At 68.1% G+C, this 57671-nt stretch carries 42 protein-coding genes and 1 pseudogene (2 of these 43 cut by a window edge); 29 read left to right on the forward strand and 14 right to left on the reverse strand.

What is annotated here, in order from left to right:
* Positions 1-1923, reverse strand: partial view of a glycoside hydrolase family 99-like domain-containing protein gene (locus tag AC3IPM_RS02875; RefSeq protein ID WP_489302434.1) — the 5' portion only. It extends 144 nt beyond the left edge of the window; 1923 of the gene's 2067 nt are visible here — the first part of the coding sequence; it begins with the start codon at positions 1921-1923; its stop codon lies off the left edge, out of view.
* Between the two features lie 118 nt (positions 1924-2041).
* Between AC3IPM_RS02875 and AC3IPM_RS02880 the strand changes: the two genes are divergently transcribed.
* Positions 2042-2626 carry an alpha-ketoglutarate-dependent dioxygenase AlkB family protein gene (locus AC3IPM_RS02880; protein ID WP_489302435.1) on the forward strand — a complete coding sequence of 195 codons (585 nt, stop codon included), beginning with the start codon at positions 2042-2044 and terminating at the stop codon, positions 2624-2626.
* An 81-nt stretch (positions 2627-2707) separates the two neighbouring features.
* Here the strand turns inward: AC3IPM_RS02880 and AC3IPM_RS02885 are convergent, their stop codons facing one another.
* Genes AC3IPM_RS02885 through AC3IPM_RS02900 form a run of 4 tightly spaced genes read right to left on the reverse strand, consistent with a single transcriptional unit; the run spans position 2708 to position 6251 of the window.
* Positions 2708-3340 carry an ABC-type transport auxiliary lipoprotein family protein gene (locus AC3IPM_RS02885; RefSeq protein ID WP_489302436.1) on the reverse strand — a complete coding sequence of 211 codons (633 nt, stop codon included), beginning with the start codon at positions 3338-3340 and terminating at the stop codon, positions 2708-2710.
* A complete protein-coding gene (locus tag AC3IPM_RS02890; RefSeq protein ID WP_489302437.1) occupies positions 3337-4263 on the reverse strand; it encodes an MlaD family protein in 927 nt (308 codons plus the stop codon). Before AC3IPM_RS02890 ends, AC3IPM_RS02885 begins: the two co-directional genes overlap by 4 nt.
* A 29-nt stretch (positions 4264-4292) precedes the next feature.
* Complete coding sequence (locus AC3IPM_RS02895; protein ID WP_489302438.1) at positions 4293-5135, reverse strand: ABC transporter ATP-binding protein; 843 nt, start codon at positions 5133-5135, stop codon at positions 4293-4295.
* Between the two features lie 3 nt (positions 5136-5138).
* Entirely contained in the window at positions 5139-6251 is a 1113-nt protein-coding gene (locus tag AC3IPM_RS02900) for an ABC transporter permease (RefSeq protein ID WP_489302439.1), read from the reverse strand.
* A gap of 103 nt (positions 6252-6354) precedes the next feature.
* Between AC3IPM_RS02900 and AC3IPM_RS02905 the strand changes: the two genes are divergently transcribed.
* Positions 6355-7614, forward strand: coding sequence for a threonine/serine exporter family protein (locus AC3IPM_RS02905; RefSeq protein WP_489302440.1), 1260 nt, complete (start codon positions 6355-6357; stop codon positions 7612-7614).
* Positions 7615-7692: 78 nt separating this feature from the next.
* Here the strand turns inward: AC3IPM_RS02905 and AC3IPM_RS02910 are convergent.
* From AC3IPM_RS02910 to AC3IPM_RS02920, 3 genes and pseudogenes are all read right to left on the reverse strand, one after another.
* Positions 7693-8061: pseudogene (locus AC3IPM_RS02910) on the reverse strand (H-NS histone family protein); the annotation flags it as partial.
* 152 nt (positions 8062-8213) lie between these two features.
* The gene (locus AC3IPM_RS02915; RefSeq protein WP_489302441.1) at positions 8214-9920 is read right to left on the reverse strand and encodes a proline--tRNA ligase; all 1707 of its coding nucleotides are present in this window, start codon (positions 9918-9920) and stop codon (positions 8214-8216) included.
* A 134-nt stretch (positions 9921-10054) separates the two neighbouring features.
* Positions 10055-10435, reverse strand: coding sequence for a DUF4124 domain-containing protein (locus AC3IPM_RS02920; RefSeq protein ID WP_489302442.1), 381 nt, complete (start codon positions 10433-10435; stop codon positions 10055-10057).
* Positions 10436-10604: 169 nt separating this feature from the next.
* On the opposite strand from AC3IPM_RS02920, the gene pssA reads away from it, so the two are divergent.
* The 3 genes from pssA to rimI are packed head-to-tail and all read left to right on the forward strand — an operon-like array spanning position 10605 to position 12342.
* Entirely contained in the window at positions 10605-11384 is a 780-nt protein-coding gene (pssA, locus tag AC3IPM_RS02925) for a CDP-diacylglycerol--serine O-phosphatidyltransferase (RefSeq protein ID WP_489302443.1), read from the forward strand.
* Entirely contained in the window at positions 11381-11848 is a 468-nt protein-coding gene (locus tag AC3IPM_RS02930; RefSeq protein ID WP_489302444.1) for a hypothetical protein, read from the forward strand. Before pssA ends, AC3IPM_RS02930 begins: the two co-directional genes overlap by 4 nt.
* Positions 11845-12342 (forward strand): ribosomal protein S18-alanine N-acetyltransferase, encoded by a 498-nt coding sequence (rimI, locus tag AC3IPM_RS02935; protein WP_489302445.1) that lies wholly within the window; start codon positions 11845-11847, stop codon positions 12340-12342. Before AC3IPM_RS02930 ends, rimI begins: the two co-directional genes overlap by 4 nt.
* A gap of 101 nt (positions 12343-12443) precedes the next feature.
* Here rimI and AC3IPM_RS02940 read toward each other — a convergent pair whose 3' ends face one another.
* The 4 genes from AC3IPM_RS02940 to AC3IPM_RS02955 form a co-directional block, all read right to left on the reverse strand.
* Entirely contained in the window at positions 12444-15269 is a 2826-nt protein-coding gene (locus AC3IPM_RS02940) for a valine--tRNA ligase (RefSeq protein WP_489302446.1), read from the reverse strand.
* Positions 15270-15311: 42 nt separating this feature from the next.
* The gene (locus AC3IPM_RS02945; protein ID WP_489302447.1) at positions 15312-15500 is read right to left on the reverse strand and encodes a YqaE/Pmp3 family membrane protein; all 189 of its coding nucleotides are present in this window, start codon (positions 15498-15500) and stop codon (positions 15312-15314) included.
* A gap of 48 nt (positions 15501-15548) precedes the next feature.
* Positions 15549-15974 (reverse strand): DNA polymerase III subunit chi, encoded by a 426-nt coding sequence (locus AC3IPM_RS02950; RefSeq protein WP_489302448.1) that lies wholly within the window; start codon positions 15972-15974, stop codon positions 15549-15551.
* Positions 15975-16061: 87 nt separating this feature from the next.
* Entirely contained in the window at positions 16062-17540 is a 1479-nt protein-coding gene (locus tag AC3IPM_RS02955; RefSeq protein WP_489302449.1) for a leucyl aminopeptidase, read from the reverse strand.
* Between the two features lie 104 nt (positions 17541-17644).
* Here AC3IPM_RS02955 and lptF point away from each other — a divergent pair, with 104 nt between their 5' ends.
* Positions 17645-18724 (forward strand): LPS export ABC transporter permease LptF, encoded by a 1080-nt coding sequence (gene lptF / locus AC3IPM_RS02960; RefSeq protein WP_489302450.1) that lies wholly within the window; start codon positions 17645-17647, stop codon positions 18722-18724.
* On the forward strand, positions 18721-19827 hold the full coding sequence (gene lptG, locus AC3IPM_RS02965) for an LPS export ABC transporter permease LptG (RefSeq protein WP_489302451.1): 1107 nt from the start codon (positions 18721-18723) through the stop codon (positions 19825-19827). Before lptF ends, lptG begins: the two co-directional genes overlap by 4 nt.
* 9 nt (positions 19828-19836) lie before the next feature.
* On the opposite strand, the gene AC3IPM_RS02970 is transcribed toward lptG, so the two are convergent.
* Entirely contained in the window at positions 19837-20313 is a 477-nt protein-coding gene (locus AC3IPM_RS02970; protein WP_489302452.1) for an RDD family protein, read from the reverse strand.
* A 70-nt stretch (positions 20314-20383) separates the two neighbouring features.
* On the opposite strand from AC3IPM_RS02970, the gene xerD reads away from it, so the two are divergent.
* Together xerD and AC3IPM_RS02980 are read left to right on the forward strand one after the other, a co-directional pair.
* Entirely contained in the window at positions 20384-21361 is a 978-nt protein-coding gene (gene xerD, locus AC3IPM_RS02975; protein ID WP_489302453.1) for a site-specific tyrosine recombinase XerD, read from the forward strand.
* 74 nt (positions 21362-21435) lie between these two features.
* Entirely contained in the window at positions 21436-22215 is a 780-nt protein-coding gene (locus tag AC3IPM_RS02980) for a thioredoxin fold domain-containing protein (protein WP_489302455.1), read from the forward strand.
* Positions 22216-22285: 70 nt separating this feature from the next.
* Here AC3IPM_RS02980 and AC3IPM_RS02985 read toward each other — a convergent pair whose 3' ends face one another.
* Positions 22286-24391 carry a glycosyl hydrolase family 18 protein gene (locus AC3IPM_RS02985; RefSeq protein ID WP_489302456.1) on the reverse strand — a complete coding sequence of 702 codons (2106 nt, stop codon included), beginning with the start codon at positions 24389-24391 and terminating at the stop codon, positions 22286-22288.
* A gap of 293 nt (positions 24392-24684) precedes the next feature.
* Between AC3IPM_RS02985 and purL the strand changes: the two genes are divergently transcribed.
* From purL to AC3IPM_RS03085, 20 genes are all read left to right on the forward strand, one after another.
* Positions 24685-28569 (forward strand): phosphoribosylformylglycinamidine synthase, encoded by a 3885-nt coding sequence (gene purL, locus AC3IPM_RS02990; protein ID WP_489302457.1) that lies wholly within the window; start codon positions 24685-24687, stop codon positions 28567-28569.
* Between the two features lie 463 nt (positions 28570-29032).
* A complete protein-coding gene (locus AC3IPM_RS02995; protein ID WP_489302458.1) occupies positions 29033-37507 on the forward strand; it encodes an ESPR-type extended signal peptide-containing protein in 8475 nt (2824 codons plus the stop codon).
* A 153-nt stretch (positions 37508-37660) separates the two neighbouring features.
* On the forward strand, positions 37661-39508 hold the full coding sequence (locus AC3IPM_RS03000) for a S8 family peptidase (protein ID WP_489302459.1): 1848 nt from the start codon (positions 37661-37663) through the stop codon (positions 39506-39508).
* 124 nt (positions 39509-39632) lie between these two features.
* Positions 39633-41360: a type II secretion system ATPase GspE gene (gene gspE / locus AC3IPM_RS03005; RefSeq protein WP_489302460.1), complete on the forward strand. Its 1728-nt coding sequence runs from the start codon at positions 39633-39635 to the stop codon at positions 41358-41360.
* Positions 41361-41400: 40 nt separating this feature from the next.
* On the forward strand, positions 41401-42621 hold the full coding sequence (gene xpsF, locus AC3IPM_RS03010) for a type II secretion system protein XpsF (protein ID WP_489302461.1): 1221 nt from the start codon (positions 41401-41403) through the stop codon (positions 42619-42621).
* A 48-nt stretch (positions 42622-42669) separates the two neighbouring features.
* Entirely contained in the window at positions 42670-43104 is a 435-nt protein-coding gene (gene gspG, locus AC3IPM_RS03015; protein WP_489302462.1) for a type II secretion system major pseudopilin GspG, read from the forward strand.
* A gap of 20 nt (positions 43105-43124) precedes the next feature.
* Positions 43125-43616 carry a type II secretion system protein XpsH gene (gene xpsH, locus AC3IPM_RS03020; RefSeq protein ID WP_489304002.1) on the forward strand — a complete coding sequence of 164 codons (492 nt, stop codon included), beginning with the start codon at positions 43125-43127 and terminating at the stop codon, positions 43614-43616.
* Complete coding sequence (gene xpsI, locus AC3IPM_RS03025) at positions 43613-44029, forward strand: type II secretion system protein XpsI (protein WP_489302463.1); 417 nt, start codon at positions 43613-43615, stop codon at positions 44027-44029. The genes xpsH and xpsI overlap by 4 nt, the downstream gene beginning before the upstream one ends.
* Positions 44026-44676 carry a type II secretion system protein J gene (locus tag AC3IPM_RS03030; RefSeq protein WP_489302464.1) on the forward strand — a complete coding sequence of 217 codons (651 nt, stop codon included), beginning with the start codon at positions 44026-44028 and terminating at the stop codon, positions 44674-44676. Before xpsI ends, AC3IPM_RS03030 begins: the two co-directional genes overlap by 4 nt.
* Entirely contained in the window at positions 44673-45536 is an 864-nt protein-coding gene (locus AC3IPM_RS03035; RefSeq protein ID WP_489302465.1) for a type II secretion system minor pseudopilin, read from the forward strand. Before AC3IPM_RS03030 ends, AC3IPM_RS03035 begins: the two co-directional genes overlap by 4 nt.
* Positions 45533-46702 (forward strand): PilN domain-containing protein, encoded by a 1170-nt coding sequence (locus AC3IPM_RS03040; RefSeq protein ID WP_489302466.1) that lies wholly within the window; start codon positions 45533-45535, stop codon positions 46700-46702. Before AC3IPM_RS03035 ends, AC3IPM_RS03040 begins: the two co-directional genes overlap by 4 nt.
* Positions 46677-47459, forward strand: coding sequence for a type II secretion system protein GspM (gspM, locus tag AC3IPM_RS03045; RefSeq protein WP_489302467.1), 783 nt, complete (start codon positions 46677-46679; stop codon positions 47457-47459). The genes AC3IPM_RS03040 and gspM overlap by 26 nt, the downstream gene beginning before the upstream one ends.
* Positions 47449-48243, forward strand: coding sequence for a hypothetical protein (locus tag AC3IPM_RS03050; RefSeq protein ID WP_489302468.1), 795 nt, complete (start codon positions 47449-47451; stop codon positions 48241-48243). Before gspM ends, AC3IPM_RS03050 begins: the two co-directional genes overlap by 11 nt.
* A 10-nt stretch (positions 48244-48253) precedes the next feature.
* Entirely contained in the window at positions 48254-50473 is a 2220-nt protein-coding gene (gene gspD, locus AC3IPM_RS03055) for a type II secretion system secretin GspD (RefSeq protein WP_489302469.1), read from the forward strand.
* Positions 50474-50585: 112 nt separating this feature from the next.
* Positions 50586-51437 (forward strand): glycosyltransferase family 2 protein, encoded by an 852-nt coding sequence (locus AC3IPM_RS03060; RefSeq protein ID WP_489302470.1) that lies wholly within the window; start codon positions 50586-50588, stop codon positions 51435-51437.
* 4 nt (positions 51438-51441) lie between these two features.
* Positions 51442-52278, forward strand: coding sequence for a glycosyltransferase family 2 protein (locus AC3IPM_RS03065; RefSeq protein WP_489302471.1), 837 nt, complete (start codon positions 51442-51444; stop codon positions 52276-52278).
* Between the two features lie 56 nt (positions 52279-52334).
* On the forward strand, positions 52335-53510 hold the full coding sequence (gene pncB / locus AC3IPM_RS03070) for a nicotinate phosphoribosyltransferase (RefSeq protein ID WP_489302472.1): 1176 nt from the start codon (positions 52335-52337) through the stop codon (positions 53508-53510).
* A gap of 171 nt (positions 53511-53681) precedes the next feature.
* A complete protein-coding gene (gene wecB, locus AC3IPM_RS03075) occupies positions 53682-54863 on the forward strand; it encodes a non-hydrolyzing UDP-N-acetylglucosamine 2-epimerase (RefSeq protein WP_489302473.1) in 1182 nt (393 codons plus the stop codon).
* Complete coding sequence (locus AC3IPM_RS03080) at positions 54860-57073, forward strand: hypothetical protein (RefSeq protein ID WP_489302474.1); 2214 nt, start codon at positions 54860-54862, stop codon at positions 57071-57073. The genes wecB and AC3IPM_RS03080 overlap by 4 nt, the downstream gene beginning before the upstream one ends.
* 6 nt (positions 57074-57079) lie before the next feature.
* Positions 57080-57671: the start of a glycosyl transferase family protein gene (locus AC3IPM_RS03085; protein ID WP_489302476.1), read on the forward strand. The gene runs 1553 nt beyond the window's last position; the window shows 592 of its 2145 coding nt (coding positions 1-592); it begins with the start codon at positions 57080-57082; its stop codon lies beyond the right edge, outside the window.

Below are 57671 nucleotides of genomic sequence, written 5' to 3' on the forward strand. Positions count from 1 at the left end.
ATCGATCTGCCCCTGTTCGTCTTCGAACTGCCCAGGAACCAGGTGTGCGTCGAGCAGCGGGCGCAGCGCCTGCAGCCGCACCCAGTACATGCTGCCGGCGGCGAACGTCTGGGTGGCCGGGTCATGCTGCAACCCGAGCCGGGTCTGCAGGTACCGCAGCTGGCCCGCATTGCCTCCCATGTAGTCGGCCACGTTGAGCAGGTGGCCGGCGGCGGTGACCAGGCCGATCTCGGGATGGTCGTCGAAACAGGCCGCGATCGACGTGCCGCGTGCCTGCGCAAGCAGCGCCGTGAGGAGTTCGTGGCGCCACGCATCGCCATTGTCGCGGTGGGTGGAGCGCTTCGTATGCAACTTGAGCACCACCGACTCGTTCTCGTTGAGCAGGCGATCGGCGACGTGCAGGAAGGGCAGGATGTCGCGGCCACGGTTGTCGAAGACGACGACTTCCGCCTGCATTGCACGCTTTGACAGCAGCGTCTGCAGCGCCGCCTGCCGATCCGGGGAGGTGGTGATCAGCAGTCGCGCCTCCAGGCCACTGTCTGCCAGCGTGTCGAGCATCTCATCGAGCACGTCCAGGTACCACGCATGAATCACGATGCACGGACGGCGCGGCGAGGGCACCGGCGGTTGCAATGCGCGGCGCGTGGCGGCGAGCCAGGCATGGCCCAGGCGCATGTCCGGTTCGAGCACCGCGCTTTCGGCCCATTCGTTCCAGGCGTTGATGAACACCAGGCGGTCGCGGCCCGCGGGTGATGCCAGGCGTTTGAAGATCGTGTCGTGCAGCCAGTCGCCGTAGCCGCGCGGCGAGGCATGCAGCAGGACGCGCCCGCCGCCCGGGCGGCGCGCCTCGTTGTCCCACCCGGGATTCACGCCCGGATGCAGTCGATAGGCTTTTGGTGGTGCAGCCAGGCTCTCGCGGGCCAGTTCGCGCCAGTCGCGTACGTCGCCGGCGTAGTCCGGGTTGATCAGGATCTGATCGGCGGACAGCGAGGCCGGATTGACCACGTTCGGTGGGAACTCCACCGCGGAATCGAAGCCGATCTCGCGCGGATCCGGGCGCTCGAAACTCTGCACGTAGGCCAGGTGGATCTCGCCCACGCCGTGCTCCCGACACCACTGGCGCCAGCGTTCCGCCGTGGCCTTGGGATCCGGCAGCAGCTGCGGGCGGTACACCAGCAGCATCGGCTGGCCGTCGATCTTCAAGGCACGGTGATCGCGCAGGTAATCGGCGACATGGGCGATGAAGGCCAGGTCGTCCTGCGGGCTGTGCTCTTGGCCGATCAGCACGTCCTGGTTGCGTCCATCCCAGCGGCGCGTCCAGTTTTCGTTGGCCCAGCACAGGCAGAACGGCAGCGCGATGCTGTCATCGGCGAGCCATTGCCGCAGCGGCGCTTCCATCAGCGTCTGGCCCGAAAACCAGTAGTAATAGAAGCAGAACGCGCCGATGCCGGACGCCGCGGCCAGGCGTGCCTGCTCGCGCATGACCTCCGGGTTGCGCAGGTCATAGAAGCCCAGGTCGGCGGGCAGCCGCGGCTGCGCATGGCCCTCGAACTGCGGCAGTGCACGGGTGACGTTGCGCCATTCGGTGAAGCCCTTGCCCCACCACCGGTCGTTCTGCTCGAACGGATGGAACTGCGGCAGGTAGAACGCAACCAAGGTGGCTGGCAACGGTGAGGGAAGCGGACCGGTGGCGGTGGCGTCGAGGTGGCCAATGGCACGTTCGTCGGCGCGAACCAGCGGCCGCGTACTGCTTGAAAGCATGCCGGTCTGGCCGCGCGGTGGCGGCGGGCTCCAGTCACCAACCCGCCCCAGGGCCCGGTTGCGCAACCGGTCGCGCGTGGATTGCGGCAGCGGCAGCAATCGGAACACGCCGCGCAGCGCGACGAACACCTGTTGTTTCAGGCGGGAGGTGGCGCTGCTCATGGCAACCGGTCGGTGGGGCAGGAACGGGGCATTCAGGTTTCGCAGCGGTGCGGGTACCCGGCATTGTCTTGCAATCCACAGGGTGCGGGCAAACCAGCGTGCGTGCTAGCGTTCACCCATGGACCTGCACCTGCGCGACGCCGACGTACGCTGGCACCGCCACTGGCTGGCGGGCCCGGCTGCCGACACCCTGCAGCGCCAGCTGCGCGAGGAAGTACCGTGGGAGGTGCATCGCATCCGCATGTTCGGGCGGCAGGTCGATTCGCCGCGGCTGAGCTGCTGGATGGGTGATCCGGCGGCGCGCTACCGTTACTCGGGCACCGACTTCGTCCCCGCGCCGTGGCACCCGGCCCTGCTGCCGCTGCGCACGCAGCTGGCGGCGTTCTGTGGCCAGGATTTCAACAGCGTGCTGCTCAACCGCTACCGCGATGGCGATGACGGCATGGGCTGGCACAGCGACAACGAACCCGAACTGGGTCCGGCGCCGTTGATCGCCTCGGTGAGCCTGGGCGCGGCGCGCCGTTTCGCGCTGCGTCGCCGCGACGATCACGCGCGCAAGGCTGAAGTCACCCTCGGCCATGGCGATCTGCTGCTGATGGCCGGGCAGACCCAGCGCCACTACCAGCACGCCCTGCCCAAGAGTGCCCGGCCGCTGGCCGAGCGCATCAATCTCACCTTTCGCTGGATCGCGTCCCCCGACTGACGCGCGCCGAGGTAGGAACGCCTCGTCGCGCACCGGGCGCCGGCCGCGTCGCGATGGAACCGGTTTTTGTAGGGCAGGGCGCTATCGCTTGTCGGCCTGGCCGGTGGTCAGGGTCCAGCCGATCAGCTCGGTGCTCAGTGCCTGCAGGCGCTGCTCGATCGCGTCGGTGACGGCGGCTACCGCCGTGCTGCCCACGGCCTGTTCCTGGCGGAAGGTGCGGCTGGCGACGACGCGCTGGTCGACCACGTGGATCAGTTTGGCGTTGACCTCGATCACCGCCGTCGGTGTGGCCTGGCCACGATAGTCGGCTTCGAAGCGACGCACGTCCACGGCCAGCTTGTAGTCGGCGCGGATGCCGGTGGTGGCACGGCCGACGCCGCCGATCCGGCCGGAGTCCTCGAAGCCGCGCACCAGGGCATCCTCGATCATGTCGGTGGCCGGCTGCGCCCAGCTCACGCCCTTGTAGACCTCCAGCTCGGACGGGCTCGGGCGCACGTTGATGCGCGGGCTGTCGACCACGCGTGCGGCGCTGGGCTTGGCCAGCACCAGCTGCCAGTCCACCTTGGGCCAGCTGGGGTCGGTCTGCACCCGCACCACCGGCGAATAGATGGTCACCGCGCTGCGTTCGCTGCTGCCCAGCAGGGAGCAGCCGCCGAGCAGGAGCATCAGCGCGGCGGGCACCAAGGGGCGAAGAAGGGTCGTCGATCGGCTCATTTGGGTTCGAACTCCTTGGGCGCATCGTGGCCCAGCAGGTAACGGGCCGGATTGTTGTCCAGGCGGTCGCTGACCCGGCGCAGGTCGCGGATCAGGCCGCGCAGCTCGGTCAGGGTCGGGCCGAGCTGGCCCAGCCCATCGTTGGCGAAGCTGTTGATGGCCGCGCGGTTCTCACCGAGGATCGAATCGGCGTTGCCCGCGGCCGAATCCAGCTTGGTCAGGGTGGTTTCCAGCTTGTCCAGGATCGCCGGCAGCTGCTGCACCAGGTTCTCGTCCAGGCGCTTGACGGTGCCGTTGGTGGTCTTCAGCGTGACATCCAGGCTGCGCGCGGCGTCGCGCGCGCTGAGCAGCAGCGCCTGGGTGCCCTGGTCGCGGTCGGCCAGCCCACCGCTGATGGTTTCCAGGTTGGCCAGGGTGGCGTTGATGCTGGCCACGTTGCGGTCGCTGAGCACCTGGTCCATGCGCTCGACGATGCGGTTGGCCACGTCGGTGATGTTCTGCAGCGCCGAAGGCATGGTCGGGATGATCGGCGCGGGATCCTTGTTGACCGTCGTCAGCGCCTGCGCCTGCGGCGTACCGCCACTGAGCTGGATGATCGACGGGCCGGTCAGGCTGGTGATCGCCAGCTTGGCGCGGGTGTCGGTCTTGACCGGGGTGTTGGAGTTCAGACGGATCCGTGCGACCACCTGGCGCGGGTCATCGGGCACCAGGTTGAGTTCGGTGATCGAGCCGACCGCGATGCCGTTGTACTGCACCGGGCTGCCCACGGTCAGGCCGGTGACGGCCTCGCGGAACACCACGCGGTACTCGGTCCAGGTACGGTCGGAGGAATATTTGGCCGCCCACAGCCCGAAGGCCAGCAGGGCCAGCCCCACTATCAGGGTGAAGGCGCCGATCAGGACGTAATTGGCTTTGGTTTCCATGGCTTATATACCCAGGTAACAGCGGTGGTTCATGGTGTTTCATCCTCGCTGGCGCGCGGTGATGCGGGGGTGCGCGCCTGGCCTTCAGTGGGGCGCGCGTCGCGTGCCGCGCGGGCCCGTGGCCCGTGGAAGTACTCCTGGATCCACGGGTGGTCGATCTGTTCGATCTCGTGCAGCGGTGCATTGGCGATGACCTTGCGGTCGGCCAGCACCGCCACCCGGTCACAGATGGCATACAGGGTGTCCAGATCATGTGTGATCAGGAAGACGGTCAGCCCCAGCGCTTCCTGCAGGGTCTTGATCAGGCGGTCGAAGGCGGCCGCGCCGATCGGGTCCAGCCCGGCAGTGGGCTCGTCGAGAAACAGCAGCGGCGGGTCCAGCGCCAGCGCGCGCGCCAGGCCGGCGCGCTTGCGCATGCCGCCGGACAGCTGCGAAGGCAGCTTGTTGATCGCATCGGCCGGCAGGCCCGCGAGCTTCACCTTGAGCAGCGCCAGTTCGTAGTGCCAGCGCTCGGGCAGCTCGCGATGGTGTTCCTTGAGCGGTACTTGCACGTTCTCGCCCACGGTCAGCGAGGAAAACAGCGCGCCATCCTGGAACAGCACCCCGGTGTTGCGTTCGATGTGCAGGCGATTGGCGGGATCGCTGGAACGGGCATCCACGCCCAGCACCTCGATCTGGCCGGCATCGGGCTCGCGCAGGCCCAGGATGCTGCGCATCAGGACCGATTTGCCGGTACCCGAGCCGCCCACCACGCCGAGAATCTCGCCACGGCGCACGTCCAGGTCCACGCCGTCATGCACGGTCTGCGCACCGAAGTGGTTGACCAGACCGCGTACGCGGATCACCAGGTTGGCATCGTCGTCGGTGCGCATCGCTTACCAGCCCATCTTCATGAACCACAGCGCGGCGAACGCGTCGAGGATGATCACCAGTGAAATCGCCTGCACCACGCTGGAGGTGGTGCGTTCGCCGACCGACTGCGCGGTGCCTTCGACCTTCAGGCCTTCCAGGCAGCCGATCAGGCCGATCACCAGCGCGAACACCGGCGCCTTGGACAACCCCACCAGCATGTTGCGCACTTCCATGGTCTCGTGCATCCGCGCGATGTACATCTGCGGCGGGATGCCCAGGTCGAAGGCGCCCACGGTGATGCCACCGGCCAGGCCGGCGACCATCGCGATGAAGGTCAGCAGCGGCAGCGTGACCAGCAGGGCGATCAGGCGCGGCAGCACCAGCAGGTCGACCGGGTCCAACCCCAGCGTCCGCATCGCATCGATTTCCTCGCGGGCCTTCATCGCACCGATCTGCGCGGTGAACGCGCTGGCGGTGCGGCCGGCCAGCACGATGGCGGTCAGCAGCACCGCGAACTCGCGCAGGAACGCGATGCTGACCAGTTCCACCACGTAGATCTCTGCGCCGAAGTCGCGCAGGATCGTCGAGCCCAGGAAGGCGATCACCGCGCCGACCAGGTAGGACAGAAGCGCCACCAGCGGCACCGCATCCAGGCCCACCTGTTCCATCTGGGCTACCGTGGCGGTGAGGCGGAAGCGGCGTGGCTCCTTGAACAGGCGCACGCCCTTGACCAGGTTCTCGCCCAGGAAGCTGGCCAGCGCCACGATGTTGTGGCCCATGCCATGCACGCTGACGCCCAACCGTTCCAGCGCGGCCAGCACGCCGAAGTCACGCTTGGGCCGGGGCCGGTCATCGGCCACTTCTTCGATGGTGCAGACCAGCGCACGGTGTTCTTCGCGAAAATGCAGTGCGTCCTCGCCCAGGTCGGCGCGATGGGCAACGCGCAGCACCTGCAGCACGCCGGCGGAATCGAGCTGGGTGATGCCGCTGGCATCGATCGCGGTCAGTGCTTCGGGCATGCCACGCAGCACCTCGGCCGCGTCCAGCGCGGTGTGCAAGGTCCAGTGGCCGGACAACCGGACCAGGCCGGGGTCCTGTGGATCCTGTTCGAGGTGGGGGGCTTGATTTGGCGTCATGGGGCGTCCTGCGCGCAGCATACCTTGTCCGTGTGGACGCCAAGTATGGGCTGCGGCAAGATCGTTGTTCAGCCCGGGCAGCCTTCGGGTAATACTACGAAGCATGTCCCTCGACACCGCCACCATCGTTCCCCCCCAGGCCACCTACGCACAGCGGGTGGCTTTCGTTTCGGAAATCGCCGGGCGCCTGCACAGTTATGGCACCACCGCGCAGCGACTGGAGGCGGCAGTGGTCGCGCTGGCGCAGCGGCTGGACCTGGATTGCGAGCCCTGGTCGAACCCGACCGGGTTGATCCTGAGTTTCAGCGACCCGACCAAGGCGATCGGTTCATCGGATATCACCCGCGTGATCCGGTTGGCGCCGGGTGAAAACGATCTGCATAAACTCAGCATCGCCGACCAGATCACCGATGCGGTGGCCAACGGCACCATGAGCATCGCCCAGGGCCATACGGCACTGCGGCAACTGGACAAGGATCCGGGTCGTCGCGGCAAGATCCGCATGATCCTGTCCTACAGCCTGGGCGCGGCCGGCGTGGCCGGGTTGTGGAAACTGCCGTGGCTGGACATCGCCACCGCCGGCGTGATCGGCCTGTTGATCGGTGTCATGACGCTGTATACCGACCGCCGCCCGGCCTCGCGCGAGGCCAGCGAGGCGCTCGCCGCACTGCTGGCCGGTACGGTGGCGGCGCTGGTGGCCTCGTTCATCGGCCCGCTCAATCTCAACACGGTGATCATCGCCTCGCTGGTGGTGATGCTGCCCGGGATGTCGCTGACCAATGCGGTCAATGAACTGGCCAGTCAGCATTGGGTATCGGGCACGGCACGGTTTGCCGGTGCGGTCACCACCATCCTGAAACTCACCGTGGGCGCGGTGATCGCGGTGACGCTGTCGGGCATCATCGGTTTGGATCCGCTGGTGCGCGCGTCGCGCCCGCAGGCCGACTGGGTGGAATGGAGCGCGCTGCTGCTGGCCGCGTTCGCGTTCGCGATGCTGTTCAAGGCCAATCGCCGCGATTATCCGTGGGTGATGGCCGCGGCCGTGGCCGGCTATGCCATTTCCAAATTCGCCGGGCAGGCCTGGGGCCTGCCGGCCGGTATTTTCATGTCGGCCATGGTGATGACCGCCGCCGGCAATCTGTTCGGGCGGTGGGTGCAGCGCCCGGGGGCGATCATCCGCCTGCCCGGCATCATCATGCTGGTACCGGGCAGTACCAGCCTGCGTGGCGTGCTTACCCTGGTCCAGCAGCAGGACATGAGTGCCGGGCAGACCGTGCTGATGACCGTGCTCAACGTGGTGATGGCGTTGGTTGCCGGCCTGTTGTTCGGCAACCTGCTGATTCCGGCACGCAAGAATCTCTGATCGGTTGACCCGGTCACGACCATGAAAAACGCCGGCATTGCGCCGGCGTTTTATTTTCATTCGAAACTGTTTTGATTACTTCTTGATCAGGAAGTCTTCGACCTTCTTGCCCTTGGCCGTGTGTGCGGCCAACCAGCGCGGCTGCTTGCCACGGCCGGTCCAGGTTTCCTTCGGGTTGGCCGGGTTGCGGTACTTCGGCGCGACCTTGCCCAGCTTGCGCACGGCCTTCTTGGCCGGAGCCTTGGTGGCCTTGGCGCGACCGCGGGCCGGTGCGACGTCAGCGAACAGTTCTTCAATGGTGTAGCCCGAGGCCTTGGCCAGCTTGGTCAGCTGGGAACGCACGCGGGTAATGGCCGGCCGCTTGGCAACGAAGGTCTGCTGCTTCTTGGCGCTCTTGATCAGGGCGCCCAGCTCTTTGGCGGACAGGCCACTCAGGTCAATACTCATCTACTGCTCCGGAATCTAATTAAGGACGGGGTGAGCCGGTCCTTGGCGTCGCCGACAGCATACCTATCGATCGGGGTACTGCACAGCGGTCAACGGAAAATGTAATCGGTCCCGGGAAATGAAAAGCCGGGATATTCCACCCGGCCTTGTCATCACCCCGTCAGACGGGCCAGCAGCGTGTCGCGGTCCAGGCTCTCGGCCTCGCTGGCGCGGCGTGCGCGGTACTCGTAAGTACCGGCGGCCAGGCCGCGTTCGGACACCACCACGCGGTGCGGCACGCCAATCAGTTCCATGTCGGCAAACATCGAACCCGGGCGCAGGCCACGGTCGTCCAGTGCCGCGTCCAGGCCGGCAGCCTGCAGCTGGGCCAGCAGTTCGGCGGCAGCGGCAGCGACGCTTTCATCCTGCTTGGGATTGATCACGCAGACCACCACCTGCCACGGCGCCATCGCCTCGGGCCAGATAATGCCGGCGTCATCGTGATTCTGTTCGATCGCCGCCGCGACAATCCGCGAGATGCCGATGCCATAGCAGCCCATCGCCAACACCGCGGCCTTGCCATTCTCATCGAGCACGGTGGCATTCATCGCGTGGGCATACTGGCGGCCGAGCTGGAATACGTGGCCCACTTCGATGCCGCGTGCGATTTTCAGCGTGCCACCGTCGGCGGCACGATCACCTTCCTTCGCATTGCGGATATCGGCCACGTCGATACCGGGCGAACCCGGTTCGGCAAGGTCGCGGCCCCAGTTGACGCCGGCAATATGAAAACCGACCTCATTGGCGCCAACGACGAAGTCCGCCATCGCCGCTACCTCGCGGTCAACCACGAGGCGGATCGGCTGGGCCGGGTTGAGCGGGCCCAGGAAACCCGGTTCGCTGCCCAGATGCGTGGCGATTTCCGCTTCGCCGGCCATGCGGTAGCCCTGCAGGCCCTCGACCTTGCCCAGCTTGATTTCATTGACGTCGTGGTCACCGCGCACCAGTGCCAGCACGAAGCCGGTTTCGCTCATGATCGCCACCGACTTGACCGTGCGCTCCAGGCCCAGGCCCAGCAATGCGGCCACGGCTTCGCAGGTCTTCTGGGTCGGGGTTTCAAGCTTGCGCAGGTCTTCGCTGGCGGCCGGGCGCGGCGCCGGTTCGGCCGCGACGGCCGCTTCCATGTTGGCCGCGTAGTCCGAGCCGGTGGAGAACACCAGCGCGTCTTCGCCGGAATCGGCGATCACGTGGAATTCCTGCGACGCATCACCGCCGATCGCGCCGGAGTCGGCCTGCACCATGCGGAAATCCAGGCCCAGGCGGGTGAAGATACGGCTGTAGGCCGCCTTCATGTTCTCGTACTCGCGCACCAGGCAGTCATCGTGCAGGTGGAAGGAATAGGCATCCTTCATCAGGAATTCGCGCGCGCGCATCACCCCGAAGCGCGGGCGGATCTCGTCGCGGAACTTGGTCTGGATCTGGAAGAAATTGACCGGCAGCTGCTTGTAGCTGGACAGTTCCTGGCGCGCGAAATCGGCCGCGGCCTCTTCGGCGGTGGGGCTGTAGCAGAACACCTGCTCCTTGCGGTCCTTGATCTTCAGCAACTGCGGGCCGAACTTTTCCCAGCGCCCGGTGGCTTCCCACAGTTCCTTGGGCTGGATGGTCGGAATCTGGAATTCAACCGCGCCGGCACGCTCCATTTCCTCGCGCACGATGCGCTCGACCTTGCGCATCACGCGCAGGCCCAGCGGCGACCAGGTGTACAGCCCCGAGGCCAGCTTGCGGATCATGCCCGCGCGCAGCATCAAGCGGTGGCTGGTGAGCTCCGCGTCACTGGGGGTTTCCTTGGTGGTGTGCAGGTGGAACTGGGAGAGGCGCATCGTCGGCTTCGCTGAACGGCAGAAGCCGATATTCTGCCAGTCCGGCCGCCGCCCTGCCCATCACAGCAGGGCAGGAGACCCCGATCGCGTCACAAACCTGACACGGGCAAGGCCCGTGGGCCCGCCCAGGCCGCTCAGGCGGCCGGCTTGCAGTAGGCCTTGATTGCCGCTTCGGCCAGGTTCTTCTGGGCGCCACGCTGCTCATCGTTCAGCGCGGTGTCGGCCTTGCCGTCGCCGTTGGTGTCCTGCATCACCGTCCCCGTGCCGTTGAGCAGGTCCAGGTTGCTGCGCGCGGTGGTGCAGTCGCTGGATTCGGCCGGGGCCGCCGGAGCGGCGGGGGTACGCGCCACCGGGTCGCGGTTCTGCACCTGGCGCGATTCGAATTTCTGTCCGGCCGGGGGCTTTTCCGAATACTGGGTCACGCCGTTGGCGTCCTTCCACTTATAAACGGTACCGGCGGTGGCCGAGGCGCTGGCGAGCAGCAGCAGGCAGCACAGCGAGGGCAGGGCACGCATGGCAACTCCGGGCAAGCGGGACAAGGGCGCGATTGCAGCATCCCGGCTGCCTGCTGGCAAGCCGGAGGCGACCGGCGGGACGCTGGGCCGGGGCAGCGGTCGCCCGGCCCGCGGCCGCCACCGTCGCTGCACTGCCCCAAAGGGCGTCACACCCACTAAACTGGCCGGTATGGATCAGATGAAACCCCCGCCGCGCTCGCGCAGCATTTACCTGCTGCCCAACCTGTTCACCACCGCAGGCCTGTTTGCCGGCTTCTACGCGATCATCGCGGCGGCCAACGGCGACTTTGTCAACGCCGCCATCGCCGTGTTCGTGGCCGCGGTCATGGACGGTCTGGACGGCCGGGTGGCCCGCCTGACCGGCACCAGCAGCGAATTCGGTGTGCAATACGACTCGCTGGCGGACCTGGTCAGCTTCGGCATGGCCCCGGCCCTGGTGATGTACCACTGGTCGCTGTCCTGGCTGAAATTCGATGACCCGGTGATGGGCCGGGTCGGCTGGGCGGTTGCCTTCCTGTATGCGGCCTGCGCGGCCCTGCGCCTGGCCCGCTTCAATACCCAGGTCACCGTGGTCGACAAGCGCTGGTTCATCGGCCTGGCCAGTCCGGCCGCGGCGGGCCTGATGATGTCCTTCGTGTGGGCCTTCGCCGATGGCAACCTGGGCTGGGACGGCAATCAGCTGCGCTACGTGGCGCTGGGCGTGACCCTGATCGCGGCGCTGCTGATGGTCAGCCGGATCCGCTTCTGGAGCTTCAAGGGCGGCGGTGAGAAGGGCCCGCGCGCCGATCGCGTGCCGTTCCTGGTGCTGGCGCTGGTGCCGATCGGCATCGCGATCATGGTCATCGACCTGCCGCGCGTGCTGCTGGCGGTGGGCGTGGTGTACGCCCTGTCCGGCCCGATGGCCTGGCTGTGGCAGCGCACCCGCAAGCCGGTCGAGCCCAACGCATGAGTGGCGCGGCCGTCCCGCCGTTGTGGTCCCCGGCGCAGCAGTCCTGGCTGCAGGCGATGGGCTACACCGTGTTCGTGGATGGCCAGGTGGAAGAGGCCAGCGCGGTTCCTGAGATTGAACTGCGTGTTGCCCCGGTCGTAACGGACGCGGCGCCAGCGCAGGCACCCGCACCGCGGCGGGCGCCGCCGGTGGATGCCGCGCCGCCGACGCGCAGTGCCCCGGTCAGTGCCACGCCGGATACCCAGCCGACCCGCGAACGCGCGGCCGGTGGCCGACGGGCAGCGGTACGCATGCCCGACCGCCTGCAGATCGCGCTGCTGCGGGCCTCCGGCTGCAACCCGGCCGCGCCGGAAACGCAGGCGTTGATGGCCGGTTGGAAGCTGGACGAACTGCGCGGCAACGCGGCCGCCAAGCGCGCGCTGTGGCCGCAGCTGCGGGCACTGCGCAAGCAGGGCCGGCCGTGAGCGCGGTCAGCTCGCCGCGGCCCCTGTCGCTGCGCGCGCTGCGCGAGAGTGACCTGGATGCGGTGATGGTGATCGAGCTGCGCGGCTATCCCTTTCCGTGGACGCGCGGCATCTTCGTGGACTGCCTGCGCGCCGGTTACCCGGCGCTGGCGCTGGAAGACGACGGCATGCTGATCGGCTACGGCGTGTTGAGCCTGGCCGCGGATGAGGCGCATGTGCTCAATGTCTGCGTGGACCCGACGAACCAGTCGCGCGGCCTGGGCCGTTATCTGTTCCGCGCGCTGGTCGAACTGGCCCGTGAGCACAAGGCGCAGCGCGTGTTCCTCGAAGTACGCCCGTCCAACACCCCGGCCGTGGCGCTGTACCACAGCGAAGGGTTCAACGAGATCGGCCGCCGCCCGCGCTATTACCCCGCACGCGAGGGCCGCGAGGATGCGCTGGTGATGGCGATGGAACTGGTCGACGACGACATCCAGACGATGCCACCGCTGTAGGCGGTACGCGTTGGAACGAAGAGCAGCCATGCATGGCATGGCGCTACCGATTTGCAGCGGGCCGCATACAACAACGCCGCCTTGCGGCGGCGTTGTCGGTCTTACAGTTTGGCGCGCTGCTCGCGCAGGCCGGCCAGCTGCGCGGTCCAGTCGACCAGGCGCACGCGCTCCTGTTCGATCACCGCCGGCGGTACCTTGTCGGTGAACTTGGAGAGCTTGGTTTCACTCTTGTCCTTCTCCGACTCGACACGGGCGATTTCCTTGTCCAGGCGGGCACGTTCGGCACCCAGGTCGACCAGGCCTTCCAGCGGCACCAGCAGCTTCAGCTCGCCCACGATCGCGGCGGCCGAAGGCGGGGTTTCGCTGTCGGCGGCCAGCCAGTCGATGCGTTCCAGCTTGAGCAGGAACGACAGCGAGGCGGCGAAGCGCGCGATGCGGTTGCGGTCCTCGTCGCTGCCGTTCTGCAGCAGCAGGGTGACCTGCTTGGCCGGCGGTACGTTCAGTTCGCTGCGCACGCGGCGCAGCGCGCTGACCATCGCCTTGAGCCATTCCACATCGGCTTCGGCGCGCGCGTAATCGCCCGCGAACTCCTCGGCAGTCGGGTAAGGGCGCAGCGACAGCGTGTCACCCTCAATGCCCAAGCGCGGTGCGACCTGCCGCCACAGCTGCTCGGTGACGAACGGGGTCAGCGGGTGCAGCAGGCGCAGCAGCGCTTCGAGCACGTACAGCAGGGTGTGGCGGGTGCTGGTGGCGTCGTCGGCGTTGTCGCCATTGAGCGCCGGCTTGGTCAGCTCCAGGAACCAGTCGCAGAACTCGTTCCACGCGAACTCGTACAGGCACTGCGCCAGCAGGTCGAAGCGGTAGTTGGCGTAATGCGTCTGTGCCTCGGCCGAGACCGCCGCCAGGCGCGCCAGGATCCAGCGCTCGGCATCGGTGCGTGGCTGCGGAATGCCGGTGAAGCGGCTGCCCTCGGTGTTCATCAGGGTGAAGCGGCTGGCATTCCACAGCTTGTTGCAGAAGTTCTTGTAGCCCTCGGCGCGGCTCATGTCGAACTTGATGTCGCGGCCGTGGGTGGCCAGCGCGGCGATGGTGAAGCGCAGCGCGTCGGCACCGTGGGCGATGATGCCCTCGGGGAATTCGCGGCGGGTGGCCTTCTCGATCTTCGGCGCGTCCTTGGGCTTCATCAGCCCGGTGGTGCGCTTGGCGATCAGGTCGTCGATGGAGATGCCGTCGATGATGTCCAGCGGGTCGAGCACGTTGCCCTTGGACTTGGACATCTTCTGGCCCTGCGCATCGCGGATCAGGCCGGTGATGTAGACATCCTTGAACGGAATCTTCCCGGTGAAGCTGTCGGTGGCCATGATCATGCGGGCCACCCAGAAGAAGATGATGTCGAAACCGGTGATCAGCACCGACGACGGCAGGTAGCGCTCGAAGCCGCGCTCGGCCATGGCCTGCTCATTCGGCCAGCCCAGGGTGGAGAACGGCCACAGCTGCGAGGAGAACCAGGTTTCCAGCACGTCGCTGTCCTGGTGCAGGGCGACGTCATCTCCCAGCCCGTTCTTGGCGCGCGCTTCGGCCTCGTCGCGGCCGACATAGCAGGTGCCGGCGTCGTCGAACCACGCCGGGATGCGGTGGCCCCACCACAGCTGGCGGCTGATGCACCAGTCCTGGATGTTCTCCATCCAGTGGCGGTAGGTGTTGATCCAGTTGGCCGGAACGAACTGGATCGAACCGTTCTCGACCAGTTCCAGGCCGCGCTTGGCCAGCACGTCCATCTTCACGAACCACTGGTCGGTCAGGTACGGCTCGATCACCTGCTGGGTCCGGTCGCCACGCGGCACCTGCAGCTTGTGCGCGCGGGTTTCCACCAGGATGCCCAGGTCTTCCAGCTCGGCCAGGATCACCTTGCGGGCTTCGTAGCGGTCCAGCCCGCGGTATTTCTCCGGGGCGTTGTCGTTGATCGCCGCCACCGGGGTGAACAGATTGATCATGGGCAGGTTGTGGCGCACGCCCACCTGGTAATCGTTGAAGTCATGCGCCGGGGTGACCTTGACCACGCCAGTGCCGAACGCGCGGTCCACGTAGTCATCGGCGATCACCGGCACGCTGCGCCCGGTCAGCGGCAGGGTCACGCTGCGCCCGATCAGGTGCGCGTAGCGTTCGTCTTCCGGGTGCACCATCACCGCGGTGTCGCCCAGCAGGGTCTCCGGGCGGGTGGTGGCCACCACCAGGTAATGGCGGGTTTCGCGCAGGGTCTCCACGCCGTCCGCATCGCGCTCGACGTGTTCGTAGCTGGCACCGTCTTCCAGCGCATAGGCGATCGACCACAGGAAGCCGTCTTCCTCCACACTCTCCACTTCCAGGTCGGAAATGGCGGTTTTCAGCACCGGGTCCCAGTTGACCAGGCGCTGGCCGCGGTAGATCAGGCCCTGTTCGTGCCAGCGCACGAACGCCTCGATCACCGCTTCGGACGGCTGCGGGTCCATGGTGAAAGTGCTGCGCGACCAGTCGCTGGACGTGCCCAGGCGGCGCATCTGGCGCTCGATGGTGTCACCGGACTGCGCCTTCCAGTCCCACACCTTTTCAATGAAGCCATCGCGGCCCAGCGAATCACGGGTCTCGCCATTGCCGGCCAGCGCCAGGTTGCGCGACACCACCATTTCCGTGGCGATGCCGGCGTGGTCGGTACCCACCTGCCACAGCGTGTCGTAACCGCGCATGCGGTGGTAGCGCACCAGCGCATCCATCAGGGTCTGCTGGAAGGCATGGCCCATGTGCAGCGTGCCGGTGACGTTCGGCGGCGGCAGCAGGATGGTGTACGGCTCGCCCTTGCCGGACGGCTTGAAGTGGCCGGCCTTTTCCCAGGAGTCGTACAGCTCCGTTTCAAAGGTTTTAGGGTCGTAGCTGGAGGCGAGTTGGGTCATGCGGAAACCGGAAGCGAAGACGAAGGTGGGGATACCGGGAGATCAGCGGCCGAGAGCGCGGCGGATCTTCACGTCGGTATGGAACTGGGAGACCGCGTAGGCGGCCCAGATTGCGGCAGGCAGCCAGCCGATCAGGGTGATCTGCAGGATCAGGCAGAGGATGCCCGCAAACGGGCGGCCGATGGTGAAGAACGACAACCAGGGAAAGATCAGGGCGATCAGCAGGCGCATCAAGGGTCTCCAGCGTCGGCGGTGGCACCCGCGCGGGGTGCCGGGGGCTTACATGTCGTACTTGTTGAGGTCAAAGCCCAGCGCCTTGTACTGGCGCCAGCGCTCGCGCAGCGGTTCGCGCGCCTCCGGGTCGGCCGGGACCACTTCCAGCACGCGGTCGCAGCTGGCCAGGTAGGGGTCGTCACGCAGGTTGATCACCAGCGGGCGGGCCGGGGCCTCGGTACCGGGGACGGCGATCAGCACCAGCGCCTCTTCCTCGTCCATGTCTTCGCCGGCGATCTGATGCGGAATGTAGGCATCTTCGTCGAACGACCACAGCAGCTCGTCCAGCTCCTCCGCCTGGGCCTGGTCACGCGCCAGCACCAGGGTGAACAACCCGGCGTCGTTGGCCTTGCGCGCCAGTTCGCACACCAGCCGCAGGGGCTGGGTCAGGAAGCGGGGCTTGGCGATCAGGTAGAAATCAGCACGGGACATGGGCGGGCCTGGAGCGGAAGGGAAGGCCCGGCACAGGCCGGGCAGGATCGCGGCCACCGGTAAAGGCGGCCGCGATCGGGCAGCGGATCAGGCGCGGGCGGCCTGGTCCAGCAGCCACTGGCTGAGCAGGCCGACCGGGCGACCGGTGGCCATGCCGCGCTTGCCTTCGTCGCTGGCCACGCCGGCGATGTCCAGGTGGGCCCAGCGCTGGCCTTCGGCGAAGCGCGACAGGAAGCAGCCGGCGGTGATCGCACCGGCCCAGCGGCCGCCGATGTTGTAGACGTCGGCGAAGGTCGAATCCAGCATCGGCTGGTATTCGTCCCACAACGGCAGGCGCCAGGCGCGGTCGAACACGTGCTCGCCGGCGGCCAGCAGCTCATTGGCCAGGTCGTCGTGCTTGGTCATCAGGCCGGCGGTCTGGTGGCCCAGGGCCACCACGCAGGCACCGGTCAGGGTGGCCACGTCGATCAGGGCCTGCCCCTCGAAGCGCTGCGCGTAGGTCAGCGCGTCGCACAGGATCAGGCGGCCTTCGGCGTCGGTGTTGCCCACTTCGATGGTCTTGCCGGACATCGAGGTGATCACATCGGACGGGCGGTAGGCGTTGCCGTCGATGGCGTTTTCGACCGCCGGCACCACCACCACCAGGTTCAGCGGCAGCTTGGCGGTGACCGCCGCGACGAAGGTGCCGATGACGTTGGCGCCACCGCACATGTCGTACTTCATCTCTTCGATGCCGCCCTGGGTCTTCAGGTTGACGCCACCGGTATCGAAGGTGATGCCCTTGCCGACCAGCACGTACGGCTTGGCGTCACCGCCGTTGTTCCACTTCAGCACCACCAGGCGCGGGCGGTTGGCCGAACCACGGGCCACGGCCAGCAGCGAGCCCATCCCGAGCGCTTCCATCTGCGTCTCGTCGAGGATCTCCGCGTCGGCACCGGCATGGGCCTGGGCGAAGGCCACCGAGGACTCGGCCAGGTAGGCCGGGGTGCACACGTTCGGCGGCAGGTTGCCCAGCTCGCGGGCGTACTGCACGCCGGCGGCGATGGCCTGGCCCTGGGCCAGTGCCTGGGCGTCATCGCCGGCAATGGCCAGCGTGGTCAGGCCGGGTTCTTCGGCCTTCTTCTTGCCCAGCGTGGCGCTGTAGCGGTAGGCGGCGTGGTCGGCGGTGATGATCGCCTGGCGGATGTTCCAGGCCGCATCGCGGCCCTTGACCGTCAGTTCGGTCAGGGTGAACAGCGCATGGTGGTTGATCCCGCTCTTCAGTGCGCGGCTGGCATCGCCGACCGCCTTGAGGTACTGCGGCACGCCGAACTTGGCCGGCTCGCCAAGCCCGACCACCAGCACGCGCGGGGCGGTAACGCCCGGCAGATCGTGCAGCAGGGTGGTGTTGCCGGTCTTGCCGCCAACATCGCCGCGGGCGAGCAGGGCCGCCAGGCGACCGCCCGAGGCGGCATCCAGGGCCTGCGCCGAGGCGCTCAGGGTCTGGTCGGCATAGGCGCCGACGATGACGCAATCGCACTCGGCCGAGGCCGGCGCTGCGTGGTTCAGGGTGAATTCCAGGGCCATTGATCAGATTCCGTTGGCAAATCCGTACAATCGCGAGCTGTTTACGTCCCGTCAGTAGACTGGGCAGCACCGCGAACGAATCCGAGAGTTTAAACCACCGCCCCATGTCGAAGCTCGATCGCTATCTCCTGCGTGATTTCGTCCAGAGTTTCCTGGCCACCCTGATCGTGCTGTTGGTGGTGAGTGTCGGCGGTGTCCTGGTGGACATCCTCGGCAACATCGCCGATGGCCGCCTACCTGCCCGCCTGCTGTTTTCCCAGCTGGGCCTGCAGTTCATCGTCTACATGCCGCTGATCCTGCCGCTGGCGCTGATGCTGGGCCTGCTGCTGGCCACCGCCCGGCTGTACCGGGATTCGGAAATGGCGGTGCTCACCGCCATTGGCGTGGGCCCCAAGCGGCTGCTGCGCCCGGTGCTGATGCTGGTGCTGCCGGTGGTCGGGCTGATCGGCCTGTGCTCGCTGTGGCTGGGGCCCTGGGCCGACCGCACCGGTGAGGCCATGATCGAGGAGGCCAACCGCAGCGTGGTGATGGCCGGGCTGGAGTCGGGCCGCTTCACCTCGCTGCCCAACGGCGGGGTGGTCTACCTGTCCTCGGTGTCGCCCGACGGCACCCAGCTGGGCAAGGTGTTCCTGCAGCGGCAGAAGGGCGACCGTATCGAGGTGGTCTCGGCCGACCGCGGCCGGATGTTCTTCGAGGGCGCCCGCCAGCGCTACCTGGAGCTGGACGATGGCCACCAGGTTGAAGGCCCGGCCAACGGCGCGCTGGACTACCGGCTGGTGACCTTCGCGCGCAATGACGTGGCCATGCCCGACGGCGCCGATACCCGCGACAAGGACGATCCCGAGCTGATGCCCACCAGCCAGTTGTTTGGCGATGCCCGCCCGGCCGCGCAGGCCCAGCTGCATTCGCGGATCACCCCGCCGCTGATCGCGTTGGCCTTCGCGCTGATGACCCTGCCGCTGGCACGCAGTTCGCCGCGCCAGCAGCGCTATGGCCGCATGATGCTGGCCTTCCTCGCTTACATGGTGGGCATGAACCTGATGTTCATCGGTACCCGCTGGATCGCCGACGGCAAGCTGTCGGGCACGCTGGGCTTGTGGTGGCTGAGCCTGCCGCTGCTGGCACTGGCGCTTTGGATGTATTTCCGCGATGGCAAGTTGTCGCGACCGCGGAGGACCGCATGAAGCTTCACCCGATGCGGTTTGATCTCTACCTGGGCCGGGCGGTGTTCGGCACGGTCCTGCTGACCTGGGCGGTGCTGGTCGGGCTGGACGTGGTGATGGCGTTCTCCGGCGAGTTCAAGGATGTCGGCAAGGGCGGCTACACGCTCGGCCATGCGGCGGCCTGGGTGCTCTACACCGTGCCGCGCCGCGCCTATACGTTCTTCCCGACCGCGGCGGTGATCGGTTCGCTGATGGGGCTGGGCCAGTTGGCCGCCACCTCCGAGCTGACCGCGCTGCGCGCGCTGGGGCTGTCGCGCAAGCGCCTGAGTGCGTCGGTGGCGATCGCCCTGTCGCTGCTGACGGCGGTGATGGTGTTCAGCGGCGAAACGCTGGGGCCGTGGGCGCAGGGCCGCGCCGACGACATCAAGATCAGCGCCAAGACCGGCAACAGCGTGGCCGCGGCCCGCTATGCGGGGCTGTGGGCGCGCGAGGGCGACACCTTCCTCAACGCCGCCAGTGGCGATGAGCAGCTGCTGCCCGGCGGCGGTACCAAGCTGGTGCTGAACGATGTGCGGCTGTACAAGATCGGCGAAGACGGCCGGCTGGCGTCGCTGACGTTTGCCGGCGCGGCCGAGCACGGTGCCGAAGGCTGGGTGTTGAAGAAGGTGCGCCGGGATACGTTCGGTGAGCGTTCGGCCACACGCGAGACGATCGAATCCGAGCCGTGGGCCTCGCGCCTGGATGCGGCGGCGCTGGCCAGTGGTATCGCCAAGCCGCGCAACCTGACCGCGATGGACCTGCGCACCAGCATCGAATACCGCAAGCGCAATGGGCTCGATGCGCGCGACTACGAAGACATCTACTGGAGCCGGTGGTTCTATCCGGTCAACGTGCTGGCGTTGTGTCTGGCGGCGGTGCCGTTCGCCTTCGGCTCGCTGCGTAGCGGCGGCATGGGCAAGCGCCTGTTCCTGGGCATCCTGTTCGCGCTGGGCTTCTGGCTGCTGCAGCTGTTCTTCGGGCGTATGGCCGGCGCATTGAAATTCGACTACCGCATCGCCTACGCGCTGCCGCCGATCGTGATGCTGGTGGTGTCGGGCCTGTTGTTCCGGCGCAAATCGGGCTGACGGATAGCGCTACGGTTTGGGATTGCGTTGCAGGCGGGTGCCGCTGGCGCGGTCGTGCCAGGTCAGGCGCTGGCGGTCGAACAGGGCCCACCACAGGCCCAGGCCGCCCAGCAGCACCGAGACGGTGCCCACGCTGTAGCGTAGCCACAGCTGCGCGCGGGTCGGGGCGCTGCCATCCGGGGTGATCACCTGCAGCCGCCATGGGCGCATGCCCAGGGTCTGGCCGCCGCGGCCCCAGCTGAGCGTGGCGTACAGGCCGGTAACGATCCAGCAGCACAGCCACAGCAGCCACTGCAGGGCGCTGAACGGGGCGATGTTCTCGCGGGCGGCATGACCGGCCACGCTGTAGCCGGCGGTGAACAACGCGCCCATCAACATCCACAACGCCAGTGCCGGGAAGAAGTCGTACAGCAGCGCCAACAGCCGCCACACCAGCAGGGAGGCGGGGCGCTCGGGGCGAACGGCGGCGGTGTCGAGGGTGGCCATGTGCCGAGCATACCTGCGCACCCGCGCCGCGTGGATGGTCGCGCCGCGGTCTGCTCCGTATGCTGGTGGCATGTCCGATGCCTCCACCCCGGCGCTGCGCCGCCAGTTGATCCAGCACCTCCCGGCGTTGCGCGACGATGATGCGCTGCTGATCCAGCGCTTCCTCGATGCGATCTGGGCCGAACAAGGGCTGGCCCGGGCCAGCCTGGACAGCTATCGGCGCGATCTGGAAGGGCTGGCGCGCTGGCGTGATGGCAGCGGCGGCGGCCTGGCCGGCGTGGACCGGGCCGGGTTGTTCGACTACCTCGCCTGGCGCGCCCACCACGGCTGGTCGCCGCGCAGCAATGCGCGCCTGCTCTCGGCGTTGCGCGCATTCTTCGCCGATGCGCTGCGCCGTGGCCAGCGCAGGGAAGACCCCAGCGCACTGCTGGATCCGCCACGGCTGCCGCGCCTGCTGCCCAAGGCATTGGCCGAAAGCCAGATCGATGCGCTGCTGGCGGCCCCGGATATCGACAGCCCGATGGGGTTGCGCGACCGCGCCATGCTCGAACTGATGTACGCCGCCGGGCTGCGCGTGAGCGAGCTGGTGCTGTTGCCGGCCAATGCGGTCAACCTGCGCCAGGGCGTGCTGCGGGTCACCGGCAAGGGCAGCAAGGAGCGGCTGGTGCCGCTGGGCGAGGAATCCCAGCACTGGCTGGAGCGCTATCTGGCTGAGTCACGGCCCCAGCTGGCCGGCAAGCGCATGGTGCCGGCCGCGCAGGACGGGGCGGTGCCGATGTTCCTGGACCCCTCGCTGCACCCGCTCAGCCGCCAGCAGTTCTGGGCGCTGGTAAAGAAATATGCCGCCGTGGCCGGCATCGACCCGGTCCGGATCAGCCCGCATGGGCTGCGCCACAGCTTCGCCACCCACCTGCTCAACCGTGGCGCGGACCTGCGCGCGCTGCAGATGCTGCTTGGCCACAGCTCGCTGTCCACCACCCAGATCTACACGCTGGTGGCGCGCGAACACCTGCAGAAGCTGCACGCCCGGCACCATCCACGCGGCTGAAGCGGCCGCGGCAACGCGGCACACGCGGGCGGCTGTGCGAGAATCGCGGTCACTTTCTTCCACCGGAATGCTCGATGCTCCGTCTTGCCATTGCCGCGCTGTTCGGCGCGCTCAGTCTGACCGCCTGCGCGCAGCAGCCGTCCGCCCCGGCCGCCAAGCCTGCCGCGGCCGCCCCCGCCAACGGCAATGCCGACCAGACCGTGCGCGCCGCCCTGCAGAAGCTGGACCCGAATTTCAAGCCGGATTTCATCGGCGCCGCGCCGTTCCCGGGGTTCCGTGAAGTGCTGGTGTCCGGCCAGGTGCTGTATGTCTCCGATGACGGCCGCTACCTGATGCAGTCCCAGCCGTACGACATCCAGAACAAGGCTCCGGTCAGCAGTGCCGGCCTGCTGGCTTACCGCCAGAAGCTGCTGGCCCAGGCACCGCACAACGAGCGCATCATCTTCGCCGCGCCCAATGCCAAGTACACCGTCAGCGTGTTCACCGATATCGAATGCGGCTACTGCCGCAAGCTGCACCAGGATATCGCCGAGCTCAACCGCAATGGCATCAGCGTGGAATACCTCGCCTTCCCGCGCATGGGCCTGGGCAGCCAGGATTACACCGACATGATCTCGGTGTGGTGCGCCGCCGACCGCAAGCAGGCGCTGACGGCCGCCAAGACCGGCACCCCGGTGGCGGCCAAGAACTGCACCAACCCGGTGGCCATGCAGTACAAGCTGGGCCAGCAGATGGGCGTGAACGGCACCCCGGCGATCTTCGCCGCCGACGGCACCCAGCTCGGTGGCTACCTGCCGCCGGCACAGCTCAAGGCCGCGCTGGAGCGTGGCGCCGCTGCTGGCGGCAGCCGCTGAAAATAAAAACGCCCCGGCCATGCCGGGGCGTTGTCGTTGCGGGGTAGGGCCGATCCCTGGCCGGCTACCCTCAGTTCAAGCCGTCGCTGATCGCCTTGGTCAGCGTGCCCTGCGGGTCATCGCCGCTGAACTCCCAGAAGAACGCGCCACCCAGGCCCTGGGCCTTCACGTAGCCCATTTTCTCGGTGACCATCGCCGGCGTGTCGAAGCTCCAGAACGTGGTGCCGTTGGAGATCCAGGTGGCCTTGGCGGTGGTGTCCGTGTAACCGGGCCAGCTGAGGTTCTTGAGCACCTTCCAGTCCTCGATGCCGGCCTCGTAGGTGCCCGGCGCCGCGCCCGTGGCGCTCCTGTAGAGCCCGTTGTTGCCACTGGCCACGCCGGTCCAGCCACGCCCGTAGTAGCCGATGCCCAGGTTCAACTTGCTGGCCGGCACCCCGCGGCTGATGAACGCCTCCATCGCATCGTTGCTGTTGTATAGCTTCTGATCGCCGGTGGACGGATCGGCCGGTGAGTCGAACAGCGCCGAGTGATGGTTGGTCTGCGGATCCCACGCGCCGTGGAAGTCGTAGGTCATCACGTTGATGAAGTCCAGGTACGGATGGAACGCGGCCGGGTCGGTGACGCGGATCTTGTCGATGCCCGCACCCACCGCCACGGTCAGCAACAGACCCGGGCGCACCGCATCGAGCTGGCGGCGGAACTCGGCCAGCAGCGCGGTGTAGTTGGCGTTGTCGGCCGGGGTACCGCAGCTCAGCCCGCAGGCCACCGGGTATTCCCAGTCGATGTCGATGCCATCGAACACGCCGGCCGCCGCGCCGACACCACCGGCACCGTCGGTCACCGGCAGGTTGCCCTTGATGTAGGCATCGATGCACGAGGCCACGAACGCCTGGCGGTTGGCCGGCTGCGCCGCGCTGGAGAAGCCGCGCGACCAGGTCCAGCCGCCCAGCGAGATCAGCACCTTCACGTTGGGATGCTTGGCCTTGAGCTGCTTGAGCTGGTTCCAGTTGCCGCGCAGCGGCTGGTCCCAGGTATCGGCACCACCGCTGACGCTTTCACCGGCGCCGAAGGCCTTGGTGTAATCAGCGAACGCATCGCCGCCCACCCCGGTGTTCGGGTCGGAGGCCTGGGTGAGGCCGACTTCGCAGCGGTTGTTGCGCACGTTGCCGAAGGCGTAGTTGATGTGGGTCAGCTTGGCGGCCGAACCACTGGTGTCGATGTTCTTGACCCGGTAGTTGCGCCCGTAGATGCCCCACTGGGTGAAGTAGCCGATCACCCGCTTGCTGCCGCCACCGCCGCCCCCGGCCGCCGTGGTCACGCTGATCGAGCCACTCTGCGCCGAGGCATTGCCGGCGTTGTCGCGCGCCCGCACCGTGTAGGTGTAGGCCGTGCTCGCGGTGAGCCCGCCGTCGGTGTACTGGGTGGCGCTGGGCGAGCCGACCAGGCTGCCGTTGCGGTACACGTCATAACCGGCCACGCCGCTGCCGCCGCTGTTGTCGGTCGCCGCGGTCCAGGCCAGGTTGACCGTGGTGGCGGTTTTCGACGGTGCGGCCAGCCCGGCCGGAACGCTGGGCGGGGTGGTGTCGTTGCTGGGCGCGGTGACGGTCACGCTGACCGTGGCCGAGGAGGTCACCGCATTGTTGTTGTCGGTGGCCACCGCCTTGAAGGTGTGGCTGCCGGCGGCCGCGTTGGCCCAGGTCACGCTGTAGGGCGCGCTGGTGTCGATGCCGAGCGAGGTGCCGCCGCGGAAGAATTCGACCTTGCTGACGCTGCCGTCGCTGTCACTGGCATTGGCGCTGACCGTGATGCTGCTGCCGGCGGTGAAGCTGGCCCCGGCGGTGGGTGAGGTCAGGCTGACGCTGGGCGGCTGGTTGCTGCCGCCACCATCGCAGGCGCCCAGATTGGTGTAGTAGGGGGCGCCGGCCGGGTGATCCGGCGGGGCGTTCCAGATGTCCTGGTTGGCCCGGTACAGCACCCCGCCTTTCTGCAGGGTGCTGCCGGACAGGTAGATCGCCGCACCGTTCCATTCCGGCACGCCGGTACAGTTGGCGGCCTGGGCCAGGGTGGGGACGGCGGTCGCGGTGGCCAGCGCCAGCAACATCAGCCAGCGGCCACGGCGGGCCGGACGGCCGGAAGATATCGATGTCACCGCACTGCGCGCAATCGGGTCAGGCATGGTCTTTCTCCGATCAATGGTGGGCGCAGGCCGCCATCGTGGCGACCTGCGTGCAGCAGGGTCCGGGCGCCGGTGAGAGAGGCCGGCAACAGCAGTGGGGGACGGACATGGACCTGGCCGGGCGGGGCCGCAGCCAGGTGGTGATAACGTTGTCATGCATTCCGTCGGCAATCCGTGAACCAGCGCATGGTTTGGCCGTGAAGGCCCTGGCGGGCACGGACCTGGCCGGGGCAGTCGCGGCGGCCGGTTTGGGTACAATAGTGGGCCCCGTCTCCAACCACGGTTCCCCGGACATGATGGTCCTCGAGGGCGCATCCGCCCTTTCGCCGTTCCGCCGCGAACGTCTTGAATCCCGCCTGCAGTCCCTGGCCGCCGATCTGCGCATCACCGGTGCCTGGCATGTCTACTTCATCCAGACCGAGGGCGATGCGGCCCCGGACCCGGAGATCCTGAGCCGGATCCTGGAGGCGCAGCCGGCCCTGGCCGAGCGCGCCGCCGCCGCCGTCAGCCGCTTCGTGGTGCCGCGTCTGGGCACCCTGTCGCCGTGGTCGAGCAAGGCCACCGAGCTGGTGCGGGGCGCCGGGCAGCCGATCCGTCGGGTTGAACGTGGCCTGCGCATCGACCTGGCCGGCTGGCCCAGCGATCCGGCCCAGCGCGAAGCCGTGGCGCGTGCGCTGCACGACCCGATGACCCAGTCGGTGCTCGACACCGCCGACCAGGCCCAGGCGTTGTTCACCACGCCGGCCCGGGGCGAGCTGGAACGCATCGCGCTGGACGACCTGGAAGCGGCCAACCGCCGCCTCGGCCTGGCCATGGCCCAGGACGAGATCGACTACCTGCGCCAGCGCTTCGGCGACCTCGGCCGGGAGCCCTCGGACGTGGAACTGATGATGTTCGCGCAGGCCAATTCCGAGCACTGCCGCCACAAGATCTTCAATGCCAGCTGGACCATCGACGGTGCCGACCAGTCGCACTCGCTGTTCCGGATGATCAAGAACACCCACCAGCAGACCCCGCAGCACACGCTCAGCGCGTACAGCGACAACGCGGCGGTGGTGGCCGGTTTCCCGGCATCGCGCTATCGCCCGGACCCGGCCAGTGGCGAGTACCGCAGCGAAGCGGTGGTCGATTCGGCGTTCTGCATCAAGGTGGAAACGCATAACCATCCGACCGCGATCGCACCGTTCCCGGGCGCGGCCACCGGTGCCGGTGGCGAGATCCGCGACGAAGGCGCGACCGGCCGCGGCGGCAAGCCGAAGGCCGGCCTGACCGGTTTCTCGGTCTCGCATCTGCGCATCCCGACCCTGCCGCAGCCGTGGGAAGCCCCGCGCGCGCTGAATCCGCGCATGGCCCCGGCCCTGGACATCATGCTGGAGGGCCCGCTCGGCGGCGCCGCCTTCAACAATGAGTTCGGCCGTCCCAACCTGCTCGGCTACTTCCGCAGCTTCGAACTGCCCGAAGGCGAGGGCCTGACCCGCGCCTACGACAAGCCGATCATGCTGGCCGGTGGCCTCGGCGCGATCGACCAGAACCAGGTGGAGAAGCTGCGCCTGCAGCCCGGCGATGCGGTGATCGTGCTGGGCGGCCCGGCGATGCTGATCGGCCTCGGCGGCGGTGCGGCCAGTTCGGTGGCGTCCGGCGAAAGTGCCGAAGACCTCGATTTCGCCAGCGTGCAGCGCGACAACCCGGAAATGGAGCGGCGGGTCCAGGAAGTGATCGACCGCTGCGTCGCGCTCGGCACCGACAACCCGATCCGCTGGTTCCATGACGTGGGCGCCGGTGGCCTGTCCAACGCGATCCCGGAACTGCTGCACGACTCCGGCGTGGGCGGTGTGATCGACCTGGGCAAGGTGCCCAGCGATGACCCGTCGCTGTCGCCGATGCAGCTGTGGTGCAACGAATCGCAGGAACGCTACGTGCTGGGCGTGCCGCAGGCGCGGCTGGCCGAGTTCGTCGCGCTGTGCGCGCGCGAGCGCTGCCCGGTCGCTGCAGTCGGTGTGGCCACCGCCGAAGAACGTCTGGTGGTGGCTTACGGTGCGACCGTGGACAACCTCCCCGCCGATGCGCCGATCGACCTGCCGATGGACGTGCTGTTCGGCAAGGCGCCGAAGATGCACCGCGATACCGTGCACCCGCCGGCACCGCGCTGGCCGGTGCTGCGGACCAAGGGCCTGGACCTGCACGAGGCCGGTCTGCGCGTGCTCGCGCATCCGTCGGTGGCCTCCAAGAACTTCCTGGTCACCATCGGCGATCGCAGCGTTGGCGGCCTGACCGCGCGCGAACAGATGATCGGCCCGTGGCAGCTGCCGCTGGCCAACGTCGCCATCACCCTGGCCGGTTTCGATACCGTTGCCGGTGAAGCGATGGCGATCGGCGAGCGCACCCCGCTGGCCCTGCTCGATGCAGCCGCCTCGGCACGCATGGCGGTGGGCGAAGCGATCACCAACCTGTGCGCCGCCCCGGTGGATGCGCTGGAGACGGTGAAGCTGTCGGCCAACTGGATGGCCGCCGCCGGCCACAACGGTGAAGACGCGCTGCTGTACGACGCGGTGCGTGCGGTGGGCATGGAACTGTGCCCGCAGCTGGACCTGAGCATTCCGGTCGGTAAGGACTCACTGTCGATGCAGGCGCAGTGGCACGACGCCGGGCAGGCGCACAAGTCGGTGTCGCCGGTGTCGCTGGTGATCACCGCGTTCGCACCGGTCGCCGATGCCAGTGGCCAGCTGACCCCGCTGCTCGACCGCGATACCGACAGCGAGCTGTGGTTGATCGGCCTGGGCGCGGGCAAGCAGCGCCTGGGCGGTTCGATCCTGGCCCAGGTGCATGCCGATCACAGCGCCCTGCCGGCCTTCGCCGGCCCGGTGCCGGATCTGGATGACCCGCAACGCCTGCGTGCGTTCTTCGAACTGATCCGCGATGCGCGCCAGGCCGGCCTGCTGCTGGCTTACCACGACCGCAGCGATGGCGGCGCGTTCGCCGCACTGAGCGAAATGGCGTTCGCCTCGCGCATGGGCCTGGACATCACCCTGGATGCCTGGGGCGATGATCCGTTCCGCAGCCTGTTCAATGAAGAACTCGGCGCGGTGGTGCAGATTGCCAAGGAAGACCGCGCGGCCTTCGCCGACCTGGTCGAACGCCATGCCCTGACCGAGTGCGCGCAGCGCATCGCGCGCCCGACCACCGCACCGGTGGTGCGCGTCTCGCTGCAGGGCGAGAGCCTGGTGGAGTGGCGCTGGGAAGCGTTGTTCGATGCCTGGTGGTCGGTCACCCACGCCATGCAGAAGCTGCGCGACAACCCGGACAACGCCGACCAGGAGCGTGCGATCGCGCGCAACTTCAATGCGCCGGGCCTGAAGCCGAAGCTGAGCTTCGACCTCAACGAAGACGTGGCAACGCCGTACCTCAACACCGGCGCCCGTCCGCGCGTGGCGGTGCTGCGCGAGCAGGGCGTGAACGGCCAGATCGAGATGGCCAACATCTTCGAACGTGCCGGCTTCAGTGCGTATGACGTGCACATGAGCGACCTGATCGCAGGCCGCGTGGCGCTGTCGGACTTCACCGGTCTGGTTGCCTGCGGCGGCTTCAGCTACGGCGATGTGCTCGGTGCCGGCCGCGGCTGGGCCACCTCGGTGCTGGAGCGCAACGTGCTGCGCGATGCGTTCGCGGCGTTCTTCGCCCGCAACGACAGTTTCGCGCTGGGCGTGTGCAACGGCTGCCAGATGATGAGCCAGCTCAAGGACATCATCCCCGGTGCCGAGCACTGGCCGCAGTTCCGCCGCAACCGCAGCGAGCAGTTCGAAGCCCGTACCGCGCTGCTGGAAGTAGTGGAGTCGCCGTCGATCCTGCTGCGTGGCATGGCCGGTTCGCGCCTGCCGGTGGCCGTCGCCCACGGTGAAGGCCAGGCGGTGTTCGCCAATGCCCTGGACCAGGCCGCCGCGCGCGTCGCACTGCGCTATGTGGATGGCGACGGCAACGTAGCCAGCCAGTACCCGCTGAATCCGAACGGTTCACCGGACGGCATCACCGGGCTGACTACTACCGACGGCCGCACCACCATCATGATGCCGCACCCGGAACGGACCCCGCGCGCGATCAATCTGAGCTGGCACCCGGCGGACTGGAAGGGCGATTCGCCGTGGCTGCGGATGTTCCGCAACGCAAGAGTATGGTGCGATTGAACTGCGCCAGACATTTTTGCTGATGCGATGAAAGTCGCGTGAAGAAACCGCCGGTAACTCCGGCGGTTTTTTTTTGTGCGTTCGACAAACTGATAGCCGGCAATGAGTTACAGCGCGTTACAACGTGAAAAAACCTTATGACGATTGCTCACATCAAACTAACGAAAACAGCTGCAATCGCGCCGAAATTGTGACGCAGTGCGCGGTGATGTGTTTTTCAATGTCAAAGTCTTGACGTTATTGAAACTGTACGTTAACACTGCACCCTCATTTCGAAAGCGTTCAGTTCTGCAGTACCCGCATGGATGGCGAGTCCGCTGTACGTCTGTAGCACGCCATTCGGCACACGCTGTAAATCAAGCGCAGTAAATCAAGCGAAAAAACGCCCCCAGGGGACGTTGGACCACGCGGTCCGGCGTTGGCGTCGCTTTGCCCGAAACCAGTCCAATCAGGAGCCGTATCGATGAATCGGATTTATCGCAAGGTCTGGAATAAAGCACTGGGGCAGATGGTCGTTGCCTCGGAATTGGCCAGCAGCCAGTCCGCCGGCGTGGTCATCGACCAGCGACGATCCGGTGGCGCACGCAGCGCATCGCTGCTGTCCGCCGCCATCGCATTGACACTGGGATTGGGCATGGCCGGCGCGGCGGGCACCGTGCAGGCGCAATCGGTGGAAGTCGGCGGCAATGCCAACTGCGTGGTCCTGAACAGCAAAGTCATCGACAGCTGCGTGGTCGATGGCAGTGCCACCGCATCGGGCAGCAATGCCGTTGCGATCGGCAGCAACAGCACCGCGTCGGCGGCCAACAGCGTGGCGCTCGGCGCCGGCTCCAAATCCACCCGCGCCAACACCGTTTCGGTGGGCGATGCGGGCAAGGAACGCCAGGTCACCAACGTGGCCGCAGGCACCGCGGCGACCGATGCGGTGAACAAGGCGCAGCTGGACAAGGTGGCCGTCGCGGCCGAAGGCGCGACCCGCTATTTCAAGGCTGACGGCGCGGGCAACAACAGCGATGCCGCGAAGATCGACGGTGACGGCGCCGTGGCGGCCGGCGCCGGCGCCAATGCCGATGGCGATGCAGCCACCGCGCTGGGCCAGCGCAGCCAGGCGCTGGGCAATGCCACCACCGCCGTGGGCAGCGAGGCGATCGCGGCCGGCATCGGTGCCAGTGCATTCGGCCAGAACGCGTTGGCGCTCGGCGATGCCAGCACGGCGATCGGCCAGAGCGCGGCGGCGTTCGGGCTGGGCGATGTCGCGTTGGGGGCTTCGGCGGTAGCGGCCAGTGAAAACGGCGCCGCAACGGCGATCGGTGGCCTGGCCGAAGCCAGTGCCGACGGTGCCACCGCGATTGGTGGCGGCGCTTTGGCTATCGGCCTGGGCAGCAGCGCGCTGGGGCGTGGTGCGATCAGCGCCGGCGAAGCCTCGGTTGCGGTGGGCGCCTTCAGCGTCGCGGTCGCTGATTTCAGCGCCACGCTTGGTGCCAATTCCGCCGCTGTTGCGGTGGGCAGCGTCGCGTTGGGTGCGGGCTCGTATGCAGATCGGGTCGACAGCGTGTCGGTCGGCAATGCGGAAAACGGCCTGCGCCGGCAGATCACCAACCTGGCCGACGGTACCGAAGCCAACGATGCGGTGAACAAGGGCCAGCTCAACGCGGTGGGCGCCGTCGCAGCGAACACCAGCAAGTATTTCCAGGCCACCGGCAGCACCGACAGCGATGCCGGTGCACTCGCCGATGGCGACAACGCCACCGCGATCGGTGAGGCGTCCAACGCACTCGCCAACGGTGCCACCGCCTTGGGCAGTGGCGCCACCGCGACCGCACAGAATGCCACCGCGGCCGGCTTCAACGCCGTGGCCTCGGGCCAGAACAGCGCTGCATTCGGCAACAACGCCCAGGCCAATGGCCCGGGCAGCGTGGCCGTGGGCGGGGCCGCAGTGGATGCCGATGGCAACCCGCTGATCACCAACGGCGGGGTGCCGGTGGATACCGGTGCCACCAGCGCCGGGGTTGGTGGTACTGCGGTGGGGGCCAGCGCGGAAGCGTCCGGCTTCGCCGCCTCGTCCTACGGTGTGGGTGCCTATGCCGGCGGTGCGCAGTCCTCCGCGTTCGGCGCCGTGGCCAACGCCACCGGCGATTACGCCACCGCCGTAGGCACGCAGAGCGTGGCCACCGGCAACAGCAGCACCGCGATCGGCGGCCCAGCCGACCTGATTCCGGGGCTGGGCTTCTTCGTGCAGACCCAGGCCAGTGGCGAAGCGGCCACGGCGGTCGGCGCCGGTGCCATCGCCAGCGGCGACTACGCCGTGGCCAACGGCACCCTGAGCGAAGCCTCCGGCACCGAAGCCACTGCACTGGGCTACTTCGCCTATGCACCGGGCGAGGGCGCTTCCGCGCTGGGTGCCGAGAGCTGGGCCAGCGGTGCACAGAGCACCGCCATTGGCTTCTACAGCACCGCACGCGGGGCCAACAGCGTGGCGCTGGGTGCCAACTCCACCGCCGTGCGCGACAACACCGTCTCGGTCGGCGATGTCGGCAACGAACGCCAGATCACCCACGTCGCCGCCGGTACCGAAGCCACCGACGCAGTCAACAAGGCACAGCTGGACGGCGTGGCGCAGACCGCCAATGTCACCGCCAGCCGCTTCAAGGCCAACGCCTCCGAAGACAGCGACGTCGGCGCCTTTGCCGACGGTGACGGCGCTCTTGCGGCCGGCGAGGCCAGCAACGCGCTCGGTGCCGGTGCAGCCGCGCTGGGCAACGGTGCCACCGCACTCGGCGATGACACGGTGGCGGTGGGGCGCAACGTCAGCGCGAATGGCAACGGCAGCGTCGCCATCGGCGGTCTCGGCCAGGCCTATGACGCCTTCAACCAGCCGTTGGTGGATGCCAACGGCAATGCGGTCCGCGTAGGGACCACGGCGGCGCAGGATGCCGTGGCCGTCGGCGCGGGTGCGCAGGCGACCGGCACGGTCAGCAATGCGTTCGGCAGCGGCGCGCAGGCGACCGGTGGCAACAGCCTCGCCGCCGGCTACAAGGCGCGCGCCACCGGCGACTACAGCGTCGCCCAGGGCGACAACGCGTTTGCCAGTGGCGAGGAAAGCACCGCGACCGGTGCCTACGCGTGGGCCACCGAAGACGGTGCCACCGCCTTCGGTGCCAGTGCCTGGGCCACCGCGACCAACGGCACCGCCGTCGGCCAGTCGGCATGGGCCAGCGGCACCGGCTCCACCTCGATCGGCTACAACAGCTGGGCGCGCGGCAGCAGTGCCACCGCGCTCGGCCGCGGTGCGTTCGGCTATGGCGACAACAGCGTGGCGCTTGGCTTCCAGGCGCTGGGCAACAGCATCAACAGCATCGCCATCGGCACCAACGTGGTGGCCGGTGGCGAGAGTGCGATCGGCATCGGTGCGGGCAGCAACGCCAGCGCCTCCAATGCAGTGGCGCTGGGGGCAGGTTCCGTGGCCGACCGCGCGTACAGCGTCTCGGTCGGCAACGACACCCGCCAGCGTCAGATCACCCAGGTGGCGGCCGGTACCGAAGGCACCGACGCGGTCAATCTGGACCAGCTGAACAACGCGACCGCGCAGTTCCAGGCCAGCGGCGACGGCGTGGCCGTGGTCGGCGGTGAGGAAAGCGTCGCCGCCGGTGCCAACGCGGCCACCGATGGCGACTACGCCACCGCGGTGGGGTCCAGCAGCTTCGCGGCGGGCAGTGGCGCCTCGGCAGTGGGCAGTGGTGCCTTCGCCCTGGCCGACAACGCCAGCGCAGTCGGCTTCAATGCCCTGGCCAGCGGTGCGAACGCGGTTGCAGTGGGCGCCAACGCGCAGGCGACGGCCGAGTACGCCACCGCCACCGGTGCCGAAAGCGAGGCTTCCGGCGAACAGAGCACGGCGGTCGGTGCGGCCAGCGTCGCTTCCGGTGCCGGCAGTCTGGCCGGCGGTGTGTTGTCCGAGGCCGCCGGCGAAGAGGCGGTCGCGCTCGGCTACTACAGCAGCGCCAGCGGCGAAGGTGCCACCGCGGTCGGTTCGGAGAGCGTGGTCAGCGGCAACCTCGCCGCCGGCTACGGCTTTGCCTCCGAGGCGACGGCCAACTACGCCACGGCCATCGGCGGCTATGCCGTGGCCTCGGCGTTCAATGCCACCGCGCTGGGCAGCTTCGCCCAGGCCACCGGCTCCAACAGCGTCGCCCTCGGTGGCGATGCCGAAGCCTCCGGTGCCTACAGCACCGCTACCGGCCAGGGCAGCCTGGCCAGCGGCATCAACAGCGTGGCCGTCGGTGGTGCATTGTTCGGCCTGCTGCCGACCGAGGCCTCCGGCAACTACTCCACCGCCGTCGGCGGTGGTGCATGGTCGCCGGGCCTGAACAGCACGGCGCTGGGCAATGCCGCCACCTCCAGCGGCGCCAACAGCGTGGCGCTGGGTGCGGATTCGATCGCCGACCGTGATGACACGGTGTCGGTCGGCAGTGCCGATGCGCAGCGTCAGGTCACCAACGTGGCCGCCGGTACCCAGGGCACCGATGCGGTCAACCTGGACCAGTTGAATGCGGTGGCGGCGGTGGCGGAAACCACCAACAAGTACGTGCGCGCCAGCGGCAGTGCCGACAGCGATGCCGGTGCCTATGTGGAAGGCGACAACGCACTGGCCGCCGGTGAAGCGGCCAATGCCATCGGCAATGGGGCCAGCGCGCTGGGCAGCGGGGCCAATGCACTGGCCGCCAATGCCACGGCGGTCGGCTTCAATGCCCTGGCCACCGGCGCAGGCGCCGCGGCGCTGGGCAGCGATGCACAGGCCACGGGTGAGAACAGCGTGGCGGTTGGCAACGGCGCCAGTGCCAGTGAGATCGGTGCCAGCGCGACCGGTGAGGCGGCGCAGGCATCCGGTGCGTACAGCACCGCCACCGGCAGCCAGTCGATCGCGGCGGGCCAGCAGGCCACCGCGAACGGGTTCCGCAGCAGCGCGTCCGATGACGGTGCTTCTGCGTTCGGCAGCTACAGCGAAGCCAGTGGGCGTCTGTCCTCTGCGCTGGGCTATGGCGCGGTGGCGTCCAACAACCTGGCCACTGCCGTCGGTGCGTCGGCCACCGCGTCGGGTGCCAGTGCGGTGGCGCTGGGTGAATCCAGCCAGGCCACTGGCGATGAGAGCATAGCGATCGGCGGCTCGACCCTGTTCGGCCTGATCCCGGCACGTGCGTCGGGCACGGGTGCGGCGGCCTTCGGTGCCGGCGCGTGGGCGACCGATGACTACACCACCGCAGTTGGCTGGAACGCCTGGGCCGATGCGGCCAGTGCCACCGCGCTGGGTGAAAGTGCTACCGCTACCGGCGTCAACAGTGTTGCGCTCGGTGCCGGTTCGCAGGCCGATCGTGACAACAGCGTCTCGGTCGGCACCGCAACGTCGCAGCGGCAGATCACCAACGTGGCCGCCGGTACCGAAAACACCGATGCGGTCAACGTGGCGCAGTTGAAGGAGGTCGCCGCCGTCGCTGAAACCACCAGCAAGTACTTCCAGGCCAGTGGCAGCGACGACAGCGATGCCGGTGCCTATGTCGAAGGTGACAACGCATTGGCCGCGGGTGAAGCCGCCAATGCCATCGGCGATGGGGCCAGCGCGCTGGGCAGCGGGGCCAATGCACTGGCCGCCAATGCCACGGCGATCGGCTTCAATGCACTGGCTACCGGTGCGGGGGCCAGCGCGGTCGGCAGCGATGCACAGGCCAGTGGCGAGAACAGCGTGGCCGTCGGTAACGGCGCCAGTGCCAGTGAGATCGGTGCCAGTGCACTCGGTGAAGCCGCGCAGGCGTCCGGTGCGTACAGCACCGCCACCGGCAGCCAGTCGATTGCGGCGGGTCAGCAGGCCACCGCGAACGGGTTCCGCAGCAGTGCGTCCGATGACGGTGCCTCTGCCTTCGGCAGCTACAGCGAAGCCAGTGGGCGTCTGTCCTCTGCGCTGGGCTATGGCGCGGTAGCGTCCAACAACCTGGCCACCGCTGTCGGTGCGTCGGCCACGGCATCGGGCGCCAGTGCGGTTGCGTTGGGTGAATCCAGCGAAGCGACCGGCGACGAGAGCGTGGCGATCGGTGGTTCGACCTTGTTCGGCCTGATCCCGGCACGTGCTTCGGGCACCGGCGCGGCGGCCTTCGGTGCCGGTGCGTGGGCGACCGACGACTACGCCACCGCCATTGGCTGGAACGCCTGGGCCGATGCGGCCAGCGCCACCGCGCTGGGCGAAAGCGCAGTGGCCAGTGCCACCAACAGTGTCGCGCTCGGTGCCGGTTCCACCGCCACCCGTGCCAATACGGTCTCGGTGGGCACCGCCACCTCGCAACGGCAGATCACCAATGTGGCTGCCGGTACCGAGGGCACCGATGCGGTCAATGTGGATCAGTTGAACGCCGTGGCCGATACCGCCGAGCAGACCAACCGCCACTTCAAGGCCTCCGGCAGCGGCAACGGTGATGATGTCGGCAGCTTCGTCGACGGTGCCTATGCCACCGCGGCCGGTGAAGCGGCCAATGCGTTCGGGACCGGTGCATCGGCCTACGGCAGTGGCGCACTGGCCTCGGGGCGCAATGCCTCGGCGTCGGGCTTCAACGCCTCGGCCACCGCCGATTCGGCCACCGCCATCGGTGGTGCGCTGTACTACGAAGACGCCAACGGCAACGTGGTGCTCGACAAGGCCACCAGCGCCAGCGGTACCGGTGCCACCGCACTGGGTGCAGGCGCACAGGCCACCGGGGTGTTCAGCACCGCCAGCGGTGCCGGCGCCACCGCCGCAGGGCTGCAGTCGTCCGCGTTCGGCTTCAACGCCGAGGCGGGCAGCGACTACAGCACGGCCGTGGGTACGTTCAGCGCCGCCAGCGGCGTGCGTACCACCGCGCTGGGCTACGGTGCCGAAGCCAGTGGCGACTACGCCTCCGCGCTGGGCTGGGGCAGTACCGCTACGGGCAGCTACGCCAACGCCATCGGCTACGCCTCACAGGCCACCGGTGCCAACAGCATCGCTGCCGGTTCCAATGCCTGGGCAACCGCGGCGCAGACCACGGCGGTGGGTCAGTTGGCCTGGGCCACCTCGGCCGGTTCGACGGCCATCGGCCAGGACAGCTATGCCTACGGCGGCGCCAATGCCACCGCGCTCGGCAAGAGTGCGTCGGCCAGCGGTGCGGGCAGCGTCGCGCTCGGTGCCGGTTCGCGCACCAGCGAGGCCAACGTGGTCTCGGTGGGCGGCGGCACTGGCAGCACCGGTCCGGCCACGCGCCGCATCACCAACGTCGGTGACGCGGTGAACGCCAACGATGCCGTCAACAAGGCGCAGCTGGATACCGTCGCGGCCACGGCCTCGGCGGTGGGCAAGCACTTCCAGGCCAGCGGTGACGGGGTGGCCACGGCCAGCGGCAGCAATGCACTGGCGGCCGGCTCCGGTGCGGCGGCCAGTGGCAACCGCAGCAGCGCGCTGGGTACGGCTGCCGTGGCCTCGGCCACCGGTGCCACCGCGGTCGGTGCCGATGCCTCGGCGCGCGGCGACAACAGCACGGTGCTGGGCCGCCAGGCCTCCACCAATGCCGTCAACGGCGTGGCGATCGGCAATGGGGCCTTCGCCAGCAACGGTGCCAACAGCATCGCCATCGGTGCCGGTGCGGGGGTATCGGGCGCCAATGCGGTGGCGTTGGGTGCCGGTTCGCGCGCGGTCGAGGCCAACGTGGTCTCGGTCGGCGGCGGCAACGGCACCGACGGTCCGGCCACGCGCCGCATCGTCAATGTCGGCGCCGGCCGCATCGCCGCCGGCAGTACCGATGCGGTGACCGGTGGCCAGCTCAACACCACCAACCAGCGCGTGGGCGCCGTGGAAACCCGGGTCGGCGACATCGACGAGCGCATCGGTTCGGTTGAAAGCGTGACCGCCAATGCCGTGGCCTACGACGATGCCAGCCGTGACACGCTCACCCTCTCCGGTGCACAGGGCACCGTGCTGGACAACGTCGGCCGCGGCTCCATCGCATCCGGCAGCCGCCAGGCGATCAACGGTGGCCAGTTGTTCCAGTCGCTGACCGATGTCGCCACCTTCCTCGGCGGCGGTGCCAGCGTGGGCATGCAGGGCGTGTTCGTCGCGCCCAACTACGTGATCCAGGGCGCCAGCTACTCCAACGTGGGCGATGCACTGGGCGCACTGGACCGCAAGGTGAGCGACCTGGATCAGCGCGTCGCCGGCAACGGCGGCGCACGGGCACGCGGTGCTTCGCTGGCCAGCGCCGGTCCGGTGGCGGCAGCTGCATCGGATGCGGCGGTCGCCAACGTGCAGGGCACCCCGACTGCTGCCAGTGCCGGTACGGCCCAGGTGGCCACTGCGGCCGCGGCCGCGCCAAGCGCCGTCCCGGGCGTGACGATGGGGGCCGGTGCCGTGGCCAGCGGGGCCTCGGCCACCGCGATCGGCCAGGGCGCCGTCGCCTCGGCGGCCAACTCGGTCGCGCTGGGGGATGGCTCGGTCGCCGACCGTGCCAATGCGGTGTCGGTGGGATCGGTGGGCAGCGAGCGCCAGGTCACCAATGTCTCCGCGGGTACCCAGGCAACCGACGCGGTCAACAAGGGCCAGCTCGACGGTGGCATCGCCACCGCCAACAGCTACACCGACCAGCGCTTCGGCGCGATGGCCGACAGCTTCGATATGTACAAGGGTGAAATCGACCAGCGCCTGCGTCATCAGGATCGCCGCATCGATCGCCAGGGCGCGATGAGCGCGGCCATGCTCAACATGGCCACCAGTGCCGCCGGCGTACGCACCCAGAACCGGGTTGGCGTCGGTGTCGGCTACCAGGGCGGTGAATCGGCGTTGTCGCTGGGCTACCAGCGTGCGCTCAGCGAGCGCGCCACGGTGACCATCGGCGGTGCCTTCAGCAGCGACGACAGCTCCGTCGGCGTGGGTGCCGGCTTTGGCTGGTAAGCGTCATCAGGCGGGGCCGGACGGCCCCGCCGCAAGCAATGCAGGGCCTGTGGGGGCAGGTCACGGGAACCCTGGCCAGGGCCGGCCAGGGGACTCGCATGGAGTGTTGGCCTGAACAGTCGTTTGATCCATGACCTTGAAGAGGATGTCAACGTGACCAGAAAGCAGAACCTTCGCATCAACGTGCTCGCCGCAGCGGTACTTTCCCTTACCGTCGGTGTGGGCGCTGCCCAGGCCGTCAACGGCCAGGTCGTCAAACAGCCTGCACGCCAGGCTACGGCCGAGCAGCAGGCCAGCGACGGTATCGTCATCAAGTACCGTACCAACAGCGCGGCGGCCAGCGATTCCTCGGCCAAGCTCTCGGTGGTGCAGTCGGCGCTCTCGCGTGCCGCGCTCAGCGGCGGGACCAGCCGCGCCAGCACGCTCAACCCGCAGGTGGTGCGCCGGCTGGGCGTGGGTGCCGACCTGGTCAAGCTGAAGAGCAAGCTCAGTGGTGCGGAGCTGCAGAAGGTGCTGGCCGAACTGAAGGCCGATCCGTCGGTGCAGTACGCCGTCGCCAACGTGCGCCTGCAGCGCGCTGCCGATGTGCAGCCGGCGCTGGTGCCGAACGATCCGGGCTACCAGCAGTACCAGTGGAACTTCTTCAACGCGGTCGGTGGCGTGAATGCACCGCCGGCCTGGGACATCTCGCAGGGTGAAGGCGTGGTGGTGGCGGTGCTCGACACCGGCATCCTGCCGGGCGTGCCGGACTTCGGCACCAACCTGCTGGCCGGCTACGATTTCATCAGCGACAAGGAATCCTCGCGCCGTCCGACCGACGGTCGCGCTCCGGGCGCCACCGATTACGGTGACTGGGTGGAGAACGACAACGAGTGCTACCCGGGCTCGTTGGCCGAAGACAGCTCCTGGCACGGCACCCACGTGGCCGGCACGGTGGCACAGGAAACCAACAACGGCACCGGTACCGCCGGTATCGCGCACAAGGCCAAGGTATTGCCGGTGCGTGTGCTCGGCAAGTGCGGCGGCTCGCTGGCCGATATCGCCGACGCCATCACCTGGGCTTCGGGTGGCACCGTGGCGGGCATTCCGGCCAATCCCAATCCGGCCGAAATCATCAACATGAGCCTGGGCGGCAGCGGCAGCTGCGATCCGCTGTACCAGGAAGCGATCAATGGCGCGGTCTCGCGCGGTACCACCGTGGTGGTGGCCGCCGGCAACCAGGCCGGCAACGCCGCCAACTACCGCCCGGCCAGCTGCAACAACGTGGTCGTGGTGGGTGCTACCCGCGTGACCGGTGGCATCACCTACTACTCCAACTACGGCGCAGCGGTGGATCTGTCCGCACCGGGTGGCGGTGGCAGCGTGGACGGCAACCCGAACGGCTACATCTGGCAGATCGCCTCGGACGCGGCCACCACCCCGGATTCGGGTACGTGGATCTACATGGGCCTCGGCGGCACCTCGATGTCCTCGCCGCACGTGGCCGCCGTCGGCGCGTTGGTGCAGAGCGCACTGGCTGCCAAGGGCAAGGCGCCGCTGACTCCGGCTGCACTGGAAACCCTGCTCAAGCAGACCACGCGCAAATTCCCGGTGACCATCCCGGCCGCCACCCCGATCGGCAGCGGCATCCTCGATGCCAAGGCCGCGCTGGACAAGGCGCTGGAAGAAGAATGCACCGAGAACTGCGGGCCGACCGCGACCCCGCTGACCAACAAGGTGGCCGTCGGTGGGCTGAGCGGCGCCGGTGGCAGCACGGCGCTGTACAGCTTCGAGGCGCAGGCCGGCAAGGTGCTCAGCCTGCTCACCTACGGCGGCAGTGGCAACGTGTCGGTGTACGTCAGCCAGGGCAAGGAGCCGACCGCGACGGTCTACGACGCCAAGTCGACCCGTCCGGGCAACAGTGAAACCGTGCGCTTCACCGCGCCGGTCAGTGGCACGTACTACATCAAGCTGGTCGGCGAATCCGCGTTCAGCGGTGTGAGTGTTGTCGCCAACCAGTAATCCGGGTGTGTGGTAACGGGAGCCCGTCTTGTGACGGGCTCCCGTCTTTTTGGGCGGGGACAACGCCAGACGGTAAAGCATCACGGCGAACTGCTAAAGTCGCAGGGGTCGCCAGGAGAGCTTCGTGAACGCGGTAACCCACGATCCCACTGAAGGAATCAACGCGGAAACCCGCATCGTCGAGACGTTGCTGCGCAACGGACGCCTGAAAGAGGGCGATCTGGCGCGGGCACGGCCGTTGCATCGCGAAGCCGGCGGCAGCCTGCTGTTGCTGCTCGTGCGGCTGGGCCTGGTCTCTGAACGTGATCACGCGCAGACCAGCGCCGACGTGCTCGGGCTGCCCCTGCTGGAGGCCAAGTCGCTGCCGGAAGCGCCGCCGGAATCGCTGCTGGACGCGTTGCCGCTGTCACTGCGTTTCCTCAAACAATTCCATGCCTGCCCACTGGCCCTGCACGAAGGCGTGCTGGATCTGTGGCTGAGCGATCCGCAGGACCCCTATGCCGCCGATGCCGTGCGCCTGGCCATGGGCGCGCCGGTGCGCCTGCACGTGGGCCTGCGTTCGGAAATCGATGACCTGATCGAACGCTGGTACGGCCAGGGCCGCAGCGCGATGGGCGCGATCATTGAAACCGCCGACGGTGAGGGCACGGTGGTCGATGACATCGAGCACCTGCGCGATCTCGCCTCCGAAGCGCCGGTGATCCGCCTGGTGAACCTGGTCATCCAGCGTGCGGTCGAACTGCGTGCCTCGGATATCCACATCGAACCGTTCGAAAACCGCCTGAAGGTGCGCTACCGCGTCGATGGCGTGCTGATCGAAGGCGAAAGCCCGCCGGCCAACCTGACCGCGGCGGTGATCAGCCGCGTCAAGATCATGGCCCGGCTCAACATCGCCGAACGCCGCCTGCCGCAGGATGGCCGCATCATGCTGCGCGTGCAGGGCAAGGAGCTGGACCTGCGCGTGAGCACCGTGCCGACCGCGCACGGTGAAAGCGTGGTGATGCGCCTGCTGGACCGCGACACGGTGGTGTTCGATTTCCACCGGCTGGGTTTCACCGATGCGTTCCTGCCGCAGTTCCGCAAGGTGCTTGAGCAGCCGCACGGCATCCTGCTGGTGACCGGGCCGACCGGCTCGGGCAAGACCACCACGTTGTACACCGCGCTGAGCCAGCTCAATACCGCCGACGTCAAGATCATCACCGTCGAAGACCCGGTCGAATACCAGATCGAAGGCATCAACCAGATCCAGGCCAAGCCGCAGATCGGGCTGGATTTCGCCAATGCACTACGCAGCATCGTGCGTCAGGATCCGGACATCATCATGATCGGCGAAATGCGTGACCTGGAAACCGCGCGCATCGCGATCCAGTCCGCGCTGACCGGCCATCTGGTGCTGTCCACGCTGCATACCAACAACGCGGCCGGCGGTATCACCCGCCTGCTCGACATGGGCGTGGAGGACTATCTGCTCACCTCCACCATCAACGGCATCCTGGCCCAGCGCCTGGTGCGCCGGCTGGAGCCGGAACATGCGCTGCGTTATCCGGCCTCGCCGGAAGAGATCGAAAAGTTCGGCCTGCGCCGCCTGCAGCCTGAGGGTGAGATCTTCCTGTACCGCGCGCAGCCCTCGGCGATCGCCCCGACCGGCTACCACGGCCGGACCACCATCATGGAATTCCTGGTGATGAACGACGAGCTGCGGCGTGCGGTGATGCGCCGTGCCGGCATGGGTGAGATCGAACAGATCGCACGTGCGGCCGGCATGCGCACCATGTACGAGGATGGCCTGTCCAAGGCGCTGCAGGGCCACACCACGCTGGAAGAAGTGTTGCGCGTGACGGAGGAATCCTGATGCGCACCGCTTCGATGTTGCCTCGGGCAGGGCGCTGAGCATGGCGCAGTACCGCTACAAGGCGCTCAATGCCCATGGCGAATTGTTCGATGGCCAGATGGAAGCGGCCAGCGAAGCCGACGTGGTCGCGCGGCTGCAGGACCAGGGCCATCTGCCGATGGAAGCACGGCTGGCCAGCGAAGGCATGGCCAGCGCCTCCAACTGGGCCGCACTGCTGCGCCGCAAACCTTTTGACGGTGCTGCGCTGGTCCAGTTCACCCAGCAGCTGGCTACTCTGCTCGGGGCGGGGCAGCCGTTGGACCGCGCGCTGACCATCCTGCTGGAACTGCCCGAAGACGAGCGCAGCCGGCGGGTGATCACCGACATCCGCGACGTCGTGCGCGGCGGCGCCTCGCTGTCCAGCGCGCTGGAGCGCCAGCACGGCCTGTTCTCGCGGCTGTACATCAACATGGTGCGCGCCGGTGAAGCCGGTGGCAGCCTGCACGATACCTTGCAGCGCCTGTCCGACTATCTGGAGCGCAGCCGCGAACTGAAGGGCCGCGTGATCAACGCGCTGATCTATCCGGCGATCCTGCTGGCGGTGGTCGGCGGCGCGCTGTTGTTCCTGCTCGGCTATGTGGTGCCGCAGTTCGCGCTGATGTACGAAAGCCTGGATGTGGCGCTGCCGTGGTTTACCCAGTGGGTGCTCAATGCCGGGCTGGTGGTGCGCGAAGGCTGGCTGGCCATGATCATCGTGCCCGCGATCGCGCTGCTGGTGCTGGAACGCAAGCTGCGCCAGCCCGCCTTCCGCCTGGCGGTGGACGGCTGGCTGCTGCAGCGGCGCGGGGTCGGCCCGCTGGTGGCCAAGCTGGAAACCGCACGGCTGGCCCGCACGCTGGGCACGCTGCTGCGCAATGGCGTGCCGCTGCTGGCCGGGCTGGGCATCGCCCGCAACGTGCTGGGCAACCGTGCGCTGGCTGCCGATGTGGATGCCGCCACCGATGACGTCAAGAACGGCAACGGGCTGTCGGTGTCGCTGGCACGTGGCAAGCGCTTCCCGCGGCTGGCGCTGCAGATGATCCAGGTAGGCGAGGAATCCGGCGCGCTGGACGGCATGCTGCTCAAGACCGCCGATACGTTTGAACAGGAAAGCGCACGCGCGATCGACCGCCTGCTCTCGGCGCTGGTGCCGGTGATCACGCTGGTGCTGGCCTCGGTGGTCGGGCTGGTGATCGTCGCCGTGCTGGTACCGCTGTACGACCTGACCAATGCCATCGGCTGACCGCCGTGGCGACTCCCCCTTGATCCCGATTCGCTGCCAGGAGCTCACATGATCCACCCTCGCAAACAGGTCCGCTTCTCGTCGCCGCGCAACCAGTCGGGCATGAGCCTGCTGGAAATCATCATCGTCATCGTGCTGATCGGTGCGGTGCTGACCCTGGTCGGCAGCCGCGTGCTCGGCGGTGCCGATCGCGGCAAGGCCAACATCGCCAAGTCACAGGTACAGACCGTGGCCGGCAAGATCGAAAACTACCAGCTCGACACCGGCAAGCTGCCGGTCAAGCTCGATGACCTGGTGACCCAGCCCGGCGGCAGCAGCGGCTGGCTCGGCCCGTATGCCAAGCCGGCCGAATTGAACGATCCGTGGGGCCACCCGCTGGAGTACCGCGCACCCGGCGAGGGCCAGCCCTTCGACCTGATCAGCCTGGGCAAGGATGGCAAGGTGGGTGGCAGCAGTTATGACGCGGACATCCGGTACGAGTAACCGACGTGGCGCTTCGCACGATGCCGCGCCCCTGCCTGCCGCCCCGCGCGGCGGTAGGCGCACGCGCCGTGCGCGGGTTGTCGTTGCTGGAAATGCTGCTGGTGGTGGCGCTGATCGCGATCATCGGCGTGGTCATCGCCACCGCGATGAACGGCGGTATCGACGGCATGCGTCTGCGTAATGCCGGCAAGGAACTGGGCAGCCAGCTGCGCTACACCCGCACCCAGGCCATCGCCACCGGCGAACGCCAACGCTTCCTGATCGATCCGCAGGCACGCACGTGGGAGGCCGCCAACGGCCGCCGTGGCACGTTGCCCGCCGCGCTGGAGGTGAGCTTTCACGGTGCGCGCGAAGTGGCGGCGGCACCGGGGCAGGGCGCGATCGCGTTCTACCCCGATGGTGCCTCCAGCGGTGGCAGCATCGAGCTGCACGTGCGTGACGCGGGCTGGCGCATCGAAGTGGGCTGGATCACCGGCGAAGTCCGCTCCGGCCCGCAGCGGGGCGCACGATGAAGCGCCAGCGCGGCTATTCGCTGCTGGAAGTGATCATCGCCTTCGCGCTGCTGGCGCTGGCGCTGACCCTGTTGCTGGGTAGCCTGTCCGGCGCGTCGCGGCAGATCGGCCAGGCCGACCAGCGTACCCGCGCGGTGCTGCATGCGCAGTCCTTACTGGCCACGCTCGGCGTGGAGGCGCCGCTGCAGGAGGGCCAGCAACAGGGCGAATGGGAGAACGGCCGCTACCAGTGGCAATTGCAGGTGGCGCCGTACGTGGAGCCACGCAGCGGGGCGCTGCCGGTGGCCAACACCGTGGCCGGGCCAAGCCTGGCAATGCTGACCCTGCAGGTGTCCTGGGGCGAGGCCGACGCGCAGCGCCTGCAGTGGCACAGCCTGCGCCTGCTGCCGGCCGCACCGGGGGCAGCCCGATGAGCCGGGCGCAGCGCGCGGCGCGCGGCTTCACCCTGATCGAAGTGCTGCTGGCCACCGCGCTGCTGGTGGGCGGATTGGCGCTGGCCTTCGCCACGGTACGCTCGGCGATGGCGATCACCCAGCGCGGTGAACGCATCGCCGCGCAGAATGAGCGCATGCGTGCGGTGGAAGGGTTCCTGCGCCGGCGCCTGTCGATGGCGATGGCCACGGCCGCCACCCCGCCGGATCCAACCCGCGAGCCGGTGTATTTTCTCGGCGAACCGCAGCACATGCTGTTCGTCTCCGATCTGCCGGGCTACCTCGGCCGCGGCGGCCCCTACGTGCACGAACTGCAGGTGCGCAGCGATGCCGGGGCGCAACGGCTGGAGCTGGGCCTGGTACTGGTACAGAACGGCGAGGTGGTTGAAGAAAGCCCGCCGCGCCCGCCCGAGGTGCTGGCCGACGACCTGCGCGCGGTGAATTTTCGCTACCGCGGCGTGGACCCGCGCAACGGCCAGCTCGGCGAGTGGCAGGACCGTTGGGACGATACCCGGCGCCTGCCGACCCTGGTGTCGATCAGCATCACTCCCCGGCAGGGGCCGGCATGGCCGCCGATGGTGGCCGCGCTGGCCCAGTCGCAGGTGCAGCAGAGCGGGATTCGACGATGACGCGCATGCGCGGGGCCGCCCTGGTGCTGGTGCTGTGGTTGATCGCGCTGCTGACCGCGCTGATCGGTGCGTTCGCGCTGAGCGCGCGGGTGGAGCACATGCAGGAACGGGTCACCGGTGACGATGCCATCGGCCAGGAGCATGCCCGCGCCGGTCTCGAATACGCGCTGTACCGGCTGCAGCCCAGCGCCACCCGGCCGCCGTGGGTGGCCGACGGCCGCCGCTACCGCTGGCCGTTCGAACAACGCCGGATCGACCTGCGCATCATCGACGAGAACGGCAAGATCAACCTCAACCTGGCCGATGCCACGCTGCTCACTGCGTTCCTGCGGGCGATGGCAGTCGAACCCGGCCGTGCGCAGCAATTGGCCGGCGCGATCATCGACTGGCGCGATACCGACAATCTCAAGCAACCCGGTGGCGGCGCGGAGACCCAGGATTATCTGGCGGCGGGGCTGCCGTACGGCGCGCGCAACAATCGTTTCGAGACATTGGGCGAGCTGCAGCGCGTGCTCGGCATGGATGCGGCACTGTATGAACAGCTGGAGCCGATGCTGACCCTGTACAGTCGTCAGGCGCGGCCGGATCCGCGTTTCGCGGCGGGCCCGGTGCTGACCGCGCTGGGCCTGGACGCAGAGAAATTGCTGGCCCAGCGTGAGCAGGCCGCCGCGGCTGCCGACGGAAACGTGACCGGCGCGGCGCTTGCCAGCGGCAGTGGCACCTATAGTATCGAGAGCCGTGCAACGGATGAACGCGGTCGGGTGTCGGTACTGCGTGCCGTGGTGCGGATGGGGGCGGCGGGCACGCCGGGGACGACTTACACAGTACTTCGCTGGGAACAGGGAATGGCAGCACGATGACAGCATGGCGGGACAGTCTGGTGCGGGCGCGGGAACAGTTGGCGCCAGGCGTGGGCAACGGCCTGCGTTGGTGGCGGCGTTCGCTGCTGGCCTGGCTGCCGGTGCGCTGGCAGTGGGCGATGGGCTGGTCACGTTCACGCCTGCTGCTGGAACAAGTTGACGGGCAGCTGCGGCTGCGTCGTGAAACCGGCGCACAACTGGACGAGGTGGCCACGCTGCCGTGGCCGCAATCCCCGCAGGCGCTGGACACCGTGCTGGATGCGCGCCTGCGCGGCCTGCCCCGGCATTGGCTGCTCGCCCCGGAAGCGGTACTGCGCCGCCCGCTGCGGCTGCCGGCGGCCGCCGCGCCGCGCCTGCGCGACGTGGTCGGGTTCGAGATCGACCGGCAGACCCCGTTCGAACCGGCGCAGGTCAGCTTCGACGTGCGTGAGCTGGGCGCGCTGGACGATGGCCAGCTGCAGGTGGAACTGGTCGCTATTCCACGCAGCGCGCTCGAACAGTGGGCGCAGCAGGTGGGCCCGTGGGCGCAGCAGTTGGCGGGCGTGGACGTTGCCGATGCGCAAGGCCAGCCGCTCGGGGTCAATCTGCTGCCGGTGGCGCAGCGCCAGGCGCGGCACGATCCGATGCGGCGCTGGAACCTGCTGTTGGCGGTCGCCACCGTGGTGCTGCTGGCGCTGGCCGGCCAGCAGATTCTGGACAACCGTCAGGCCGCTGCCGACCGCCTGCGTGAGCAGGTCAACGCCGCCGCCCGCGATGCGCGCCAGGTGGCCGCCGAACGCCAGCAGCTACAGACCCTGGTCGAAGGCGCGGCCTTCCTTGAGGAAAAGCGCAACGCGCATGCCAGTACCGTAGAGGTATGGAACGAGCTGACCCGCCTGCTACCCGACGGCACCTATCTGGAAAAACTTTCGATTGAAGGCGAGTCGCTGCAGTTGATCGGGCTCAGCCGCGAGGCCTCGCAACTGGTGCCGCTGCTGCAGGGCTCGCCACTGTGGCGCAAGGTCAACCTGACCGGCGTGTTGCAGGCCGATGGCGGCGCCGGTGGCCGTGACCGCTTCACCCTGACTGCCGAACTGCAGCCGTTGCCCGGTGCTGCACCGGCCGCCGCGCGTTCCGCTGCGCCTGCTGCGGAGGTTGCCGATGGCAATGCCAACGACACCCCGTGACCGTTGGTTGGCGCTGGCCCTGCTGATCGCAGTGACCGCGCTGGCCTATCTGCTGCTGGTGCACCCGTGGTTCACCGTGCCGTTGCTGGGCATCAACCGCGATATCGCCGAGCTGCAGGAGCGCGATCAACGCGTGCAGGCGCAGCTGCAACAGCGCCGCGCGGTCGAGCAGGGCCTGCAGCAGGTGCGGGCCGCGCTGGATGGGCGGCCCGGGTTCCTGCGTGAAGCCACCGCCGAATCTGCGGCCGCCGCCTTGTCGTCGCGGCTGCAGGATGCAGTGGCCTCGGCCAGCCCGGGCAACCGCAGCTGCACCATCAGCAACCGTTCGCCGCTGCAGGACACCGCGCGTGATGCGGCCTTCCCCCGCGTCGCCCTGCAGGTGCGCCTGCGCTGTGGCGTTCCGGAAATGGCTGCAGTGCTGCATACGTTGGAGACCGGTAGCCCACGTCTGTTCATCGGCAACCTCAACCTGCTCGCGCAGCGTTTTCAGCAATCGCCGAATGAATCCGGCACCGGCCTGGATGTGTCGTTTGAACTGGCCGGCTATCTCAAGCCGGACGCTGCCGGCGATGCCCCGGCAGCACCCAGCGCACCGCCTGCGGGCGTGGATGCCGGCATCGACAACGCTGCCGACGCTGCTGCCCAAGCGGCGGCGCCGGCCGCCGCGGCATCGTCGATGGCGATGCCGTCGGCACCGCCTGCGTCCTCCGCAGATGCGGCGGCAGAGCCGGTCGAGGAGGGCGTGCATGAAGATTGAACTGACCTCCCTGCGCACCTGGTGGTTGGGCGGCGTGATGGCCTGGGCCGCGGCGATCTGGATCGCCAGCCTGTTCGGCCTCGGCAGCCGGATCGCGGCCGCACCGGACGCCGAGCGCGCCGCGTCGCCGCTGCCGGTGCTGGCGCCGGCCGCACCGGAGCGGATCGCCTCGGCCGAGGCCTATGCGCAGATCGGTGCGCGGCCGCTGTTCGCCGAGGATCGCAAACCGCGCCCGTACCTGTTGGGCGGCAGTGAACCGGGCGCATCCAGCACGGTCAGCCTGACCGGCGTGCTGCTGACCTCCGGGTTCGGCATGGCGATCCTGACCACCGACCAGAAGCAGTCGTTGCGGTTGCGCCTGAATGGCGAGGCAGTCAATGGCTGGCAGCTGCTGGCATTGGAACCGCGCAGTGCCACGGTCAGTGGTCCCGGCGGCACCCAGACCCTGGAACTGAGCGTGTTCAACGGCCAGGGCGGCGAACCACCGACCGTGCTCGGCAGCACCGCCGGGGGGGGCGTGCCACCAGCCGGCGCCGGAGTCGTGCCGATGCCGGTACCGCCGCCGAATGCCGTGCGGCCGCCGTCGCCGCCGCAAGCGGTGGCCGCGCCCCAGCCGGCCCCGGCCCCGGCCACCACACCCCCGGCGCAGAATGCGCCGGCGCAGGGCCCCAGTGAAGAGCAGATGCAAGCCATCCGCGCCCGTATCCAGGCGCGCCGCCAGCAGCTGCAACAACAGCAACAGTCGCAGCGACCGCCCGCGGGCGGCTCCGGCCAGAACCCATAGAGTTGAAAGCATGACACTGCGCCTTTTCTCACCGCGTCTCTTCTCCCTGTCCCTGGCCGTCACGCTGTTGGCCGGTTGCGCCTCGGTGCCCGCGCCGGAAGTACGCCGCAACGCGGTACTGGACAGTCACCAGGTGGTCGCCGGCGACGGCTCGCGCGACGGCGTGGATGCCGCACCGCTGGAACCGACAGGCGCGCCGCAGCCGGTGATCCGCCGCGGCACCGGCAGCATGATCAACCGCAGTGCGGCCGCCGCCGCGGCGCCTTCGTTGTCACAGGCCGGCAATGGCAGCGCCACCTTCAACTTCGAAGGCGAGTCGGTGCATGCGGTGGTCAAGGCGATCCTCGGCGACATGCTCGGCCAGAACTACGTGATCGCGCCGGGCGTGCAGGGCACCGTGACCCTGGCCACGCCCAAGCCGGTGTCCCCGGCGCAGGCGTTGAACCTGCTGGAGATGGTGCTGGGTTGGAACAACGCCCGCATGGTCTACAGCGGCGGCCGCTACAACATCGTCGCGGCCGACCAGGCCCTGGCCGGCACCGTTGCGCCGAGCACCGCACCGGCCTCCAGTGCGCGCGGTTTCGAAGTACGCGTGGTGCCGCTGCAGTTCATCTCGGCCACCGAGATGAAGAAAGTGCTGGAGCCCTACGCGCGCCCGAATGCCATCGTCAACGTCGATAGCGGCCGCAACGTGATCACCCTGGGCGGCACCCGCAGCGAACTGGAAAACTACCTGCGCACGGTCGAGATCTTCGATGTCGATTGGTTGTCGGGCATGTCGGTGGGCGTGTTCCCGATCCAGACCGGCAAGGCCGAGCAGGTCTCGGCCGATCTGGAAAAAATATTCGGTGAAGAGAGCAAGACGCCCAGCGCCGGCATGTTCCGCTTCCTGCCGCTGGAGAACGCCAACGCGGTGCTGGTGATCACCCCGCAGGCACGCTACTTGGACCAGATCCAGCAGTGGCTGGAGCGCATCGACACCGCCGGTGGCAGCGCGCGCCTGTTCTCCTACGAACTGCGCTACGTCAAGGCCAAGGACCTGGCCGAACGGCTGGCCGAGGCCTTCGCCAACGAGAACAGCCGCGGCGGCCGTGGCGGCAGCAGTTCGCTGGCCCCGGGCGCATCGCAGATGGAACTGGGCAGCCGCGATGGCAACGCCAACAACAGCAGCCTCGGCAACAACGCCTCCGGCAGCAGTGGCGGACGCGGCGGGATGGGCGAGGGCACGATGAGCCTGCCGCAGCGCCAGTCCGGCAATGCCAGCTTCAACCTGGAAGTGCAGGGCGACAGCGTCGGCGTCTCGGCGGTGGAGGAAACCAACACGCTGCTGGTGCGCTCCACCCCGCAGGCCTGGCGTTCGATCCGCGAGGTGATCGAGAAGCTCGACGTGATGCCGATGCAGGTCCACATCGAGGCGCAGGTCGCCGAAGTGGCGTTGACCGGCGACCTTGCCTACGGCGTCAACTGGTACTTCGAGCAGGCGGTCAATGCGCCCTTGGCCAGTGGCGGGGCCAACCTGCCCAGCGCGCTGGGCCGTTCAATCTGGGGCAGCATCTCCGGCACCATCGGCGAAGGCGGTGCCGGCTGGACCTTCCTCGGCAAGAACGCCGCCGCGGTGATCACCGCGCTGGACAAGGTCAGCAACCTGCGCCTGCTGCAGACGCCATCGCTGTTCGTGCGCAACAACGCCGAAGCCACGCTCAACGTGGGCACCCAGATCCCGATCAACTCGGTGTCGGTGAACACCGGCGTCGGCGGTGACAACACCTACAGCCAGGTGCAGTACCTGGACACCGGCGTGATCCTGAAAGTGCGCCCGCGCATTACCCGCGATGGCGTGGTGTTCCTGGACATCGTGCAGGAAGTCAGCTCGGCCGGTGCCATTCCGACCGGCTGCGACCCGACCAAGACCACCTGCAACCCGCCGATCAACACCCGCAAGATTTCCACCGAGGCGGCGGTGCAGAGCGGCGACACCATCATGCTGGCCGGCTTGATCACCAACTCCGATGACGAAGGTTCCAACGGCGTACCCGGGCTGAGCAAGATTCCGGTGCTGGGCGCGCTGTTCGGCCGGAAGACCCAGAAGTCCGGGCGCTCGGAAGTGATCGTGCTGCTGACCCCGACCATCGTGCGCAACGCGCAGGAGTCGCGCGACCTGACCGACGAGTACAGCAGCCGCTTCCGCGCGATGGAGCCGTTCCCGAACCACCCGAAGAAGAAAGACTGAGCCACGGCCGCGTGATCATCGCGGCCGTGACGCCTGCTACGCTGCGCGCAGGCGGCCACGGACACCGGGCCGCCGTTGCACCTACCCGCAAACGCCGCGCTCAGGGGGACTGATGGGAACGATCGTGTTGCTGCCGATCGGGGTCGATGACACCGCCCTGGACCGTTGCCTCGGCGCGTTGGATGCCGGCACGCCGACCGACACCTCGGTATGGCTGGCCGACGATGGCCAGGCCGGTCCGCGTGCGCAGGCGGTGATCGAGCACTGGCTGGCGCACACCCCGCTGCGCGCGGAGTACACCCGGCGCGCACGCGCGATCGGCGAAGTCGCCCACCTGGATGAAATGCTGCGCGCCTGCGACGGTGCCGACGTGGTGGTGCTGGCCCCGGATGCGATGCCCGCGCCGGGTTGGCTGCAGCAGTTGGATGCCTGTTTCGCGCGCGATGCCTCGATCGGCTCGGCGACACCGTGGTGCAACGCCGGTGAAACCGCGTCCTGGCCGCGGCTGGGCGAGATCAACCCGATTCCCGACGACCTCACTGCCATGGCACAGGCCTGCGCCGCCTTGCCGCCGCAGCACCCGGAACTGCCTTCGGCGGTCACCCATGCCGTGCTGCTGCGCGCCAATGCCCGGCGCAAGGCCGGTGGTCTGGACATGCACAGCTACGGCTCGTGGAACGCTGCCTTGGTCGACCTGAGCCTGCGCATGGCCGGGTTGGGCTGGCGCAATGCACTGTGCGAAACCGCCTACGTGGGCCGGGCACAGGAGGGGCGTGCCTGGGACGGCGACATGGAAGCGCTGGGCACGCGTTGGCCGGCCTGGCAACCGCGGCTGGCGGCGTTCCTGATGGACGACCCGCTGCTGGCGCTGCGCCAGGCGCTGCAGCCGCTGCACCGGCAGGCGATAATGCCGCGTTCGCAGGGCGATCTGTTCGCCGCGCCCGCCGCATCCCCACCGGAGTAACCGCTTGAGCCCTGCCATCGCCGCGATCATCGTCAGCTACCAGAGCGCCAGCACCCTGGACGGCTGCCTGGCCCGGTTGCGCAGCGCCGAGGCGGTGGCCGAAATCCGCGTGATCGACAACGGCTCCGAGGACGGCACCCTGGAGATCGTGCAGCGCCACGCCAGCGCCGATCCGCGGGTACGCTTCATCGCCAACCCGGACAATCCCGGCTTCGCCGCAGCCAACAACCAGGGCGTGGCCGACAGCCGTGCGCCGTGGTTGGCCTTCATCAACCCCGACCTGATGGTCGCCCCGGATACGTTGTCGCAGCTGTGCGCACGCGGTGCGGCGCTGGGCGATTGCATCCTGGGCGTGGAGCAGGTGGATGAGCAGGGCGTGCCGGATACGGCCGTGCGCCGCCGCGATCCGGATTTCGGCGCGATGCTGCGCAATCCGGCCCAGGGCGCCAAACTGGCCATCGCGGTTGATCCCGGCCTGCCGCTGCAGGAAGTACCGGCCTTGTCCGGCGCGCTGCTGCTGATGCCACGGGCGTTGTTCGACCGCATCGGTGGCTGGGATGCCGGCTACCGCCTGCATGCCGAGGACCTGGACCTGTGCCGGCGCGCGCGCGAGGCCGGTGCGGTGGTGGCGATCGCCAACGACCTGCAGGTCACCCACGTACGCGGCGTGTCCAGCCGCTCGCGTCCGTTCTTCGTGGAGTGGCACAAGCATCGCGGGCTGTGGCGCTATTTCCGCAAGTTCGAGGCCCCCCGCCGCAACGTGGCGGTGCAGGGCGCGGTATTTGCCGCGATCTGGGCGCATGCCATCGTGCAGGTGCCGCGCCTGCTGCGCGGTCGCTGAACGGGCGCGCGGCCGCGCGGGCGACCTTCCTTCCGACGGGCGCATACTTCCACCCCATGATCATCCAGTCCCTGCTCGACACCGACCTGTACAAATTCACCATGATGCAGGCGGTGCTGCATCAGCATCCCGGCGCCCAGGTGCAGTACCGGTTCAAGTGCCGAACCCCGGGTATCGACCTGGCCCGCTACATCGACCAGATCAACGTCGAGATCGACCACCTGTGCCGGCTGCGCTTCAGCACCGACGAACTGGCGTACATGCGCGGGCTGCGCTTCGTCAAACCGGACTTCGCCGATTTCCTCGGCCTGTTCCACCTGGACCGCAAGTACATCCAGCTGCGCGCCTCGACCAGCGTGCCCGGTGAGATCGAGCTGGACATCACCGGCCCGTGGCTGCACACCATCCTGTTTGAAGTGCCGCTGCTGGCGATCATCAACGAAGTCTGGTTCCGCAACACCACCACGCCGGATTTCGCCGAGGGCGAGCGCCGGCTGCAGGCCAAGACCGCGCTGCTGCGCGACACCCCCGGGTTCGAGCTGTGCCGCATCGCCGATTACGGCAGCCGCCGCCGCTACTCGCGCGACTGGCACGCGCGGATGCTGCCGATGCTGCGCGACGCGCTGGGCAGCCAGTTCGTCGGTACCAGCAATGTGCATTTCGCGCGGCTGTACGGCATGACCCCGCACGGCACCATGGCCCATGAATACCTGCAGGCCTTCCAGGCGCTGGGCCCACGGCTGCGCGATTCGCAGGTGGCGGCGCTGGAATCGTGGGCGCGCGAGTACCGCGGCGACCTGGGCATCGCGCTGTCCGACGTGGTCGGGCTGGACGCGTTCCTGCGCGATTTCGACATGTATTTCTGCAAGCTGTTCGACGGCGTGCGGCACGATTCCGGCGACCCCTTCACCTGGGGGGACCGCATGCTGGCGCACTTCAAGGAGCGCCGCGTCGATCCGCGCAGCAAAGTATTGGTGTTCAGCGATGGATTGAACATCGAGAAAGTCATGCAGTTGTTCGATTACTTCCGCGGGCGCTGCCAGGTCGCGTTCGGGGTCGGCACGCATCTGACCAACGACCTCGGCCCGACGCCACTGAACATCGTCATCAAGATGGTGCGCTGCAACGGCCAGCCGGTGGCAAAGCTCAGCGACTCGCCCGGCAAAAGCATGTGCGATGACCCGGGATACCTCGCCTACCTGCGCCAGGTGTTCGAGCTTTCACCCGAGTAAGACGACCTAAACCGCCACAATGGATTCACGTTACGGGCACTAAGTGACGTTTTACGTCACTTTGCCCGATAAATGTGATGGAAGTCACGTTGCACTGGCTAGCGATCCGGACTTGGCCTACGATTTGCGTGATGGAAGTCACATTCGTTGAATCCAACATGGAGCGGTCCGGTGAAGGTTCTATCTGTTTTTGGCACTCGCCCTGAAGCCATCAAGATGGGCCCGCTGGTCCGCGCCCTTGAGGCAGCCCCCGATATCGACTCCCGTGTTTGCATCACCGGCCAGCATCGCGCGATGCTCGACCAGGTGCTGTCGCTGTTCGAGATCCGGCCCGATCACGACCTCGATGTGATGGTTGCCAACCAGACCCTCAACGGGCTGTGTTCGCGGCTGTTCGCCAAGCTCGACGCCCTGTACGAGCTGGAAAAGCCCGACCGCGTGCTGGTCCACGGCGATACCAGCACCGCCATGACCGCTGCCCTGGCCGCCTTCCATCGGCGCATTCCGGTGGGCCATGTCGAAGCGGGCCTGCGCACCGGCAATCTGCAGCAGCCGTGGCCGGAAGAGATGAACCGCCGGGTGATCGACGTGGTCGCCGACCATCTGTTCGCCCCGACCGCCAGCTCCTGCAACAACCTGGAACAGGAAAACCTGGCCGGGCGGATCAGCATCACCGGCAACACGGTGATCGATGCGCTGGAGCTGACCGTGGAGCGCCTGGAACGTGATGTCGCGCTGCGCGAATCGGTCGATGCGCAGTTCCCGTTTCTGTCACCGGATCGCAAGCTGCTGCTGGTCACCGGCCACCGCCGCGAAAGTTTCGGCGACGGGTTCGCCAATATCTGCCGCGCGCTGGCGCAGCTGGCGCAGCGGCCGGACCTGGAAATCGTCTACCCGGTCCATCTCAATCCGAACGTGCAGGGCCCGGTGCATGAGCATCTGGGTGGGCTGGACAACGTGCACCTGATCGCCCCGCAGGATTACCTCAACTTCGTGCGGCTGATGCAGCGTGCCCACGTGGTGCTGACCGATTCGGGCGGCGTGCAGGAAGAGGCGCCCGCGCTGGGTCGCCCGGTGCTGGTGATGCGCGAAGTGACCGAGCGCCCCGAGGCGGTGCAGGCCGGCGTGGTCAAGCTGGTGGGCACCCACCCGGAGCGGATCGTGGCGGCGGTGAATGCAATCTGCGACCGGCCGGCCACGCCGGCACAGTTCCTGCCCGACGCCAGCCCGTATGGCGATGGCCGCGCCTCGGCCCGGATCGTGGCCGCGTTGCGCGGGCTGCCGTTCGATGAGTTCGTTCCCGCCCGCGCGCCTGCGGTTTCCCATTTCTCCTTGACCGAATTGACCCCATGACCCAGACCCGTCGTCGTACCCCAGGCTTCCCCAAGGTATTACCGCTGGCCTTGGCCTTGATCACACCTTTCGGCGCAGTCAACGCGGCGGACAGCGTCGCTGGACAGTTCAGTGAGTGGGCCAGCGATGCCACCGTGACGCGCTCGATGACCCTGCGCGAACTGGGCTTCCGCCAGCCGGTGACCCTCAGCGGCCAGGAAAGCCAGCGCGAACTCTATCTGCCGGTGCCCGCCGGCGTCCCCACCCGCGATGCACAGCTGCAGCTCGATGGCCGCTATGTGCGCGGGCATACCGGCCGCACCTCCGGGCTGTGGTCGGTGGATGGCGACCCGATCGCCGCGCGCTCGATCACCGATGCGCAGGGCGATGCCAGCCAGCTGCTGGGCATCGACGGGTTGCCGCGTGACAACGGCTTTGTGCGCGTCAGCGTGGGCTGGTGGTCGGTGGTCTCCGACTACCGCTGCGCCGACCAGAGCGCCCCGGCCAACGTGCTGCGGTTGTCGCCGGAGTCGCGTTTCAGCTATCGCTTCGACGGGCGTGCGGTGGACACGGTGGCCAAGGCCTGGGGCGCATTGCCGGTACGGGTGCGCCTGCTGGTGGATGGCAAGGCACTGCAGGCGCCGGCGTATGATGCCGCTTGGCGGGTAGGCGCGGCGCTGCGCAACGGCGGCAAGCAGGTCGATGTGGTGGCCTTGCCGGGCGTCGGCAGTACGGTCGACCTGACCGGCATCAGCATCCCGGCCAGCCTGCAGGGCGTGCCGGCGTATGCCGCACTGGCCGCAGGCGGTCGCGAACACCGCATCGCCAGCCTGGCCGAAGTGGGCGCGCTGCTGTCGCTGCGCGACACCGGGCCGTTGGCGGTGGACGTGGCCATCAGCAGCGACCCGCTGCGCGCCGGCGTGCGCGCCGCACTGGATGCCTTGGCCACCGAAGTGGCGGGTACTGGCGCCGATGCGGGCAGCGCATTCACCGCCTGGCGCAACAGCGACATGGCCGTCCTCGAAAAGGGCCCCGGCAACGCCTCGGTGAGCGTGGCGGCAATCGCTGGCCGGCCGACCCTGGTGGTGGCGCCGGCCGCCGGTGCCAAGGTGGCCGGCCTGCTCAGCGAGCAGTGGCGCGCCTATGCCTTGGGCCGCAACCTGCAGGTGACGCAGGCCAACGCGGCACCGATGGACAAGGATGCCGTGCTGCTGAGCCGGCTGGGGGACATCGCCGGCACGCTGGATATCGTCACCCGCGGCGATCGCAGTGCGACCTTCGCGCTGGGCGAGCTCTCTTCCGACGGCCGCCTGCCCGAAGAAGTGGTGGTGGATGTCTCGGCCGCGCCGAACGCGGCCGGGCAGGGCGCGGTTGCCTCGATCTATTTCAACGACTACCTGCTGGGTGCCAAGGTGCTCAGCGCCGATGGCAAGCCGCAACGGCTGGTCGCCAAGGTGCCGGCGTATGCCTTGTCGGCACGCAATGAAGTGCGGATCAGTTTCCTGCGCCAGCCGGCGCGTCCGTACTGCCATGATCCGGCCACGCCGTTCCCGGTCTCGATCCTGCCCAGCAGCCACCTGAAGCTGGCCAAGCGCACGCTCGGCGCCGACTTCGTCGGTGCGGCCAGCGCGCTGGCGCATGCCAATGACGTGTTCGTGCCGAGCAGCTGGCTGCAGGATGCACCGCAGTCGCTGGGCAAGGTGATCGCCATCGCCAGTGCCGTGGGCGTGGCCCCGCAGTCGGCCGAGCTGAAAGTGGTGGCCGCCGGTACCGCGATCAGCCCCGCGCGCCCGTACCTGGCCTTTGCGCTGGCACCGTCCGGTGTCGCACCGGCTGGCCTGAAGGACGGTCGCCTGGTCGTGGCCGGCAGCCCGCAGCCGCTGTTGGATCTCACCGGCCTGGACCGCGCCGCGGCCGTGCAGGTGGTCCAGGCCGGCGGCCAGACCGGCGTGCTCTACAACGATCTGGGCGCACAGGGCCCCGCCCTGGATACGCCGTTCCGGCTGCTGCGCGGCGACCTTGCCGTGATCGATGGCCGTGGCACCGTCAACGACTTCGACAGCAAGGACCCCTACGGCGCGACGCTGGCCGACCAGGACAACCCGCAGCCGCTCTGGCAGCAGCACATGGTGTGGTTGCTGGTGCTGGTCGGGTTGGTGGTGTTCGCGCTGCTGGCGGCCCGTGTCACCCAGGTCCGTCGTCGCCGCAAGTCCGTCGACAACGGTCACTGACCGGCCGTGGACGGTCTGTTCTGGAACATCCAGCTGGCCAACTACTACGCCGCCCTGGAAACAGTGGCGGCGGCGGTGGCCGTGCTGATCCTGATCTCCAGCCTCGATGACCTGTTCATCGACATCTGGTACTGGGTCCGCGAAAGCTGGCGCACCCTGACCGTCAAGAAGCGCCGCGAGTACAAACCGCTGACCCAGCAGGACCTGCTGCAGCGGCCCGAACAACCGCTGGCGATCATGGTGCCGGCGTGGATGGAGTACGACGTCATCGCGCAGATGGTCGAGAACATGATCGACGTGCTCGACTACCGTGACTACGTCGTGTTTGTCGGCACGTATCCCAACGATGCCGAAACCATCGCCGAAGTCGAACGCATGCGCCGGCGTTACAAGCGCCTGCGTCGGGTGGAGGTGCCGCACGCCGGCCCGACCAGCAAGGCCGACTGCCTGAACTGGCTGATCCTGTCGATCTTCGATTACGAAAAACGCCATGGCATCGAGTTCGCCGGCGTCGTCCTGCATGACAGCGAAGACGTGCTGCATCCGATGGAACTGCGCTTCTTCAACTACCTGCTGCCGCGCAAGGACATGATCCAGC

The organism is Stenotrophomonas sp. GL_111, assembly GCF_057835245.1.

Excerpts from the sequence above, each read along its gene's own strand:
- lptG (WP_489302451.1), top strand. The coding sequence starts at position 18,721 with ATGAAGCTTCACCCGATGCGGTTTGATCTCTACCTGGGCCGGGCGGTG.
- AC3IPM_RS02945 (WP_489302447.1), bottom strand. The coding sequence starts at position 15,500 with ATGCGCCTGCTGATCGCCCTGATCTTTCCCTGGTTGTCGTTCTTCACC.
- AC3IPM_RS02980 (WP_489302455.1), top strand. The coding sequence starts at position 21,436 with ATGCTCCGTCTTGCCATTGCCGCGCTGTTCGGCGCGCTCAGTCTGACC.
- AC3IPM_RS02905 (WP_489302440.1), top strand. The coding sequence starts at position 6,355 with ATGTCCCTCGACACCGCCACCATCGTTCCCCCCCAGGCCACCTACGCA.
- AC3IPM_RS02970 (WP_489302452.1), bottom strand. The coding sequence starts at position 20,313 with ATGGCCACCCTCGACACCGCCGCCGTTCGCCCCGAGCGCCCCGCCTCC.
- AC3IPM_RS02995 (WP_489302458.1), top strand. The coding sequence starts at position 29,033 with ATGAATCGGATTTATCGCAAGGTCTGGAATAAAGCACTGGGGCAGATG.
- AC3IPM_RS02880 (WP_489302435.1), top strand. The coding sequence starts at position 2,042 with ATGGACCTGCACCTGCGCGACGCCGACGTACGCTGGCACCGCCACTGG.
- AC3IPM_RS03035 (WP_489302465.1), top strand. The coding sequence starts at position 44,673 with ATGACGCGCATGCGCGGGGCCGCCCTGGTGCTGGTGCTGTGGTTGATC.
- AC3IPM_RS02890 (WP_489302437.1), bottom strand. The coding sequence starts at position 4,263 with ATGGAAACCAAAGCCAATTACGTCCTGATCGGCGCCTTCACCCTGATA.
- AC3IPM_RS02950 (WP_489302448.1), bottom strand. The coding sequence starts at position 15,974 with ATGTCCCGTGCTGATTTCTACCTGATCGCCAAGCCCCGCTTCCTGACC.
- xpsI (WP_489302463.1), top strand. The coding sequence starts at position 43,613 with ATGAAGCGCCAGCGCGGCTATTCGCTGCTGGAAGTGATCATCGCCTTC.
- AC3IPM_RS02920 (WP_489302442.1), bottom strand. The coding sequence starts at position 10,435 with ATGCGTGCCCTGCCCTCGCTGTGCTGCCTGCTGCTGCTCGCCAGCGCC.
- AC3IPM_RS02930 (WP_489302444.1), top strand. The coding sequence starts at position 11,381 with ATGAGTGGCGCGGCCGTCCCGCCGTTGTGGTCCCCGGCGCAGCAGTCC.
- AC3IPM_RS02985 (WP_489302456.1), bottom strand. The coding sequence starts at position 24,391 with ATGCCTGACCCGATTGCGCGCAGTGCGGTGACATCGATATCTTCCGGC.
- gspD (WP_489302469.1), top strand. The coding sequence starts at position 48,254 with ATGACACTGCGCCTTTTCTCACCGCGTCTCTTCTCCCTGTCCCTGGCC.
- purL (WP_489302457.1), top strand. The coding sequence starts at position 24,685 with ATGATGGTCCTCGAGGGCGCATCCGCCCTTTCGCCGTTCCGCCGCGAA.
- pncB (WP_489302472.1), top strand. The coding sequence starts at position 52,335 with ATGATCATCCAGTCCCTGCTCGACACCGACCTGTACAAATTCACCATG.
- xpsH (WP_489304002.1), top strand. The coding sequence starts at position 43,125 with ATGCCGCGCCCCTGCCTGCCGCCCCGCGCGGCGGTAGGCGCACGCGCC.
- AC3IPM_RS02915 (WP_489302441.1), bottom strand. The coding sequence starts at position 9,920 with ATGCGCCTCTCCCAGTTCCACCTGCACACCACCAAGGAAACCCCCAGT.
- gspG (WP_489302462.1), top strand. The coding sequence starts at position 42,670 with ATGATCCACCCTCGCAAACAGGTCCGCTTCTCGTCGCCGCGCAACCAG.
- xerD (WP_489302453.1), top strand. The coding sequence starts at position 20,384 with ATGTCCGATGCCTCCACCCCGGCGCTGCGCCGCCAGTTGATCCAGCAC.
- AC3IPM_RS02940 (WP_489302446.1), bottom strand. The coding sequence starts at position 15,269 with ATGACCCAACTCGCCTCCAGCTACGACCCTAAAACCTTTGAAACGGAG.
- AC3IPM_RS03050 (WP_489302468.1), top strand. The coding sequence starts at position 47,449 with ATGAAGATTGAACTGACCTCCCTGCGCACCTGGTGGTTGGGCGGCGTG.
- AC3IPM_RS02900 (WP_489302439.1), bottom strand. The coding sequence starts at position 6,251 with ATGACGCCAAATCAAGCCCCCCACCTCGAACAGGATCCACAGGACCCC.
- gspM (WP_489302467.1), top strand. The coding sequence starts at position 46,677 with ATGGCAATGCCAACGACACCCCGTGACCGTTGGTTGGCGCTGGCCCTG.
- AC3IPM_RS03060 (WP_489302470.1), top strand. The coding sequence starts at position 50,586 with ATGGGAACGATCGTGTTGCTGCCGATCGGGGTCGATGACACCGCCCTG.
- AC3IPM_RS03080 (WP_489302474.1), top strand. The coding sequence starts at position 54,860 with ATGACCCAGACCCGTCGTCGTACCCCAGGCTTCCCCAAGGTATTACCG.
- AC3IPM_RS02885 (WP_489302436.1), bottom strand. The coding sequence starts at position 3,340 with ATGAGCCGATCGACGACCCTTCTTCGCCCCTTGGTGCCCGCCGCGCTG.
- lptF (WP_489302450.1), top strand. The coding sequence starts at position 17,645 with ATGTCGAAGCTCGATCGCTATCTCCTGCGTGATTTCGTCCAGAGTTTC.
- xpsF (WP_489302461.1), top strand. The coding sequence starts at position 41,401 with ATGGCGCAGTACCGCTACAAGGCGCTCAATGCCCATGGCGAATTGTTC.
- AC3IPM_RS03040 (WP_489302466.1), top strand. The coding sequence starts at position 45,533 with ATGACAGCATGGCGGGACAGTCTGGTGCGGGCGCGGGAACAGTTGGCG.
- pssA (WP_489302443.1), top strand. The coding sequence starts at position 10,605 with ATGGATCAGATGAAACCCCCGCCGCGCTCGCGCAGCATTTACCTGCTG.
- AC3IPM_RS02895 (WP_489302438.1), bottom strand. The coding sequence starts at position 5,135 with ATGCGCACCGACGACGATGCCAACCTGGTGATCCGCGTACGCGGTCTG.
- AC3IPM_RS02955 (WP_489302449.1), bottom strand. The coding sequence starts at position 17,540 with ATGGCCCTGGAATTCACCCTGAACCACGCAGCGCCGGCCTCGGCCGAG.
- AC3IPM_RS03030 (WP_489302464.1), top strand. The coding sequence starts at position 44,026 with ATGAGCCGGGCGCAGCGCGCGGCGCGCGGCTTCACCCTGATCGAAGTG.